Below are 53,634 nucleotides of genomic sequence, written 5' to 3' on the forward strand. Positions count from 1 at the left end.
GCCTTCATAGATGATGTACGACGTCACCCAGTAGTCGGTATTGGCGACGACGTCTATGAAGAGATGGTTATCGTCTTGCATGACGTTCGAGTTCGTCACGGACTCGTCGGCGGTCTTGCGAACGAAGATCTGTTGCATGAAGTAGCGATTGAAGTCCGCCGCTGTGGGCGATTCCATGAATTGAAAATCTTTAATAGGCATACCGAGAGAGTACGCCGGACCGATCAACGAATGCGCTCGCGAGCCTCATTCCGGCCGGTGCATTTCTTGACTGATTGGCACGCTGATACCGGCTCAACAGCGACAACCCCTTTGAGCTGGGAAAACTCCAACAGCGACATGCCGCGATCAGGGCTGATCCGGTGCCTGACCTGCGAGAACAGCTCACAGCGACACGTCGGCACAGCGACAGGCGAAAGCCCCCTGATCCGTACGCGTGCAGGCGCGTAGGACAGCGACAGAGGGACGTCAGCACGCGTCCGGTCCCGTCCCCATCAGCGCACGCCGTCGGCCGACACAGACCGGCTCAGTACCGACCGGCCGCCGTCCCGAGCCGGGGCATGACGAAGCCCCGTCCGCCGCTGTGGCGTACGGGGCTCGGTCTGGCCGTCCGGCCGTCGGCTATCCCTGCCGACGCTGAGCCAAGATCCGGTGCTGTGCCGACAGCGCCGACGCGAGCGAGACCGCGTCCGGCCGGAACATGCTCGGGATGATTCCGAGCGCTCTTTGTTCCGCCGTCGGCGTCGCGTACCGAGTCGCGAGCCAACCGGTAGACGTCCGGACGATCCGGTAACCGGGGTACGTCTGTTCGAGCACGGTAAGCACGCGGTCTTCCCGTGCGCTGAGTTCATGATTCATGGGAACCGCCACAGCGCGGACAAGGGAACGGGCAAGAGAACATCGCGCCGCACGACCCGCACACGTGGACCGTGATCGTGACGGGACTGTCGGGGATCACGGGATCACTCGCGCGATGTCGGCACCGATGCGGACGGCGCTCGCCAGTAGTTCAAGTTCGCGTGCTTGCCGGGCTTCGATCGTCCGGCCGCTGGGACGGTGCTTCCCCCGCAAGATCTCGCCGTCTCGCCACACGTCGAAGTCGGGGATCTCTGGGATCGCCGCTGTGGGGGTCTCTGCCGTGTCCATGAGCTTGACTTTACGGCACACGTACATGCCCGTACATGCCCGTTCATGAACGGAGACGGATGGAACGGCGCGAGCGTGCCTGCCTACGGTCGTGCTGTGACCGAGTTCCGTCCCGACCGTCCCGTGTGGGTTCAAGTCGCCGATGTCATGCGCAAGCGCATCGCGAGCCGCAAGCCCGGTGACCCGATCGACTCCGAACAGTCCATGATCCAAGAGTTCGGCATTGCACGTGGGACGGCACGGAAGGTGATCGCGAAGCTTCGCGAAGAAGGCATGATCTACACCGTGCCGGGACTCGGGAGCTTCGTCGGTCCCGAACCGGCCGACGATCCCTCAGCGGAGGGGTAGGCGACTTGTACTAGTGAGTGATCCTTGCGGCGCGTAGCGTCAGGGTTCCGTTCAAGCCTGTATGGCCGAGGAGGGGTCTGTATGGCTAGGAATCCCGGTTCGCCCGAACGGATCTTCAGTGAAGGTCTCGTTCTCCCCGACGGCCGGAAGGTGCGAGTCCTGGCATACGACGACGGAAGTGTTCGCTTCCGTCTCGACGGCGCTCCCTACGCGATCACCGAAGCGTTCATCCAGAAGGGTGCGCAAGGACGCGATCGTCAAGCTCGTTCCGCTTGGTCTGGTGAGTTCCGAAACCGGCGAATGACGAGCTAGAAGCATGATCCACAACGGCCATGGACGGCTATCCCGTCCATGGCCGTCCCTATCCGGCCTAGGACGGCTGCACGCGTCTGTGCGCCGTGCTGAGCGCATGTACCCCCGTCCCCGGTATTGCCTATCCGGACTAAAGATCAACGGCCGTCAGCGGGCATTCTGGCCGTCCCGTGTTCGTGCCGGGATCGTCACGGGTCCGTCGAGACTGTCCCCGGATCGTCAGGACCGTGATCAAGCTCAAAAGAACTGTCACAATCCGATACCGGGCTACCCGAACAGGGTGTCCTCGGCCTCGCGGTAGTGGGTGAACGCCCCGCCGATGTCGCCCCGTCGTACGGCCAGGAACGGCAGGTTTGCGGCGGCCAGCCGCGCGAGGTGGGACAGCCGGGCGTGCCCGGCGATCTGCAGGCAGGCGCTGATGTCGCGCATCGCCTGGTCCCAGTCGCCGCGGTAGGCGTGCACCAGCCCCCGGTTGAGCAGCCCGCCCGCCAGGAACCGGCGGTCGTCGATGGTGCCGGGAGCCGCCACGAGCGCCCGCAGCGCCCGGTCACAGGAGGCGACCGCCTCCTGGTAGCGCCCCAGGTGGGCGAGGGCCACGGCGCGCTGCGTGTCGAGCTTGGCCCGGTCGAGCGGCGACAGGTAGGCCCACGCCAGCGCGGCCAGCCTGAGAGCCTGCAGCGGGTGACCCCGCTCGGTCCGCACGGTGACGAGGGACAGCCTCGCCTGCGCCATCCGCTCGGCGGGCGCGCCCCGCGTCTGGACGGCCTGCCGCAGCCGCTGCTCGGCGGCCTGCAGATCGCCCAGCTCGCGCGAGGCCAGCGCCATCGCGCGCAGCGCCACGGACGCGGCCTCGCCGTCGCCGGCCTTCTCGGCCGCCTCCAGCACCTTGTGCCCCGCGCGCAGCGCCTGGCCCGGATCGATCACCGAGCGCAGCACGGCCATCTCGGCCGCGCGCACGAGCAGGCCGCCGCCGGAGGAACGATCGAGCGTACGGATGATCTCCGGTTTCGCCATGCGCCGCCTCGGGGGAGAAGCGGCCGGGACCGGGGGGATGCGGACCCCTCGGCCCCGGCCGAGGGGTCACGGTCGGACGCGTACCCACCTGGTCTGGACGGGTGCGTGGCCGGGCCGGTGGCAGACCACGCTGAGCCAGCCCGGAGGCAGGCCCGTGGCCGCGAACTGGCCCGTGGTGGCGACGGGCCTGGTCAGCGTCAGGTGGGGAGTGCGGACGTCGACGTGGCACCCCTCCCCGGGGGGTGGGGACACCTGGCCCGCCACGTCGATCAGACCGTCGCCGATGGTCACCTCCAGGTCGAAGGTGAGGCCCTCCGTGACGAACCGGACCAGCTGCGGGCCTTCGGCGCCCCGCACTCCCCGCGCGGCCGTGTAGCCGGTGGGAAGGGCGGTCACCGCGTGCGGGACCCGTAAGGCGAAGGCCTGCCGGGCCGCGGTGGACACGTACGCGGGAACCGGGTCGTGTCCGGAGGCCAGCCGGAGAGCCGCCAGGAAGTACTCGTCGTCGATCATTGCACCGTCTCCTGTAGTGAGATCAGGGTGCGCAGTTTCTCCAGGCAGCGGGCCCTGGTCGGGCCGACGCTGCCGATGGGCAGGCCCAGCCGCACGGCGACCTGCCGGCTCCCGAGATCGCTCGCGACGAGCGTGAGCAGGCTGCGGCATGGCTCTTTGAGGGTGGAGACCGTCTTCCAGAGCATGCGGTTGCCGTCGGCCTCCAGGACGGCTGACTCCGGGTCGGGGTCGTGCGTGACGTCGAACGGGGCGGGCCCCGGCTTCGCCTTCCGGATCAGCAGGAGCGCTTCGCGGCGGGTGGTCGTCGCCAGCCACGCGCCCACGCCTGCCGGGTTGCTGATGTCGTGCAGGTGTTCGAGCAGGCGCAGCCAGGCTCCCTGGACGGCGTCGGCGGCGTCGGGCTCGTTGAGCCCGCAGGCGCGTGCCACCGCCCACATGCGCGGGCCGAATCTGGCCTCCAGCTCGTTCCAGGCGCTCTGGTCGCCGGAGGCGGCCGCCGGGAGCAGCTCCGCGGGCTGGCGTGGATCGGGCATATGGCCTCCTTCCAGACCGGCGGAGGGGGCTGTTCTGCCTCCACGTGATCGCCTGTGGACTGAGCGTAAACTCTACAGACTCGACGGAACGAGAACTCCCAGATCGGGAATTTGCCGGGTCTCCCTGAGACTGAGGAGCTCGTCGGCCGCCTGCCTGGCCGGCCGGTCGTGGGCGGCCGCGGCGATCGTGCCCGCCACCACGGCGGTGGCGAAGGACGTGCCGCTCCAGGTCGCGTAACCGGCGAACTCGCCCTGCTCCAGGAAACTGCTGGTCACCCAGTCGCCGCGGGCGCACGCGTCGACCCAGCTCCCGTGGGCCGAGTAGGGAGCGCGCCGGCGCTCGCTGGAGTCGACGGCGCCGACGGCGATCACGCTGCCCAGCGCGGCGGGGTAGAACGGGCGGTCGGACGCGGTGTTGCCGGCGCACGCCACCACCACGGTGTCGGACAGCTCGGCCAGCGCGTCGGCCAGCAGGGGCGGCGGCCGGTCGTCGAAGGTGTGGCCGCCGAAGGAGAGGTTGAGCACCTGCGGCGGACGCCCGCGCATGCGGTGCAGCGCCCTGATCACGGCCGCCTCGTCGCCCACCCCCTCGCCGTCGAGCACCCGGGCCACCTGGAGCGACGCGCCGGGCGCCTGGCGGGCCAGCAGCCCGGCGATGAACGTGCCGTGACCCGCCTGGGCGCCCTCGACGGCGTCCGGCGCGTCCTCGGCTGCCTGCTCGTACCAGTTGGCGTCGGCCCACCAGCGGTGGCCGGCCACGCCGGTGTCGAGCAGGCCCACCGTCACCTCCGACCGGGACCGCCCCGGCCGGTAGTGGACCGGTTCGGCCGGGAACGGACGCGACGCGGGACCGCCGAAGAACAGCGGCTGCCCGGTGAGGACGTGATTGGGCGAGGCGCGGAACCCGTGCTCGCGCAGCTCGGCGGTCAGCTCGCACGGGTCGACGCCCTGGGAGAGATGCACCATGCAGACGCCGTCGCCCTCGGACACGGCCTGCGTCCAGCGCGCGGCCGTCGACAGCGCGCCGCGGTCGGTCAGCAGCTGACCCGGTCGGATGAGCGCGTGGCCTGCCGATTCGATGTCCATGAGCGGGTATCTATCCCCGATGGAGCGACTGTCACGTGCCACACGCGCACCAACTTGGTATGGCCCCCCTCTGGTGTCCGATTGCGACCGACGGTAGTCTCTCCCTAGTCACATGTGATCATCCCGTTGGACGAGGCCGTTGGGGAAGGCGCACCTCGTACCGAATCGGGAGGTCCGGTGTCTGCTCGTGGCGTGCTGTACGTCCACTCGGCTCAGCCCGCGCTGTGCCCGCATATCGAATGGGCAGTCGCGGGTGTCCTTGGCGTGCCCGTGGACTTGACGTGGACACCGCAACCTGCCGCGCCCAACGTCGTGCGGGCGCAGGCGGAATGGGAGGGCCGCTCCGGCATAGCGGCCGCCATCGCCTCCTCTCTCATGGGGTGGCAGCGCCTGCGGTTCGAGATCACCGAGGACGCCTCGCAGGGCGTCGACGGGACCCGTCACGCTTACACGCCGACGCTCGGCCCGTTCAGCGCGGTCATCGGCGCCTCCGGCGACATCATGATCCCCGAAGACCGGCTGCGCGCCGCCATGCTCATGGCCTCCCAGGGGCGGTGCGTGCTGGAGGAGGAGCTCGACAGGCTGCTCGGCAAGCCCTGGGACGAGGAGCTGGAGCCGTTCCGCTACGCCGGCGACGGCGCGCCCGTCCGCTGGCTGCACGCCGCCGTGTGACCCGTCCCCGCGCCTGCGACGCGAAGGGGCCCCGCACCGGTCACGGTGCGGGGCCCCTTTCGTGCTTGGACTACAGCGGGATGTTCCCGTGCGCGCCCCTGGCGGGAGTGGCCTGGGCGAGGACCTTGGCGATCGCGCCGCGGGTCTCCTCCGGCTTGATCACCTCGTCGATGACGCCCAGCTCCTGCGCGCGGGTGAGCCCGCCCGCGAGCTTCTCGTGCTCCGCGGCCAGCCGGTGCTCCAGGTCGGCCCGCTCCTCCTCCGGCGCCGCCGCCAGCTCGCGCCGCTTGAGGATCCGCACCGCCGCCACCGGGCCCATGACCGCGATCTCGGCCGTCGGCCAGGCGAACACCTTGGTGGCGCCCAGCGAGCGGGAGTTCATCGCGATGTACGCGCCGCCGTAGGCCTTGCGCGTGACCAGCGTGACCCGCGGCACCGACGCCTCGGCGAACGCGTGCAGCAGCTTGGCGCCGCGGCGCACCACGCCGTCATGCTCCTGGCCGACGCCGGGCAGGTAGCCGGGCACGTCCACGACCACGACCAGCGGCACCCCGAAGGCGTCGCACATGCGGACGAACCGCGCCGCCTTCTCGGCGGAGGTGGCGTCGAGGCAGCCGCCCAGCCGCATCGGGTTGTTGGCGATCACGCCGACGGTGCGGCCGCCGAGCCGGCCCAGCGACGTGACGACGTTGGGCGCCCACTTCGGGTGGAGCTCGACGCCCGGCTCGTCCAGCAGGCCGTTGACCAGCGGCTTGACGTCGTAGGCGCGGCGCGCCGACTCCGGCAGCAGGCTGGAGAAGTCGACCTCCTCGATGCCGGCGGGCCGGACCCGGCCCTGGTGGCCGAGGAGCATGGCCAGCTGGCGCGCCTTGAGCAGAGCCTCGGTCTCGGTCTTGGTGACGACGTGGACGACGCCGCTGCGCTTGCTGTGGGGCTCGACACCGCCCAGCGCGGCGCTGTCGACGTTCTCGCCGGTGACGCTGCGTACGACGTCGGGGCCGGTGACGAAGATGCGGCCCGAGTCGGCGAGGATCACCAGGTCGGTGAGTGCCGGCCCGTAGGCGGCGCCGCCGGCGGCCGCGCCGACCACGACCGAGATCTGCGGCACGATGCCGGACGCCTTCGTCATGGCCGCGAACACGCGGCCGACGGCGTGCAGCGACTCGGCGCCTTCGGCGAGTCGCGCACCGCCGGAATGCCAGATCCCGAGGATCGGCACCCGCTCACGGACGGCCACGTCGTAGGCGTGCACGATGTGCTCGCAGCCCTCGCTGCCCATCGCGCCGCCCTGGAAGCGGGCGTCACTGCAGAAGGCGACGACGGGAACACCCTCGACGCGGCCCATGGCGGCGAGCACGCCGCTCTTGTCCTGGGGAGTGATCAGCCGCAGCGAACCCTCGTCGAGGAGCGCGGCGAGTCGTACGACGGGGTCTCGGGGATCAGCAGGCTCCTGGTCGGCGCCTTCGGTGGGCACACGGTTGTCGAGCACGGTCATTTAAGCCCCCTTGAACACGACGGTCACGTTGTGGCCGCCGAAACCGAACGAGTTGTTGACCGCGGCGATGTCGCCTTCCGGCAGGGTGCGGTTCTCGCCGTGGACGAGATCCACCTCGATGCCGTCGTCGATGTCGTTGAGGTTGATGGTGGCGGGGACGATCCGCTCGTGGAGCGCCTTGACGGTGAAGACGGACTCGATGCCGCCCGCGCCGCCCAGGAGGTGACCCGTCATGGACTTGGTCGAGGTGACCAGCGGGTGGGTGCCGATGGCCTTGGCGACGGCCTGCACCTCGATGACGTCCCCGGCGGGGGTGGCGGTGGCGTGCGCGTTGACGTGCTTGACGTCCTGGCCCGTCAGGTCGCCGTCGGTGAGAGCCTGGGTCATCGCCATGATGATGCCGCGGCCCTCGGGCTCGGGCTGGGTGATGTGGTGGGAGTCGGCCGAGTAGCCGACACCGGCGGCGTAGGCGTAGATGCGCGCGCCCCGCGCCCTGGCGAACTCCTCGCTCTCCAGCACCAGGATGCCCGCGCCCTCGCCGAGCACGAACCCGTCGCGCTCGCGGTCCCACGGCCGCGACGCCCCCTGCGGGTCGTCGTTGCGCGTGGACATGGCCCTGGCGGCGGCGAACGCCGCGATGTTGAGGCCGTGGATGGCGGCTTCGGTGCCGCCGGCGATCACCACGTCGGCCCGGCCGGCCCTGATCATGTCCATCGCGTAGCCGATGGCCTCGGCGCCGGAGGCGCAGGCGGACACGGTGGCGTGCACCCCGGCCTGGGCGCCCCGGTCGAGGCCGATCCAGGCGGCCGGCCCGTTGGGCATGAGCATCGGCACCGTGAAGGGCGACAGCCGGTTCCAGCCGCGCTCCTTGTAGGTGTCGTAGGCGGACAGGGTGGTGTTGATGCCGCCGATGCCGCTGGACACGACCACGCCGAGCCGCTCCGGCGCCACCTCGGGGGCGCCGGCGTCCTGCCAGGCCTCGCGGGCGGCGACCATGGCGAACTGCTCGCTGCGGTCGAGCCTGCGGGCCTCGGGCCGGGGCAGGACCTCGGCCGGGTCGACGGCGGCCGTCCCCGCGAACGTCACGGGGACGGTGTCGACCCAGTCTTCGGTGAGCGTCGCGACGCCCGACTGACCGGCGAGGAGCGCCGACCAGGAGGAAGTGGCGTCTCCACCGACGGGCGTCGTCGCGCCGAGCCCGGTGACGACGACACGTACCCGGTTTGCACTCACGTTCCGCACTCCTTGTCGATCAGCTGGTGTTGCCGGACTTCAGTTCTGGATGAAGGTGAGGACGTCCTTGACCGTCTTCAGGTTCTTGAGCTGGTCGTCGGGAATCTCGACGCCGAACTCGTCCTGGGCGGCCACGGCGATCTCGACCATGGACAGGGAGTCGATGTCGAGGTCGTCCACGAAGCTCTTCTCGGGGGTCACCTCAGAGGCCGGGATCCCGGTGATCTCGTTGATGATCTTGCCGAGGCCCTCGAGGATCTCCTGCTCGGTGGCAGCCATGTCGTTGGTTCTCCTTTGGTTTCCTGGGTTCTGCACGGACTGGCCGTGCAAGCTCTGAGAGATCGTACGGGGGACTAGGGGATCTCGATGACCTGGCCCGCGTACGTGAGGCCGGCGCCGAAGCCGAGGACGAGCGCGAGCTCGCCCGAGCGGACCTCGCCGCGCTCCAGCATGCGCGAGAGCGCGAGCGGGATCGAGGCGGCCGAGGTGTTGCCGGCGTGCACGATGTCACGGGCGACGACGGCCTTGTCGGCGCCCAGCTTGCGGGCGATGGCCTCGATGATGCGCAGGTTGGCCTGATGGGGGATGAAGGCGGACAGCTCGGACGGGTCGACGCCCGCGCGCTCGCACGCCTGCTTGGCGACCGGGTGGAGGGCGGTGGTGGCCCACCGGAACACGGTCTGACCCTCCTGGCGGAGGGAGCCGTGGCGGTCGGGGATCATGATGGCGTCGGACCTGTCGCCCGAGCTGCCCCAGACCACCGGGCCGATGCCCGGGGCGTCGGACGGGCCGACCACGGCCGCGCCCGCCCCGTCGGCGAAGATCACCGCGGTGGACCGGTCGGTCCAGTCGATCCACTGCGACAGCTTCTCCGCGCCGATGACCAGCACGTGCCTGGCCGAGCCCGCGCGGATGGCGTTGTCGGCCGTGGCGAGGGCGTAGCAGAAGCCCGCGCACGCGGCGTTGACGTCGAACGCGCCGGGCGCGTCGATGCCCAGGCGGTGCGCCACCACGGCGGCGGCGTTGGGGATCTGGCTCTCCAGCGTGCAGGTGGCCACGATCACCAGGTCGACGTCGGAGGCGGCCAGGCCGCTCGCGGCCAGAGCCTTGCCGCCCGCCTGGGCGGCCATGTCTTCCAGGCTCTCCGCGTCGCCGGCGACCCGGCGCTCCTTGATGCCGACGCGGGACTGGATCCACTCGTCGCTGGTGTCCATGGTCTTGGCCAGCTGCTCGTTGGAGACGATGGTGGAAGGCTGATAGTGGCCGAGCGCCAGCAGCTTAGCCCCCGGCGCGGTTTCGAGGATCCTCACTTCATCAGCTCCCTGGCTGCGTCGAGGTCGTCGGGGGTCTTGAGCGCCACGGTCTCGACGCCGCGCAGCCCGCGCCTGGCCAGGCCGGTCAGCGTGCCGCCGGGCAGCAGCTCGATCATCCGGGTGACGCCCAGCTCGGCCATCGTGGCCATGCAGGCGTCCCAGCGCACGGGGTTGCTCACCTGGTCGACGAGGCGGCGCATGAGCTCGCCGCCGCTCGCGACGGCGGCGCCGTCGGCGTTGGACAGCAGCGTGACCTCGGGGTCGCCGGGCTCGATCTGGGCGGCGGCCTCGCGCAGCTGCTCGACGGCGGGGGCCATGTGGACGGTGTGGAAGGCGCCCGCGACCGACAGCGGGATCAGCCGGGCGCGCGCCGGAGGCTCGGCCTTCAGCGCGGCGAGCTGCTCGACGGTGCCGCCGGCGACGATCTGACCGGCGCCGTTGATGTTGGCGGGCGTCAGGCCGTGCTTGTCGAGCGCGGCCAGCACGTCGTCCTCGGCGCCGCCGAGCACCGCGGTCATGCCGGTCTCGGCGGTCGCCGCCGCCTTCGCCATGGCCTGCCCGCGCTCGCTGACCAGGGCGAGCGCCTGCTCCGGGGTCAGCACGCCGGCCAGCGCCGCGGTGGCGAACTCGCCGACGCTGTGGCCGGCCAGCACGTCGGGCGCCGCGCCGAGCACCTCGGCGGAGGCCAGGGCCGCCGCCACGAGCAGCGGCTGGGCGATGGCGGTGTCGCGGATCTCGTCGGCTCCCGCGACGGTGCCGCAGGCGATCAGGTCGATGCCGGCCACGTCGGACCAGGCGGCCAGCCGGTCCGCCACGCCGGGAAGCTCGAGCCACGGAGTGAGGAAACCTGGTGTTTGGGCGCCTTGGCCCGGCGCGACGAGTACAAGCACGAAGTCAACCATGCCCTGTAGAAGTCCGACACGCTGATGAAGATCTGCACACACTTTGTCCGGGGTGCTTTGTAGGAACCCCACAGTTCGGGTTTCGCTCCGGTTACGTTAAGGCCGCCAGGTTACGGCGCTTTCCGCGAGCCGGCCGAGGATGAGCCCGACCTGCAGCGTGAAGGCCGAACGGCCCTCGGTCGGCTGGTATCCGGTCAGTTCGGTGATCTTCTTGAGCCGGTAGCGCACTGTGTTCGGGTGGACGAACAGCAGCCGCGCGGTCGCCTCCAGCGAGGTGCCCTGCTCCAGGTACGTCGCGAGCGTGTCGAGCAGCGGGGTGCCGGCCAGCGGCAGGTAGACGTTCTCCACGAGCTGCTCCCTGGCGGCCTCGTCGCCGTCGAGCGCCCGCTCGGCGAGCAGGTCCTCGGCGTGCACCGGGCGGGGCGCGTCGGGCCAGCCGGAGCTCGCCTTCAGCCCGGCCAGCGCGGCCCTGGCCGAGTTGGCGGCGGCGTGCAGGTCGGTCACCTCGGGCCCGATGACGATCGGGCCCTGGCCGAAGCGGGCCACGACCTGGCGGGCCGCGTCGTTGACGCTGCCCGCGCCGCCCACGATCACGATCAGCCGGTCGGCCTGAACCCCGGCGAGCAGCTCCATGCCGATGCGGCGGCCCCGCTCGCGCAGTCCGTCGATCACCTCGCGCGGGTCGCCGTCGGGCGCGTGACCGGCGATCACGACCACGGGGGAGGACGTCCAGCCGAGCGCGGCGGCCCACGAGTGGAGTCCGTCGTCGACCTCGCCGCGCACCAGGGCGTCCACGATCAGCGCTTCCAGCCGGGCGTCCCACGCCCCCCTGGCCTCGGCCTCGCGGGCGTAGACGTGCGCCGCCGCGAACGCCACGTCGCGGGTGTAGCGGAGCATGGCCTGCTCCAGCTGCTCCTCGCCGCCGGGCGCGGCCAGCTGGTCGACCTGTGCCTCCACCACCTCCACCACGACCCGGACGATGTCGACGGTCTGCTGCAGCGAGATCGAGCGCTTCAGCTCGCGCGGAGCGGTGCCGAAGAACTCGATGCTGGGTGTCGGGCGGTCCTCGCCGGCGTACTGGAACCACTCCACGAACGCGGCGATGCCCGCCTGGGCCACCAGCCCCACCCACGAGCGGTCCTCGGCGCTGAGCGCGCGGAACCAGGGCAGCTGCTCGTCCATGCGGGCCATGGCGGCCGTGCCGAGCGCGCCCATGGCCCGCTCAAGCCTGCGAGTGGTGTCCTCCCGGGTCCGGTCTGTCACGCTCCTAGAGTGCCAGGTCCCGTCAGATGACCGCGACGGCGGTGATCAGGCCGATCGCGACGTGCGTGACCGCCAGCAGCCTGGCGCCCGGCTGCAGCTCCGGCTCCTTGACCAGATCGCGCACCGAGATGCCCGCCACCCGGTCGAACAGCAGCATCGCCAGCGTCTGCACCACGATGCCGACCAGGCCGAACACGGCGGTGCCCGCCAGCCCCTCGGCCAGCCGCCCGCCGGACGACCAGATCGAGGCCGCGACGATGAGCCCCACGGCGGCCATCGCCGAGGAGGCCAGCAGCGTGGCGTTCGGGTTGCGCTGGCTGCGGATGACCTCGCTCAGCCGGCCCGGGGTCGCCAGGTCGATCACGTAGAAGCCGACGATCATCAGGATGACGCCGACGGCAGCGTAGGAGGCGATGGCGCCCGCGCCACGCAGAAGGGTCTCCAGCAGAGTCATGTGAGCTCGATTCGGTGAGGTACGAAGGACGAGGTGTCGTCGGTGATCAGGCCGGTGGTCTCCCGGATGCCCAGCCCGGCCGCCTCGTCGCCGATCACCCAGGCGCCGAGCACCGGACGCTGGCCGCCGAAGTCGGGCAGGGCCTCGAAGCCCTGGAAGACGTATCCCTCCCGGCCGTAGGAGCCCGCTGTCTCCTGGGTGTGGGCCGGGGTGACTATCCGCATCGATGCGCCCTCACGGCCGAGCAGCGGCTTGGCGATGTAGGACTCCAGCTCGCGCGGGCCGTCGAGGTAGGCGGGCAGCAGGCTGGGGTGACCGGGGTACAGCTCCCACAGCACGGCCAGCAGCGCCTTGTTGGACAGCAGCGCCTTCCACAGCGGCTCGATCCAGGTCGAGTGGCGCACCGCGTGGCGGCCGAACGGCTCCGACAGCATCCACTCCCACGGGTAGAGCTTGAAGACGGAGCGGATCATCTCCTCGTCCATGTCGACGAAGCGCCGGTTGAGCGCGTCCCAGCCGATGTCCTCCATGGCGACGGCGACCGTGCGCAGGCCCGCCTGTTCGGCGGTCTCCTGGAGGTAGGCCAGGGTCATGGCCTCCTCGCCCGTCTCGTCCATGTTGGTCCAGGCGAAGTGGGTGGCGCCGGCCGGCAGCGGCATCTCGCGCCACCGGTCGATGAGCCGCTCGTGGATGGAGTTCCACTGGTCGTCGCCGGGGTGGGCGTCCTTCAGCCAGAACCACTGGATCACCGACGACTCCAGCAGCGAGGTCGGCGTGTCGGCGTTGTACTCCAGCAGCTTGGCCGGGCCGGCGCCGTCGTAGCGCAGGTCGAACCGGGCGTACAGGTGGGCGTCGCGCCGCTCCCACGACCGGGCCACGTCGTCGGCGGCCCACTCGGGGATGGCGAAGTCGGCGAAGCGCCCGGTCTCGACCACGTGCCCGGCGGCACGCAGGCACATCTCGTGCAGCTCCTCGACCTGCTCCTCCAGCGACTCCACCTCCGCCATGGAGAAGACGTAGTGGACCGACTCGTCCCAGTAGGGCCTGCTGAGGCCCTCGGGGTGGGCCGCCCGGTGGTAGGCCAGGCCCTGGCCCTCGATGGTCTTCTCCCAGCCCTCGCGGGGGGCGCCGTGCTCGCGCCGCACCACTCAGCCCCCGCCGGTGCGGGAGCTGCCGAAGCCGCCCCGCTGGATCGAGCGCCCGTCGCGGCTGGTGATGGTGGCGTCGGCGGGGCGGAGCGTCGTGCCGCTGCGCACTCGCTGCCCCACCCTGGTGCCGCCGTAGTACCAGTGATAGGCCGCGCGGGAGCCGCCGTAGTAGTGGGTGCCGCCGTTGTCGTCGTCGTCGCAGTAGTAGTCCTCGACCACCATGTAGGAGCCGTCGTCGGCCCGCTGGCTGGTGTCGACGCAGTCGGCGGTGACGTCCTCGGCGTTGGAGGTGGCCGCGCAGTAGCCGACCACCATCACCGACACGACCCCGATGACGGTGAGTGTCACGACGTTGGACGACTTCTTCTTGGGGGGCGGCTTGCCGGGGGTGGCGGCGTGGTGCGGCGTCTGGGCCATCTAGCTCCTGCTCTCTTGCGGTCGGAAAGCCTAGCGGGGCCGCGCCCGGCCGTACAATTCCCCGTCGGGCCGCTTCTGGTAGGGATGAACGTATGGAACCGGTCGAGGCGTTCCGGGAGATCGCCTTTCTCCTGGAACGCGCTGGTGAGCCCGCCTACCGGGTGCGCGCCTTCCGCCGCGCCGCCTCCGTCGTCACGGAGCTGCCGCGCGAGGAGCTGGTACGGCGCGCGCGGTCCGGCGGCCTGGCCGAGCTGCCCGGCATCGGCAAGGTGACCGCCCTGGTCATCAGTGAGGCGCTCGACGGGCAGGTCCCGACCTACCTGCGCAGGCTGCGCGCGACGGAGGGCGCCGACCTGGGGGAGGAGGCCGCCGGGCTGCGCGCCGCGCTCAAGGGCGACCTGCACAGCCATTCCGACTGGTCCGACGGCGGCTCGCCCATCGAGGAGATGGCCGAGGCGGCCCGCGCGCTCGGCCACGACTATCTGGCGCTGACCGACCACTCGCCGCGCCTGACCATCGCCCGCGGCCTGCCGCCGGCCCGGCTGCGCGAGCAGCTCGACGTGGTCGCCGAGCTCAACCGCCGGCTCTCCCCGTTCAGGATCCTCACCGGCATCGAGGTCGACATCAACCTCGACGGCGGCCTCGACCAGGAGCCCGAGCTGCTCGGCCGGCTCGACGTGGTGGTCGCGAGCGTCCACTCCAAGCTCCGCATGGATCGTGAGGAGATGACCCGCAGGATGGTCACCGCGATCGCGAACCCGCACGTCGACGTGCTCGGCCACTGCACCGGCCGGGTCGTGCGCGCGGGCGGGGAGCGCGGCGCGCGCAGGCCCGAGTCGGAGTTCGACGCCGAGCTGGTCTTCGAGGCGTGCCGCCGGTTCGGCGTGGCCGTCGAGATCAACTCCAGGCCCGACCGGCTCGACCCGCCCAAGCGGCTGCTGCGCCAGGCGTACGAGCAGGGCTGCGTGTTCGCGATCGACTCCGACGCGCACGCGCCCGGCCAGCTCGACTGGCAGCGGTTCGGCTGCGAGCGGGCCGCGCAGTGCGGTGTCGGGCCGGACCGGATCGTCAACACCTGGCCCGCCGACGAGCTCCTGGAGTGGGCCCGCTGACGCGGAAACCCCGGCGGGCAAGGGATTGTCGGTGCCGGAGCGTACCGTCACAAGGGTGAACCGCACCGACCGGCTCTACGCGCTCGTCGAGGACCTGCGCGCCATCTCGCCGCGCTCGCGTTCGGCCCGCGAGCTCGCCGCGCGGTTCGAGGTGAGCGTGCGCACCATCGAGCGCGACATCACCGCGCTGCAGCAGTCCGGGGTGCCCATCTACGCCGAGGCGGGCCGCAGGGGCGGCTACGCGATCGACAAGAAGATGTCCCTGCCCCCGCTCAACTTCACCCCCGCAGAGGCGGTGGCCATCGCGGTGGCCCTCAGCCGGGCCGGTGACCAGCCGTTCGGCCGCCAGGCCCGCAGCGCGTTACGCAAGGTCGTGGCCGCCATGCCGGGCCGCGAGGGCGAGCTGGCCCGGGAGCTGGCCCGCCGCGTCATGCACGTCGCCGAGCCGCCGGAGCCCGGCGGCCCGGCCCGCCCGCTCGGCGCCGAGGGCGTCTCCCGCGCCATCGAGGAGGCCCTGCTGCGCCGCAGGGTGCTGCGCCTCGACTACGCCGACGCCAAGGGCGCGCTGACCTCCCGCGACGTGGAGCCGGGCGTCTTCCTCGGCGGTCGCGGCGGGTTCTGGTATCTCGTGGCGTGGTGCCGGCTCCGCGACGACGTGCGCGTCTTCCGCCTCGACCGCATCGTCGGCGCCGCCGTCTCGGCCGAGCGCTGCCCCGACCGGCCGCTGGAGGGCTTCGCCGCCGACGTGCCGGAGATGATCGTCCACGGCACTCTTCTCGATTAGGAGTTCGAAAACACCGACATAGGGTTGTCGCCCGAGCGCCACATTCTTGTTCTCGTCCGGAAAGTGACATGAGGAGATGGGATGAGCGACAACACCTCGGGCAACCTGTTCGGCGTCTTCCACCGGCGAAACTGATCGTCGTGGGCCCGGCGTACGCCTTCCCCGCGAAGCCCGGGCCCGCGTCCGGCCGCCCTCAGTGGCGGCGCCCCCGCCCCGGACACGCCGCCGACCGCCGAGTGGCGGCGCGTCCGGGGCTCACAGCCCGCCGGCCGAGAGCCATCTCTCCAGCAGCGCCCGGTCGCCGAACACCTCCAGCCCGTCGCACGAGCGCCTGCCGTACATCAGCAGCAGCAGGTCGCGGGCCGGCGCCCGCACCGCGGCGTCGCCCTTGGCGTGCCCGCGCTCCCACGTCACCGCGCCTTCGGGCCCCTGCGTGAACGTCCACTCGCCGGGCAGGTCGGTCGCGTGCAGGTGGATCGTCGCGCCCTCCAGGCCCAGCTCCGCCAGCCGCCTGCTCACCCACCGGGCGCCAGGCAGGTTGCCGAGCAGTTCCTCGACGCCGTCGGCCGCCACCTCTGCGGCCACCTCGGGCTCCACGCCGAGCGCCTGCTCGGCGTCCACCCGGTGCACGACCAGCTCGAACGCCATCCGCCTGGCCCACCAGCCCGCGGTGCCGCCGGGCCCCCACGTCCACAGCGGCGTCGCCGGGTCGGTGGCGCGCAGCGTCCGCACCATCTCGGCGGACCCCTCCGCCAGCCACGCGGCGTCGCCGTGCGCGCCCTCGTCCAGGCCGTTGGGCACCTCGCGGGACCAGAGCCGGTCCTGGTTGCGGGTCGACACCATGTGGGTGACCCACCGGTGCATGGTGCCCAGATGCGTGATGAGGTCGCCGAGAGCCCAGCCCGGGCACGCGGGCACCGGCGTGTCAGCCGGCGCGGAGGCCAGCCGGGCCACCCGCGCCGTCTCGTCCTCCACCAGGGAGCAGTAGTCCGTCACATGTCAGAGCCTAGGCCGCCGGGCAGGTCGCGCCGCGCCGGGGCAGCTTGCCGTCGAGCAGATAGGAGTCGACCAGCTTGGCGACGCACTGGCTGCCCGACAGGTAGGCGCCGTGCCCCTCGCCCTCGTACGTGACCAGCGTGGCGGTCTTGAGCTGGGCGGTCAGCTTGGGCGCCCACTCGTACGGGGTCGCCGGGTCGTTCTTGCCCCCGATCACCATGATGGGGGCCGAGCCGGTGGCGTCCACCCGCTTGGCCTCGTCGCCGCCCGCGGCCGGCCAGACGCTGCAGATCCCGCCCGAGCCCTCGCTGCCGAACAGCGGCGAAATCTTCAGCGCGGCCTCTTCCGTGCGGCGCAGCGTCCGCGCGTCGGGCCGCTCGGCCGTGTCGACGCAGGTGATGGCCGGGAAGCTGGTCATCTGGGTGGAGTAGGTGCCGTCCTCGTTGCGGCCGGTGTAGGTGTCGGCCAGATACAGCAGCGCGCCGCCCTGGCCCTTGAGCGCCTGCCCGAGCGCGGTCTCCAGGAACGGCCAGCTCAGCTCCGAGTAGAGCGCCGACGCCACCCCGGTGGCCGCCAGCCCCTGGGTCAGCTCGCGGGTGCCGACCTTGAGCGGCCGCGCCGCCAGGTCGTTGAGCAGCTTCTCCACGTTCGCGTTGGCGGCCTCCACGCTCGCGCCGACCTCGCACCGCTCCTTGACGCACGCCTTCAGGAAGTTCCGGTAGACGTGCTGGAAGCCGCGGGTCTGGGCCAGCGTGCGCTCCTCGAAGCTGACCGTCGGGTCCAGCGGCGCGTCCAGCACCATGCGGCCGACGTTGCCGGGGAACAGGGTCGCGTAGACGGCGCCGAGCTGGGTGCCGTACGACATGCCGACGTAGTGGAGCTTCTCGTCGCCCAGCGCGGTCCGCATCCGGTCCATGTCGCGGGCGGCGTTGACCGTGCCGACGTACGGCAGGATCTTGCCCGAGTCCTGGCCGCACAAGTCGGCGAACTTCCGGTTGGCCTCGTTGATCCTGCGGCGGGTCTCCTCGCCGGGCGGCAGGGTGTTCAACGCGGTGAACTCGTCCAGGTCGGCCCCCGTGCCGCAGCGCACCCCCGAGCTGCGCTCGACGCCCCGCGGGTCGAAGCTGATCAGGTCGTAGCGGGCGCGCAGCGACGACAGGGCCTTGGCCGCCTGGTCGAGCGTGTCGACGCCGGACGCGCCGGGACCGCCGAAGTTGAACAGCAACGAGCCGATCCGGTTGCCCTGGTCGACCGCCGGGATCTTGATCATGGCCAGCTCGATCTTCTCGCCCTCAGGGTCGGAGTAGTCGAGCGGCACCGCCAGCTTCCCGCAGCGTACGTTCTTGTCCTGGCGGGCGGGTGGCTCCCCGTCGGCACGCTTGATGTCGGTGCACGGGCCCCACGCGATCTGCCCCCCGGTCGGCTCCACGGGCGATCCGTCGCTGGCGGGCTCGGCGGTGTCGACACAGCCGGCCGTCATGGCGGCTGTGGCGGCCACGAGTGCGGCGGCAAGGACGCGGCGCATCACGAACAGTCTCCCCCTTGTCGACTCCGGGGGAAGCCCTGCCCACAATACGGGACCGCGCGCGGGATCGGGCGGCGCGCCACCCCTCCGCACGCGCGCCGCCTTCCCGGGACGGGCGCCCCCGGAACGGAAGGCGCCCCCGCGCATGTTCTTCGCGGGGGCGCGCCTCACGGATGTGTCAGACGCCCATCGACTGGGTGTCGTTGGTCTCCGGGCCGCCGGCCTCGGTGACGCCGTTCTTCAGGTGGTAGCGGGCGATCGCCTCGCGCAGCACCTCGCCGTCGAGCTCGCCCCTGCGTACGAGGGACGTGAGCACCGCCAGCGTGATGGAGGCGGCGTCGACGTGGAAGTGGCGGCGCAGCGCCGAGCGGGTGTCGGACAGGCCGAACCCGTCGGTGCCCAGCGAGGACCAGTCGCCCGGGACCCACTGCGCGATCTGGTCCTGCACGGCCTTCATGTAGTCGCTGACGCCCACGAACGGGCCCTCCGCCTGCGACAGCGCGCGGGTCACGTACGGCACGCGCTGCTCGGCGTCGGGGTTGAGCAGGTTGTGCTCGTCGCAGGTCAGCGCCTCGCGGCGGAGCTCGGTCCAGGAGGTGGCCGACCAGACGGAGGCCGACACGCCCCAGTCGTCGGCCAGCATCCGCTGGGCCTCCATCGCCCACGGCCCGGCCACGCCGGAGGACAGGATGTTGGCCTTCGGCCCCTGCGTCTCCGGCCCGTCGGCGTACTTGTAGAGGCCCTTCAGCAGGCCGTCGACGTCGACGCCGTCGGGCTGGGCCGGCTGCAGGTAGGGCTCGTTGTAGACGGTCAGGTAGTAGAACACGTCCTCGGGCTTGTCGCCGTACATGCGGCGCAGGCCGTCCTTGACGATGTGGGCCACCTCGAACGCCCACGACGGGTCGTAGACGATCGCCGCCGGGTTGGTGGAGGCGATGAGCGGCGAGTGCCCGTCTTCGTGCTGCAGGCCCTCGCCGTTGAGCGTGGTGCGGCCGGCCGTGGCGCCGAGCAGGAAGCCCCGGCCCATCTGGTCGCCCATGGCCCACATCTGGTCGCCGGTGCGCTGGAACCCGAACATCGAGTAGAAGATGTAGATCGGGATCATGGGCTCGCCGTGCGTGGAGTAGGACGTGCCGGCCGCGATCGCCGACGCCATCGACCCCGACTCGCTGATGCCCTCGTGCAGGATCTGCCCCTGCACGGCCTCCTTGTACGACAGCAGCAGCTCGCGGTCGACGGCCTCGTACATCTGGCCGTGCGGCGAGTAGATCTTCGCCGTCGGGAACATCGCGTCCAGGCCGAACGTGCGCGCCTCGTCGGGGATGACCGGCACGAACCGGTGGCCGATCTCCTTGTCGCGCATGAGGTCCTTGAGCAGCCGCACGAACGCCATCGTGGTGGCGACCTGCTGCTTGCCCGAGCCCTTGGTGAAGCCCTTGTAGACCTCGTCGCCGGGCAGCTTGACCGGCTTGGCGCGGTTGACCCGCTTGGGCAGCACGCCGCCGAGCGCCGCGCGGCGCTCCTTCATGTACTCGATCTCCGGGTCGTTCTCGCCCGGGTGGAAGTACGGCGGGAGCTCACCCTCCAGGGCGGAGTCCGGTATCGGCAGGTAGAGCCGGTCGCGGAACTCCTTCAGCTCGGCCTTGGTGAGCTTCTTCATCTGGTGGGTGGCGTTGCGCGCCTCGAAGTCCTTGCCGAGCGTCCAGCCCTTGATGGTCTGGGCCAGGATGACCGTCGGCTGGCCGACGTGCTCGCGGGCCGCCTTGAAGGCCGCGTAGACCTTGCGGTAGTCGTGGCCGCCGCGCGACAGCTTGCGGATGTCGTCGTCGCTGAGGTGCTCGGCCATCTTGCGCAGCCGGGGGTCGGTGCCGAAGAAGTGGTCGCGGATGTAGGCGCCCGACTCGACCGAGTAGGTCTGGAACTGGCCGTCGGGAGTCGTGTTCATCTGGTTGACGAGCACGCCGTCGACGTCGGCTGCCAGCAGCGGGTCCCAGTCGCGGCCCCAGACGACCTTGATGACGTTCCAGCCGGCGCCGCGGAAGTAGGCCTCCAGCTCCTGGATGATCTTGCCGTTGCCGCGTACCGGACCGTCGAGCCGCTGCAGGTTGCAGTTGATCACGAACGTGAGGTTGTCGAGCTCCTCGCGGGCGGCGACGCCGATCGCGCCCAGCGACTCGGGCTCGTCCATCTCGCCGTCGCCCAGGAACGCCCACACGTGGCTGCGGCTGGTGTCCTTGATCTCGCGGTTGAGCAGGTAGCGGTTGAACCGCGCCTGGTAGATCGCGTTGATCGGGCCCAGACCCATGGAGACGGTCGGGAACTCCCAGAAGTCGGGCATGAGCCGCGGGTGCGGGTAGGAGGGCAGGCCGTGGAAGCCGTGCGACAGCTCCTGACGGAACGCGTCGAGCTGGCTCTCGTTGAGCCGCCCCTCCAGGAAGGCGCGGGCGTAGATGCCGGGCGCCGCGTGGCCCTGGAAGAACACCTGGTCGCCCGACTCGCCGTGGTCCTTGCCGCGGAAGAAGTGGTTGAAGCCCACCTCGTAGAGCGACGCGGCGGAGGCGTAGGTGGCGATGTGGCCGCCCACGTTGGTGCGGGCGTTGGCCCGCGACACCATGACCGCGGCGTTCCAGCGGATGTAGGCGCGGATCCGCCGCTCGACGTGCTCGTCGCCGGGGAACCAGGGCTCGCGCTCCGGCGGGATGGTGTTGATGTAGTCGGTGCTGCGCAGGCCCGGCACGCCGACCTGGTGCTCGCGCGCCCGCTCCAGAATGCGGAGCATCAGATAGCGGGCTCTCGTGCGGCCCTCCGTCTTGACGACGTTGTCGAGGGACTCGAGCCACTCGTTGGTCTCACTGGGATCGACATCAGGCAACTGGCTGGGTAGGCCGTCGCTGATGATCGAGAAACGCTGGCGTCCGGAAGCCACTGGGTCTCGCCTTCCGAGGTTGACTGATGTCTGGTCTGGGGTCGCTTTCCATCCTGGTCGCTCACGGTCGAAAGTGCATCTCTACCGATGAGTAACCAGGACATCCCTGCTGGCAGGGCCGCCATCGGTGGCCTAGACCACCGATGGTAGGACGAATTACCGGCCAAGGTTACAACGGCAGTTCAATTTAACAAGACCGGAAAACCTACGAAATTTTGCCTCACATGGTCGAGTATCCCCCCGCCGGGGGGTGGCGTCACCTCCCGGGTCGCCCCAACGCCCCCTACCCGTCCGGCGGTCCGCCCGAACTGGCTCGCCTCCGCGCGGTCCCCGGGAAGATTGCCAGGAAAGTCTCAGCTTCGCGTCGATCATGCCCCCTGCGGGCCTCCGTTGCGCCCGCCCGCGGGAGGGTGTTTCGGGCCTCTCTTACCCACACTTGGGGAAGCGTGGACGATTCCCCTCTTTTCGCCAGGCCTTCCCCGTACGAATCTGGACCTATGAATGCGACGGCAGGCGACCGGCTTCTCGTGCACGGCAGCACGGTCGGCGAAAGGGACCGAACCGGCGTCATCATCGAGGTCCGGGGGCCCAACGGGGGGCCTCCGTACATCGTGCGGTTCGATGACGGCCACACGGCGCTGGTGTTTCCAGGCCCCGATTCCGTCATCGTGCCTCAGTAGGATTCACGGGTGAGATCCGAACTCATCTCCGTGGCCACGGGATCACGAGAGACGGTGCACGACATCACCGCCGAATGCGCCGTTTTCGTCCGCGAGCAGGGTGAAGACGGGCTGCTGCACGTCTTCGTCCCGCACGCGACGGCGGGCGTCGCCCTGCTGGAGCTGGGCTCGGGCAGCGACGACGACCTGCTGGCGGCGCTGGGAGATCTGCTGCCGGCCGACGACCGCTGGCGCCATCGGCACGGTTCGCCGGGTCACGGCAGGTCACATGTCATGCCGGCGATCGTGCCGCCGTACGCCACGATCCCCGTGCTGGGCGGCAGGATGGCGCTCGGCACCTGGCAGTCCGTCGCCCTGGTCGACCTGAATGTCGACAATACGCAACGTCAGGTTCGGCTGTCGTTTCTGCCCGGTTGAACCTGGCCGAGTACGGCCGTACCCGTGGCGACCGTTGACGACTGAGGGTCACAGCGTGTGGACTGTCCCGAAGCGATAAACCGCATATGCGGGGCCACTCAAGCAGGAGGGATAAACGTGAGCGCGACCGCGGGTCAGGCGCAGGGCGAGCGCGGCCTGGCCGAACGACTCGGCCTCAAGCCGGGTCAGGTGGTGCAGGAGATCGGCTGGGACGAGGACGTCGACGAGAAGCTTCGCGAGTCCATCGAGGACCTGACCGGCAACGAACTGCTCGACGAGGACACCGACGACGTCGTCGACGTGGCGCTGCTGTGGTGGCGCGACGGTGACGGGGATCTGTTCGATGCCCTGACCAACGCCATGCGATCTCTCGCCGAAGGCGGTCAGATCTGGCTTCTCACGCCCAAGGCCGGGCGCGACGGCCACGTGGAGCCGAGCGACATAGGTGAGGACGCCGTTACCGCGGGTCTCTCGCAGACCAGCAGCATCTCCGCCGCACCCGACTGGTCGGGGACCCGGCTCGTCACGCCCAAAGGCAGGCGGTAGGAGAGCGAGAGCGCCAGCCCGTACGGCAGGATGAGGCGTGTGAACGGACATCCTGTCGAGGTCGGCGCCACCGCTCCGGATTTCGAGCTCCAGGACCAGCACGGCAGCCCGGTGCGGCTGTCCCAGTTCAGGGGCACGCGTGTCGTGCTGGTCTTCTACCCCCTGGCCTTCAGCGGGGTGTGTCACGGTGAGCTCTCGGCGCTGCGCGCTTTCCCGGCTGACGCGCACCTGCTCACCGTCTCCGTCGACTCCGTCTTCGCCCACCGCGCCTGGGCGGACCAGGAGGGTTACGCTTTCCCGCTTCTCTCCGATTTCTGGCCACATGGACAGGTCGCGCGGGCGTACGGTGTGTTCGATGAGGGGAAGGGCTTCGCGCGCCGGGGGACCTTCATCATCGACGGCGAGGGCGTGATCCGCTGGTCGGTGGTCAAGCCGATCGGTGAGGCGCGTGACGTCGCCGACTACCTCAAGGCACTCGCCGACATCGCCTAAACGGAGGAAACCATGCCCTGCTACCGCTGCGGGGCCCGGCAGACCGACCCGGTCCGGGGTGTCAGCCCGTGGAGACGCGGGGTCCACCGCGAAACCCAGGTGCTGGTCTGCCCGGACTGTCAACGGTCGCACGACCTCGACCTCGACACGTGTGCGGGATGCGGGTCGGCGGCGCTGATCTGCCGGCTCGGAGAGGTGGAATGCCGCTCCTGCGGCGCCGTGCGGGTCGCCAGGACCACCACGCCGGTCGACTCGGGCGCGCTGCTCGCCTCGGGCTCGCCGCCGGGCCTCTCGGCCGAGGTCGAGGCCGCGCTCGACCGCGTGCTCGGCCGTACCTGAAACGCAGGGGACTTTTCCAGACAAACGCTGAGCTGCGCTATCGTCTCCTTCCGTGTCCCACACCCCTGCGTACGTCGTCGCGCTCGACGTCGGCGGCACGTCCATGAAGGGCGGCCTGGTCAGCGAGAACGGCGTCGTCCTGCTCTCCGAGCGGCGCCCCACCCCACGCGCCGACGGCCCGGAGGCGGTCGTGACCGCGATCCGCGACTTCATCGGCCACCTGGCCGAGACCGGCGACGGCAGCCCGGCAGGGGTCGGCCTGGCCGTTCCCGGGCTGGTGTCGGAGGACACCGCCCTCTACGCCGCCAACCTCGGCTGGCGCGACATCCCCGCCCAGGACTTCACCGACCTCGGCGTGCCCGTCGTCCTCGGCCACGACGTCCGCACCGGGGGCCTCGCCGAGAGCGTGCTCGGCGCCGGGCGCGGCGCCGCCGACTTCCTGTTCCTGCCCATCGGCACCGGCATCGCCGGCGCCATGATCGTCGACGGCGCCCCGTACGGGGGAGCGGCGGGCTGGAGCGGCGAGATCGGGCACATCCCCGTCTTCCCCGACGGCGAGCAGTGCGCCTGCGGCCAGTACGGCTGCCTGGAGACGTACGCCTCCGCCGCCTCCGTCGGCAGGCGCTACGCCCAGCGGGCCGGCCTGGAGAGCGCCAAGGCCGAGCAGGTCGTCGTCTCCGACGACCCGATCGCCATCGAGGTGTGGGACGAGGCCGTGGAGGCGCTGTCGCTGGCGCTGGCCACCTACACGCTGCTGCTGGACCCGGCCATGATCGTGCTGGGCGGCGGTCTCTCCCAGGCCGGCCCCGCGCTCTTCGACCCCGTACGGACCCGCCTCGTCAAGCGGCTGTCGTTCAGGGAGGCCCCGCCGCTGCTGCCGGCCGCCCTGGGGGTGGACGCGGGCATGCTGGGCGCGGCCCTCCTGGGCTGGCGCGCGGCCGGTCGGCCCGACCTGGGTGCGAGCTGGGACGTGGATGTGCGAGCGGCGCCGTTGGTGTCGTAAGGTGTAGTGCCGATCAGGGGCGGTTAGCTCAGCGGTAGAGCACTCGCCTTACAAGCGAGGGGTCACTGGTTCGAACCCAGTACCGCCCACCTGTGACAATAGCCCCGTCTCCGATCATGGAAACGGGGCTTCGTGCCATTAGCGTGCCATTAGGTGCTGGCGCCTTTGGTGATCTTGGCGTTCATCGCGTCGGCGATCTTGCGGTCGGCTTCCGCTGTGCTGTGCTGGTAGATCAGGGCTGCTCGGACGGAGTCGTGTCCCATGCGCTGCATGAGATCTTTGAGGCTCGCGCCGGAACTGGCGGCGATCGTGTTTCCGGTGTGTCGCAGGTCGTGGAAGTGCAGGCCCGGAACGCCGATCTTCTTGGTGCTCTTGTCCCACTTGGCCGCGCGACGGAAGTTGCTCCGGCGGAGGATGCTGCCGCGTTGGCCCGTGAATATCAGGGTGTCGGCCTCGGGCTCGGCGAACTGGTCGAGGTGGTTGCGGAGGGCCGGGATGATCGCTTCCGGGACGGCGACCGTACGGACTCCCGCGCGGGACTTGGGCGGGCCGACAAGGAGTTCGCCCGTGTCGAGTTCCACATGCTGTTGCCGAACGCTGACCGTCTGGGCCGTGAGGTCCAGGTCCATCCGACGCAGGGCGGCTACTTCGCCCCACCGCAGGCTGGCGAAGGTCGCGAGGAGGACCAGGGCGCGGAGGCGTTCCGGCATCAGGTCGGCCAGCTCGAATACCTTCGCCACGGTGAGGACCGGCCGCTCCTCCGGCTTCTCCTCGCCGGCGCCCCTGATGCGGCACGGGTTGCGCGGGATGATTTGGTCGTCCGCCGCTGTCATGAGCACGGCCCGCAGAAGCCGATAGGCCTTGGCCACTTCGGACTGGCCGACGCCGTTGCCGAGAAGCAGGACGCGCCACTCGCGGATCGCAGCCGTGTCCAGCTTGCCGATCGGCACGCCGCCCAGGTGAGGGCCGATGTAGCGCTTGAGCAGTCCCCTGTAGATCTCGACGGTACGGGGTCGGAGGTTCGTCCGTTCGGTAATCCACTTGTCCGCGTAGTCGCCGAGCTTGACCCTGGCACGCTGGGGATCGGTCCAATCGCCTGTGATCAGCTTGGCCTCGATCAGTGAGAGCGCCTTCTCGGCGTCACGCTCGCGGGCGTAGGTGGTCTCACCCATGCGGATCTTGCCATCAGGGCCGGGGTAGCGGATCTGGAACCGGCCGGAGGGGAGTTGCCGGATGCTGCCGAAGCGCCGCTTGCCTGGCTTGTTCGCCATCAGGCCGCCCTCCCTTCCATTGCCGAAAGATCTTGTCCCGTTGCTCTGGCCTCCAGCTCTCTAAGGTGGGCTCGCCAGCGCTGGCGTTCGTGCACGGAGCGGAGGAGCCGGACGGCGAGCGGCGGCACGTTGGCGTCTCCGGCCGGGACGGGACGCCAGACGTAGCGGTGCGGGTCGGTGGGCTCGTTGGCCTGGCCGAGGGCTTCCAGGACCCAGGTGCGGCGGTCTTGCTTGTGTTCGGCGAGGGTCTTGTTGGACCACTTACGGGAGACCAGGACGCGGCGGCCCGCGTAGCCGAGGTGTTCGGGCTTGTGGGCCTTGGAGCGGCAGCGGCCGGGGAGCATGCCGGGCCTGGCGCCCTTGGGCTGGATGCCGTAGCGCAGCCAGTTCGGGCAGGTGGGCGAGCAGGGCTCGTAGCGGAGGGCATCCAGCATGCGGGCGGCGTGCTCCTGCTGGGCCTGGCCGCCGTCGAGGGCGTCGCCGATGGACTTGGTGAGGTACTTGGACAGGTAGCGGATGCACTGGTCGGCGTCCGGGGTGCCCGCGAGCACGCCTTGGACATCGACCTGTTCGCCGAACCGAATGACGTGGAGTGGTTCGGCGTCCTCGTCCAGCGCGTCGAGGGCTTCGTCCCAGGTGGGAAGTTTTTCGCCGGTTGCCGGGTCGAGGTAGCCGACTCCGTCCTGCCAGACGGGCAGGTGTTCGCCGTCGAAGACGACTTCGTCGGCCTGGGGCCACCACACCTGGTGATACGTGGCGGCGGCGATCTGCTTGATCTCCGCGCGCGGAAGGGTGCCGCGGATGGCCATGTGCAGGTGCGGGGCGAGCCGCTTCTGAGGCTCGACGGCGGCGAAGTACTGCACGTCATAGCCCGCGACCCGGCGAAGGTTCTGCACGAACCGGTCCACCAGCTTGGAGAAATGCAGCGCGTCCCGAGCAGCGCGCCCGTAGTCGTACGTTTCGGGATCGACCGGCACCCCGTCACGGACTTTGCCGTACGAGGGCAGGGTGAGCGTGACGAACAGCGACGGCCGATAGGTCTTGCCGTCAGGTGCCTGGAAGGTCCGGCCGAGGGTGGTGTTGGACATCTTCCGCTTGGGCAGGTCGGGTGCGTCCTGTCGCCGTCTGGTCGAACGAGTCCGCTTGGTGGTCGTACGGCCGAGGACGTTGCCCCGCATTCCGGCGGCGTTGATCTCCTCGTCCAGGCCGACGATGAGCGCGTCCAGGTCGGTGGTGTCGAGGCCGGCCTTCTCGGCATCGTCGCGCTGGGCCTGGATGTCGGCGCGGAACTCGACCAGCCAGCGCTGTTCCTCGTTCGGCTCGTCGGGTGTGATGGCGGGTTCTTCGTCGAGGTGCCAGCCCTCACGGCATTGGGCCATGCGGAGCTGCCGGTTGCGCTTGGCACACGGCGGGCACTTGCTGTCGAGGGTGGCCCCGCACGGAACGTCGATGATCTCGATCTTGCCGGTGTGCGTGTCGAGGCGCTTGAGCGGGATGGGCCGGATGCAGACGCCGTGCTGCTTGGCGACCTCTTCCAGGACTTCGCGGGCCATCGGCATGGCCTGGCGGATGGCTCGGGGGAGTGCGCGGTCGTGCGCATGGGTCATGTGGTCCTCCCTTCGTCGAGGTCGCAGGTGATGAGGGCGGTCTGGCCGCACTCGCGGCACTCGACCAGGGCGCGGACTGGGTCGAGCCAGAGAACGTTGAGGGTGTGGCAGGCAGCGCAGCGAAGGCCGTCGAGGACGTGAGCCAGCGTCATGCGGCCTCACCCCGCTCGGTGAACAGGCTGACCATCTGCCGGATGTCGTGATCGGAGACGTAGGCGGCACGGACCCGGATCGGGTCGGGGCTCGTCTCCAGGCGCATGTACGCCACCCCCGCGCCCAGCTCCGGGACGGGGGAGATGTGATCGGCCAGAGCGCCACGATCGCGGGCGCCGTCGCCGAGGACCATGTCCACCTGCTCGGATTCGTCGAGCCGCAGGGCGATCTTGTCGGGGAACAGGTTGCGAATGTTCATGACCTCCTTGCGTGGGTCCTGGAGCGCGGCCATGACGCCGACGCCGACCGAGCGGCCTTGCGTGGCGAGGGTGGCCAGGGCGGCGGAGATGCGGTGACGGAGTTGCTTGTCGGGTTGGTAGGCGGTCAGGAAGGCCACTTCGTCGACGAGGACCAAGACGAACGGGTCCTCGACGGTCGGGGAGTGGGAGCGCTGGAGTCCGGCGAAGCGGGCGGCGCGCTTGTGCATGACGGTGACGGCCTCGTCCAGCAGGTCGGCGCAGTCGGCCGGGTCGGCGGCGTAGCGTCCTTGGAAGAGTTCGCGGCCGTAGGACAGCTCCATCAGCTTCGGGTCGAGCGCCCACACCTCGGCCAGGCCCGCGCGCATGGCGGGGAGCAGGCCGCGGATGGTGTCCCACAGGAACGAGCCTTTGCCGGCCCCGGTCGCACCCGCGATCAGCACGTGAGTGCCGTGCACCTTGAGCCGCAGCGGTTGCCCGTCCTCTTGCTTGCCGATCTCGACCGGTCCCACGGTCGGCTCATCCGGGATGGGAAGGGCTGGGATCGGGGCGGCGAGGGGGTCGCTGCGCGGGAAGGTGAGCAGCAACCGGCCGCCCTGGATAAGTGTGACGCGGCATGAGGTGGTGCCGAAGCCGTGGGCGAGGTTGTCGGTGCGGTCGGCCCAGTCCTTGACTGCTTGGCCTTTGAGCATGCGGACGGTGATCCGGTCGGCCCAGCCGTCGCATTGGACGCGGACGAGCCGGGGCAGGTAGTCGCGGCCGTGGACTCGCCGGGCCAGGCCGGAGACGTCCATCACGGGCTGCCAGTGGCGGCGGTAGATGGAGACGAGCCGCCACCAGGCCAGCAGCCGCCAGCCCACCAGGCGGGCGAAGGAGGCCCGGTCAGTGAACGCCCAGCCGAGGAGCGCCAGGACGACGAAGCCGAGCACGGACAGGGCCAGGGGCCAGCCGTGCCAGGCCCACAGGGCGGCGAGAGCGGCCGGGACGGCGACGGCGATCGGGTGCCGCCAGATCGTACGGATCAGCGCGGCCAGGAAGCGCCAGCCGTAGACGAGGAGAGTGACGAGGGCGGGAGTCTTGAGCACGGCCGGTCGGAAGACGACGGCCGTGTCGGGCGTGGTGGAGACGAGGTTACGCGCCTCGTCGCCAGGCAGCCGCCTGAACATAAGCTGGGAACCTCTCGTGATTGAGCAAGTCGTGGGAGAACCGAGGGGCCGCCGGAAGTTGCCGCTTCCAGCGGCCCCGCCTCATGTGTCAGGCCGCCGTGTCGGTGGCGTCCTTGTCGGCCTGTTCGGCGTGCAGGCACTCGCAGTCGGCCAGGTAGCGAGCGGCGGCGTTAAAGATGTCCCGGGCCAGGGTCAGGTCAGCGTCGCTGATCGGTCCGGCCCCGGTGGTGGAGATGTGGACGTGCGCCTCGTGGGAGCTGACCTCCAGGTACGGGCGCGGGTTGCTGAGCAGGATTCCGGCGCGGACCCGCAGGTCCGGCGTGTGGAAGGAGACGCCAACGTGCGGCGTGGACTCCGGTCGCATGGACAAGGTGACGTAGGTGTAGGGCCGGTTCTTGTTCATGCCGCGACCCCCTTGCCGTCGGGCAGGCCGTAGAAGCTGCGTTCCACCGAGCGGGCAAAGCGGTGCGCCTCGCGGGCGAGCTGGCGCGCGAACTCCAAGTCGTCCTTCGTCACGGGTCCGCTGGTGGTGACCAGGACGGAGGTCGCTCCGAAGTCGAGCGCCAGGACGGGCTCACGGCGGGTGAACGGGTGGTTGAGCGTGCGGGCGGCGTGTCCGGTGGTCAGCCGGATCACGCTGTTGCGCGGAGTACGGCGACGGGTCATTTAGGCGGCGTCCTTTCCGGCCTTGGCCTGGGCGGGCTGGGTCTGGTGGGGAGCCCGCATCTCGCGAACTTTGATCGAGTAGGCGAGCCAGCCGTTGCCGTTGACGTACGGCGTGACCGTGATGCCGTCGAACTCGACGGGCGTGAACGGAAGCCCCTGGATCGGGGCGGGCGGCACCGGCTGAACCGGGGCCAGGATCTTGACCGCCACCGTCTTCTGTGCGGGCTTGAGGGTCGGATCACCGTCCATGACCGCGACCTGCCAGACCAGCTCACCGGTCTGCTTGTCGCGGGCCTGCACGAACCGGCCGTTCGTCGAGGCGTCGAAGTCCTTGACGGGCTCGACCTCGCCGACGACGTAGCAGCCGTGCGGGAAGACCATGGCGTAGGTGACGGGGATGGGGCCTTGCAGAGCCATAACTACTCCTTGTGTTGACTGACAGGCACTCGACCTATCAAGTAGCTAGACCGTAACTCTGCGTAGCTTGCTACGTCAAGTGACTAAGGCAAGGTGACGGCCGTGTCACCGATCCGATAGACAGTCCTCCACGCCAACGGCGCGACATCGTGGGAGGCTCTGGTGCGAATCTTGTGGGGGTGTGTGGCCGCAGCCGTGATTGCCGCGCTCGCTGGCCTGGTTTACTTGATCATGAGCCCACAGTGGCGCGACAACGCCCGGCTTGACGCCTTCTACGAGCGCGTACTCGACTACCCGCTCCCACCGAACACCCGAAACCTCTTCCCGATGGACGGGGATGCGATCTTCGACAAGAACCTGTCCATGGGGAGCGGACGCTACTGCGATTACCGGGTTCGGATCACGCTGCAGACAGCGCTTAAGCCGCAGGAGATCCGCCGTCACTACGACAACGCGTCGATCCCCGGCGCCGAAGGAAAAGCGATGATCACTCTGTACTTCTCAGACGAGGACTCCGCCGGCGGTCGCCGCGTCATCGTCGAGGCGTACGACTCCCATGACTGGGACGGGGATTGGCGCTGCTTCTAACGTGCAGTGCCTCGCAGATCTTGCCCAAGCTCAGATGGGCCCTACGCGATCGGATAGGCGTCTTCCAACTCGTGCCGGTCGGCCGGGAGGAGTACCTCCACCACAGTCAGGGGACGTCCTGACGCCTCACGCACCGCGCCGAACACTGCCAGAAGCGGAGTGTCCTTGGGCATGCTGAGCTGTCCGGACTCTGTGGCCGTGGGCATGCGTGCGGTGATCTGCTCCACGATGTGATCGAACCGCACGCTCTTTCGCGCCTGGAGATGTTCGCGCAGGCCCTGCCGCAACGGCTCGCCGCTGGTCAGATCCGTCCCCTCGGACAGCTCCAACGGCAGCCAGAGTGACACCAGTTCAGTCGGCTCGCCTTCGCGCACGATCAGCCGCCGACGTACGAACACCTTGCTCTTGGGCTGCACATCGAGCAGCACGGCAACCCGGTTCGATGCGGCCACCGCGCCCACTTCGACGATCTCACCCGTGGAGTCGATCTCCGGCCGGGTGAGGTACGCCTGTCCGGGGCGCTTCTGCTCGATCGAGGCCATCGCCGGGCGGCCCCGCACGAAGCGGCCCTTGCCCTGCTGGGACTCGATCCAGCCCTGTTCACGCAGCACGCGCAGAGCGGCGACGACGGTGGGACGGGAGACGCCGAACTCCTGGATGAGCTGGTTCTCGCTGGGCAGGAGCGCACCGGGCGGGTAGTCCCCGGACTCGATGCGCCTCTGGAGAGTCTGCACAAGCTGCGCATACTTCGGGGGTACGGACTCAAGCGACATCATGACCGTCCAACAGCCGACAAGTTGTTTTACCAAGTTTGAGCGTAACCGGCTCGTCGCTGCCTGTCCACGCCGTTGCCGGAAGCCAAGCCGTACACGAGAAAGCCCGGCAGGCGGCGCAGCGGCCGGCCTGGGAAGGTAGCCGCGGGGGCGCCACTGAGACCACCTGCCGGAACAGGGGACGCGACGAGGCACCAGTGACGGCCCGTCCCCTCCCGGCGGGACTCCATCACCAGCCTCGTCGCGTCCGTCTTCACCTGGCGACGTGCTCCGCCAGGACGTTCGCCGCGCCCTCGACATCGTTGGTCGGGTGCCGCTTCTCCGCGTTCTGCCAGGAGTAGTAGGCCCCGCCGTACCCGACGAACACCCACACCGGCAGCCCCGGATCGGGCCGATGCACCATCAGGGCGGTGTTGTTGTCGCGCAGCTCGGCGTTGACACCCAGGCCCACGAGCCGATCCCGCAACCGGATCAGCGCGTCGGCCTCCTCCCTGTCGGTCGGGAAACCGGCTACCGCAGCCATGATCGAATTCATTTCGCGCTCCCTTCGGCCCGGCCGCTTCCGAGGCAGTCGAGACACGTCCGCTCCCTGCTTGAGAACTCATCTCCGTCGCCGTCACTGACGAGAAGCACACGACGCGAAACACGCAGCTTGATCCCGCGTCCCCGGCAAGCCGGGCAGGGCAAGGTCTCACTCTTCTCATCAGGCCGGATCACCGTCGCCATCTCCTCGTTCATCCGGCGTTCCCTGTGTCCGGGAGGCCGCGTGACGTACCGTGGTTGATTGATGACAAGTCCACCGGCAACCGCGTCTGAACAGGACCCCTGATCGGCCCCCTTGTTTCCCCTCTTCGAGCCCCCAGCCGGGAGGAAGGCCCGCAGATGCCCGACTACATCCCGAACGTGCGGCTACGTGCCTGGAGAAACGAGAACAGGCTCTCCCGCTGGGAGATGGCCGAAAAGATCAACGCCACCCCGACCGGCGTCGCCGAGCGACTGGCGTGCGACGAGGAGCGAATCCGACGCTGGGAAGCAGGGGAAGTCCGATGGCCCCGCACCCCCTATCGGCTGGCACTCACCCAACTGACCGGCCTGGAACCAGAAGCACTCGGATTCACCCAGAACAGGCAGACAGGCAGCCGCCTCGTCGAGGCTCAGGCGATGCCGGTGGATGCTCTGCGGGCCGAGGCCGAACTGTACGGGACCATGGAACTCGCCCAGCAACTCCAGGCATCCGACGTCGGGACCGGAACCTTGGAAGCCCTCGCCGAAGCCGTCGATCTCCTATGCCGCGCCTATCCGGTCGTGCCCGCAAGCACGCTACGAGACCGTACACAGAAGCGCCTGGCGCAGATCAACCACCTGCTCGCCGGCCGCCTCACCTTGGACCAGCACCGTGAACTGCTCGTAATCACCGGTTGGCTAACCGCCCTGCTGGGCTGCGTCCACTACGACCTGGGGGAGAGGGAAGAGGCCGAAACGGCCCGACGTGCCGCCTTCGAAATGGGCCGCCAGGTCGGACACGGCGAACTCATGGGCTGGGCACACGAAATGTCAGCGTGGTTCGCCCTCGTCGAAGGCCGCTATGAAGACGTTGTCACCGCCGCCCGCATGGGACAGGCCGTGGCTGGCACCAGCAGCGCCATGGTCCAACTCACCCTCCAAGAAGCCCGCGGCCTGGCCCGCACTGGCGACCGTCGCGAAGCCGACCGTGCCCTCACTCGCGGAGCCGAAGTGCTCGGCAGACTACCCATGCCCGACCATCCGGACCACCACTTCGTCTTCGACCACGCCAAGTGGGTCTTCTACGCCGCCACCTGCTACACCTGGCTTGCCGACGACGATCGCGCCGAAGAACACGCCCGCGAGACCATCCAGATGCACACCCGCCCAGACGGCACCTCCAACGCTCCCATGCGAGTCGCCGATGCGCGCATAGACCTTGGCATTGTCCATGCCCGACGCGGTGATCTCGATGCGGCTGTTGATGAAGGTCTGGCTGCCTTCGACATCGATCGACGATCCCTCACTGACCTTGTGAACCGCGCCGGAGACCTCGACCGCGTTCTACGACAGCGCTACCGACGAGAAGCCCTCGCTGAGGAGTTTCACGAGAGGTTCGTGACTGCGCGACGAGCCCTCTCAACCCGTCGTCCAGACTTGATGGACTAGGTATGAGAGCTACAGTTTGAGTGTGTCGCTGAAGGGCGACGTTGCTAACCCGGCACCGCGTGCTACCTGCGCGATTGCGCAGGGCTGCCCTGACGAGCGGCATAACTGTCGTGATGCCACAGCGAGTGGCCAAGGCCGCAGGGGCCGAACAACTAGCGCTCGAATCTGGCACACGAGTACGGTGGCCCCAGGTCTGGCTAGGCGGGTTCACGGGTCCGACTGATGCCTCCGGGCTTCTTGGCGGTACAAGTTACTAGGGCTGAATTATCGCGATCAGCCTCCATTGGAGAAACTAATGGTGGAATCTGTAAATAACCTCAACGACTATCCCGATCCTGTACTTTTTAGCGGAGAGTACCTGGATTTCGAAGGCGTCGAAAGTGGCATAGTATCTCGCGTATCCGACGCAGAGCTAAATAATAAATATTCTGCCGGGGAAGTGCGGATCGTCACCGAGCAGGCTCGGTATCCCCTAAATACGATCGCAGGGATGGTGGAAAGTGACGACTATGAACTGAATCCCGAATTTCAACGCCGGCATCGATGGGATGCGGTCAAGCAGTCGCGCCTAATTGAATCATTTATCATGAACGTTCCAGTGCCGCCCGTCTTTCTATACGAAGATCAATTCTCTCACTATGAAGTTATGGATGGCCTGCAACGGCTGACGGCGATAGCATCTTTCTATCAGGGAAACCTCCGGCTAGACGGGTTGGTGGAGTGGCCGGAGCTTAATGGTCGCACGTATCAAGAACTTCCTGAGCAGATCCGCAGGGGAGTCGATAGAAGATATCTTTCTTCAATCATTTTGCTACGCGAAACCGCGAAAACGCCTGCCGAAGCTGAAAGACTCAAGCAGTTGGTATTCGAAAGAATCAACAGTGGTGGCGTCGCCCTGAAAGAGCAAGAGACGCGTAACGCGATCTATAATGGTCGCCTCAATAAGCTCTGTATTAAACTCTCAAGAAACCCCAATTTGTGTCGCATGTGGGATATCCCTCTCCCCACGGCCGAGGAAGAGCTCGGGCAAATTCCATACGAGCTAGAGCAGAATCAGCACTATCGGACTATGTTCGACGTAGAGTTGGTGCTCAGATTCTTCGCGCATCGACAGAGACGCCGCATCGGAACTGGCGCACTGCGCACATATCTCGACAGCTACCTAAAGGCAGGGAATCTGTTCCCGGACTCTACCTTGGCTGGCCTAGAGAACTTGTTCACCGAAACAGTCGCTCTGGTCTATGACGTGCTAGGAGAGAAGGCCTTCTGGTTGTGGAGGTATCGGCACGGGAACTGGGGCTGGCTTGAGCGTCCCACCACTACAGCCTACGACGCTATAATGTATGTCTTCAGCCAGCATCTCCATAGGTCAGCTGAACTCCGCGCTGCGGCAGAAGAGTTCCGGGCGGCAGTGCCTAAGTTTTATGAGGAAAATTTCGCATCATTTGATGCTCGCACTACCAATCTTCGGAACCTTCGAGAAAGAGATGTTCTTGTAACTCGCCTCGTGGACCGGATCCTAGGGTCCGCAGGCCGATGAAAGGCCACCTCACTGCTCTGTCGGCAGGGGTTCAAGACCTCCGGCTACAGCTGGATATTCTCAAGATTCTTCGAACGTTCTCTAGAGTGTCTGCCGAAGATGAGCTGCATGATCAATTTGAGGTAGAGATCAAAGAGCTGAGTCGCTTGGTGAGTTCTACTGCGAGCCTGCACAGTTTTTACTATAAAGCGGTTATAGTAGGATTGTATGGGTTGCTGGAAAATTTCGTTGAATCGATAATTTCCGATCTTGTGCGCAGACTGTCTGCCGTGGCTCCAACGTATAGCGACCTCCCCGAGACTCTCCAAAAGCATCATATGCCACTCACGCTAGAGGTCCTCGGAAAGTTAAACACTGGCAAGTATCAGGGTAGTGTCGAAGCGGCTAACTTAATTGCGGCGCTCCATAGCTGCAACATGAGTGGGGCTGAGTTCTTTCTCAACGACATTGTGTTTGCTCATCACACCGCCAATTTCCGGGCGGATGTTATTCGTCAAACTTTTGAGCGGATTGGCTTGCGACTGGATGGTCTGGGGCGAGCTCATGAACTTGTAGATACAATGCAAGAGCATTTTCCGGATGAAGGAAATCCGTTCTTTGTGATCGATGACTTGGCGGAACGTAGAAATGAAGTCGCGCACGGCACTGCCAGTCAACTGCTGTCCGCAGAGCTTCTCGGCGCATATCTAAACGTCGTGGAGGCTTATGCTAGAGCTCTAATCGCTGCAGCAACATCATGGCTGACGCATTTCATTATTGCTTGTGCTGGCCAAGAGCTTGGACGCCCCACAAAGGTGTTTCAGCACCGAATCGCTGGATACGAAGTGCTGCCGCTCCCGGTCAAATTGGGCGATGTTGTTGCAGTCATCGATGGACAAGGCGTGGCAGGTTGTAGAAAGATCGAGAGTATCGAGTCCTCTGGGGCGAAAGTCGCTGAGGCCAGCAAGGGAGCCTCGGTTGGTCTTAATATCGGGTCGCCGTTGAGTGATCGCAATAGAATCTATCTCTTGCCTGATGGATATTCCTATTTGGTGCTGGCCTGATTGTCTGGCCTTGATCACTTGCCGAATTGCTCTCATAGGAATCAAGCGGCGGCGCGGCGCGCCGCCGTACCCCCGGCCCTCCGCCCGCCCGCCGTCCGGGCGTGCGGCCTGGGGGCCGGTCCCGGACGGCGGCGGGACACCGGGCCGGGCACCGCACGCCGGCCCCGCCGTAGTTGCCGAACGCGCCGACCGGGGGTTGCCGCGCCGCCGCACAGATGCAGCCCTACGATCGCCACTGCCTGGCCGGCCGCCGTAGATTGCTGGGGGCGATCGACGATCCGTGCTTCGTTCCTCAGCACGGCTCACTGAGCAGGGTTGTTGCGGCCCAGCTCCATGCCGGGGGGCGCTCCAGCGTCTGGAAGCTGAACGGTGAGCCTGCGGTCAAGGCAGCCTCGGGGAGGCGGCGGTTCTGCGGAGAGCCGTCTCGTACTGCTGCCTGTCGAAGACGAAAGGACCCAGCGCGCTGAGATCCCAGTTGGGACGGTGGCCGTTACGGAACCCAGACCAAGTGACGGTCTGCTCGGTTACCTCGACCTGCGCGGTCAACGGCCAGCATCCCCACTCGCCGCATTCGCAGCCCAGCAGCACTGTCTCTCCTTCGGGAAACCACTGGAGACGGGGGGCTCCGAGGAAATGGGTGCTTGGCCAGCAGATCAAGTCCCGCTCCAGTAGTCCCGCATAGGAGCCCGCGATGCTTGGGCTGGATTCCAGTGAGGCCAGTGGTAGTTCGACGACGCGCGCGAGTTCGATGAGATTGATGTCGTCGATCAGGATGTCCATGTGCGGATAGACGATGGGGGCGACTGGCCCTTCAACGCGGAACTCGATCACATTCACGGAGACACCTTATGTCCTAAGTTTGGGATGCTTCGCCGCTTTCGGACCGTCACGAACGCCCCTGGGACACCAGGAGAGGGACGATACTCAAGATCCGGGATATGCGCGGGATGAACTGCGGACTGTCGGTTCTGCGGTCGATCAGAAGGGCAGGTCGTAGAGCACTCAGCGTCCGGACCGTCAGCCCGCTGTAAAACCGCCGGCAGTTCGACTCCATGCGGTGGATCGCCCGTAGGGGCGCCGGGTTCGCTTCCGTGCCATCTGCGTGCCTGAGCCTGTGCCACTACGTGCCCTCCAGCTTGATCGAATCGCAGGTGATCGGCATGATCACTGTGCCATTAGCGTGCCATTAGCCAGCCTCTGAAGCGGTTGGGGGTGGCCAGCGGTGTGAGGGTCGCCGCAGCTTGGGATCGGGGCTGAGGGGATCATGGCTCCTTACAAGCGAGGGGTCACTGGTTCGAACCCAGTACCGCCCACCTGCGTAAAATATTCGATCTTGATAACAGCGGCTGAGTGACTAACCCCCGAAGATCTTGTCCATAGCCGCAGCTCCTTGCATGATCACAGGTCGGACGGGCGCCGGTAGACGGTCTCGGTGACCACCGTGTTGGAGTGTCCGACCAGGCGTGAGATGCCCTCGATGGGGACGCGGCTCCTTCGTCCGCCCCATGCTCGAACGCCGCACTATCCTCATCACCGACCGCGACCGGCCCGACCTCGCCGCCCCCGGCGACCACCCGGATGTCCGAGCATTCGGCTGGGACCTCGCTCAACGCGACCGCGAGGGGTGCCGAGGCCATACCGCCGCCATCCACGGCGCTTCGGCCCGGCTGGAGATCAACTCTTACACCAACGCCGACCTGCTCCCCGACTGGGACGACTTCAAGCGCCGTGGTGGGCGACCTGTATCTGGTAGCTCCGGAGGCCAGGCTGGAGAAGATCAGGTCGGACGGGCTTCTCGGTGGCCGGCATTCGGCTCGTGGGCCGCGCGTGCGGTGTCGGCGTTCGGGACATCAGGCGGGGCGATGCGGGCGAGGTGATAGCGCAGGATGTCCAGGGCCTGCTCGGCGCTGCGCTGGCCGAGCAGGACGCTGGTGCCCAGACCGGCCGACATGGCGAGCAGCCCGGCCGCCTCGCTCTCCGGGTCGAGGTCGGCGGCGACCTCTGCCGCGTCCCGGGCCTCGCGCAGCCGGTCGGCGACGAAGGTCTGCATCTGGTCGGGGGCGTCCAGGAAGGGCTGGGCAGCCAGCGCCGGATCTGTCACCGACAGAACCGCGTACGCCGTGTACACGAGGTGGAAGATCCGGCTCTCTTCGTCCGCGGGAACCGCCTGAGCGAGAACGGCCTCGACGACGCGCAGGGGGCTCGCGTTCGAGCCGGCCTCGGCCACCCGCTCCCGGACCCGCTCGCCCACTCGCTGCGCCAGGTGCTGCAGCGCGAACAGCAGCAGCTTCTCCTTGGACTCGAAGTAGTACTGCACGACAGCCACCGCGAAGCCCGCCTCCGCCGCGACCGACCGCATGGTGACGGCATGCAGCCCCCTGCTCCCGGCGATGCGCAGGAGTGCCTCGGCGATCTGGGCGCGACGCTCGCCATGGTCAGCCAGCTTCGGCATGCGACTCACTCTCTTGTACGATTTTTGGTAGTACGATAGTACTACCAAAATTGAGGAGAGCTCGATGACCAGGACAGCCGTCGGCCGCTTCGTCAGCGACGAGGCGAGAGAGAGGTTCCTGAAGGCTTACGAGGAGGCCATGAGCCTGTGGCCCGAGCCCCGGGAGGAGTTCGACGTCGAAACCCGCTTCGGCGTCGTGCATGTGCATCGCGCCGGGGCCGGGCGGGGGGAGCCCATCGTGCTGCTGCACGGTCACGGCGCGAACTCCTCCAACTGGTATCCGCAGATCGAGGCGTTCGGCGAGCACCACCCCGTCTACGCCATCGACACCATCGACGACCCCGGTCGCAGCGTCCAGCACACCGTGGTCAAGGACTCCCGGGACAACGCCGCCTGGGTGAACGAGGTGCTTGAGAGGCTCGGTCTGGACCGGGTCCATCTGGTCGGCCTGTCCTACGGCGGCTGGCTGACGCTCAACCAGGCCGTTTACGGCGCCGAACGCCTGGCCTCCGTCACCCTGCTCGACCCCGGCGGTCTGCAGAAGGTCCCCCTCCGCTTCCTGGCCGGCACGATCGGCGGCCTGTTCGCGATGCTCCTTCCTCGCCGGTGCCGACCCTGGTTTGCGCGAGTGCTGGCCAACCACGCGCTGATCGCCCCGGCCCGGCTGATGGCGCCGATCGTGCTGAGCTCGCGTACGTACCGTCCCTCCTACCGTCCGGCGGCCAGGCCCTTCACCGACGAGGAGTTGAGCTCGATACGCGTCCCCGCGCTCGTCCTGCTCGCCGGGCGCAGCATGCTGCTCATCCCTAAGAAGGCGCTACGCCGCGCGAGCGCGCTCATCCCCGGCGTACGCGCCGAGATCGTGCAGGGCATCGGCCACGGGCTTCCACTGGAGGCGCCGGAACTGGTCAACACCCGCGTCGTGCGGTTCATCGACTCCGAAGCGCGTTCCCGTTTCACCGGGTAGCGACTAGACAGGGGTCCCGGGCTCAGGGCTGTGTGCGCTGGATGAGGAGCTTGTGTGACTCCTGCAGCCCCTGAGGGAGGTCGTGCGGCGAAAACCATGTCGCCTCCAGGATTTCCGCGGGATCGATCGCGAGTGTGCCGCCGATGAACGCGGCCTCGTAAGCCGCCTCCACCCGCAGCCGGTATCCGCTCTTGAGGTGGATGAGACTCCCCACCTTGACGTGCAGACCGGTCTCTTCCCGCACCTCGCGGATGACGGTGTCCTCGAACTTCTCGCCCCGGTTGGCGTACCCGGTGGGGCAGCCCCACTGCCGGTCGGGCGGCCACATGCGGTGCCGCAGGAGGAGCACGCGGCCCTCTTCGTCCCTGACGACGCCGGTGACGCCGATCATGAACTTGGCGTTCCACAACCACAGCAGACGCCATTGCAGCGGTCCGCGGATGAGCAGCCACAGGCGGGCGAGGAAGTTGTTCACGGTGCTCCCTTCGGAGTGTCATCCGCGTACGCCTGAGGGCCGGGCCGCGGTGCTGGCTTGGTGCACCCTGCCATGTCCGCAGCGGACAGGTGGGCCACTGGACGATGTGCAGGCGTTGAGGTTGCCACGGCTTCGGCCTGCATGGTCCTGCGAGCGTCCACGATGGCCGCCGTACGACCATGCCTCCACATTTACATACATGGTGTATGTATGTATCGTCCTTGAGGTCATCAACTTCAGGAGGGGCGGTCATGCGGGCGATGCGGCAGGCGGCGTGGGGAGAGGCCGAGGCCATGGCGTTGGTCGAGGTGGAGGAGCCTGTGCCGGTGTTCGGCGAGGTGCTGGTGAGGGTCATGGCGGCCGGGGTCAATCCGGTGGACGTCTTCACGCGCCGGGGGCAGGCGTACAACCGGGTGCTCGACCTGACCAGGCTGTCCGGGGTCGTCGACGCGATCGCGTGCCGGGCGGTGCTCTGCACGCCCGGCGGCCCCATGCCGTTCCCGCGGCTGGCCGGCGAGCACGGCTGGGCGGCCACCGTCCTGGACGCCGGCCACGACGCCATGGTCACCGCGCCGCGGGCACTGGCGGACATCCTTCAGGCGACCGCATGACGACGTGATGCCGCTGCACGGTCGGGGCGACACGTTCGCCGCGTATGTTCTTCTAACCTCGGGTTCGGAGCAGGAGGAGATGCGCGGGTGGCAGGGAACACGAGTGTGCGGCGGAGCCAGCACGAACGCACCAGGGCGACCACGGGCGCCTTGGTCGCGGCGGCGCGCGAGCTCTTCATCGGCGACGGCTTCTCCGCCACCGCGGTGGACGAGATCTGCGCCAGGGCCGGCGTGACCCGCGGCGCGTTCTACCATCACTTCAGCAACAAGGAACACATCTTCCGCGAGGTCTACGCCGCCGACCAGAAGGCGCTCGCGGCGATCGTCAGGCAGGCGTTCCAGGCCCAGCCGGATCCGTGGGACGGGGTGGCGGCGGGCTGCCGGCGGCTGCTGGAGGCGTCACTCGAACCCGCCGTGCGCAAGATCACCCTGGTCGAGGCGCCGGGCGCGCTCGGCTGGTCCGCGATGCGCGACATCCAGGCCGGGTGCAAGGAGCAGATGCGACGCGGGCTCGCCATCGCGATCGAGGCCGGGTGCATCCCGGACCGGCCGCTGGACCCCGCCACCTCGCTGCTGTACGGCGGGATCTGCGAGAGCGCCCTGGACATCGCACGCGCCCCGGACCAGCGTGCCGCGCTGGAGGAGTCGCTGGCCGAACTCGACCTGGTGCTCGCCGGCGTCGCCCGCCGTCCGGCTCCGGGCTGCGCGCACACGACTTAGGGGTCAGCGGCGGCCGAGGCCGAGCCGGCGGGCGACGCGCGCCATCAGCTGGGACATCTTGGACGGGAACGCGTCGGGCTCCGGGACGGTGACGGGGCGGACGCGGCCGTTGTGAATGGCGCTGATCTTCCAGCCGGCCGCCGTCCGCGCCAGGACGATGGTCTGCCGCGACAGCCGCCGCGCCGGAAGCGTGGCGCGCCACGGCATCAGGACGGAGGCGGTGCCGTGCGCGACCGCCACGTCCGGCGTGAGGTGGCGGACCGACTCCAGCTCGCCGACCAGCGCCGAGCCGGCCAGGACGCCGCGGAAGAGTTTGTCGTGGTTGCGCTCGTGCTCCAGGCGGCCGCGGGCGATGGTGCCGTCGTAGGAGACGTAGTCGGAGTCGTCGGTGAACAGCGCGCCGAACGCCTCGGCGTCACCCGCCGTCCAGGCCGCCAGGAAGTCGGCGAAGAGCCTTTCGATCTGGGCGGTGTCGGTGAGGGTGGTCGGGCGCATGGCGGTGCCTCCGCAGGATGATATCGTTGGTTCGATCAGCGAAATGTACGATATCAGAAAGTTTCGAATGTCGAAGAATAGCGTCATCGGAGAGATCGCCATGGAGCTCCGGCGGTTGCAGCGGAGCTTCGACGCCTTCGACGAGGCGGCCGCCGACCGGCTCGGGCTCAACCGCACCGACCTGCGCTGCCTCGACGTGGTGCTGGCCGGCGGCCCGCTGCCCGCGGGTCGGCTCAGCGTCGCGCTGAAGCTCAGCCCGGCCGCCACCACCACGGTCATCGATCGGCTGGAGCGGGCGGGCATGGTGTCGCGTGCGCCCGATCCGGGCAACCGCCGCCGCGTCCTGGTCGCCGCGACCGACGCCGCCCGCTCGGCCGAGGCGGAGATCTTCGTCCCGGTCGGCCGGGCGGGCGCCCAGGCGCTGCAGAAGTACGGGCCTGACGAGTTGGCCGTCATCCTCGATTTCCTGCGTACCGCCCGCGAGGTCCAGGAGGAGCAGGCCGCCCGGGTCAGAACCTCGTCCTGAGCCTCAGGCCCGGGGGATGTCCTTGCCCGTGGGCCGATACTCGCTCAGCAGGATCCGGCCGTCCAGGACGCGGTGACCGGTCAGTTCGAGGTCGGCGGACGTGATGCCGGCGAACGCCGGGTCGCGGCCCGCGTCGCCGGCGAACAGCGGGAAGGTCATCAACCGGAGCCGGTCGACCAGGCCCGCGCTGACGAGCTGACGGGCCAGGGACAGGCTCCCCATCGTGCGGAGCGGCACCGCGCTCCCGTCCTTCAGCCGCCGGATCTCATGCGCCAGGTCGCCGCGGAGGATCCTGGTGTTCGGCCAGGCGACCCGGGACAAGGTCGTGGAGAACACGACCTTGTCCAGCTCGACCAGCCGCTGCCACGACTCGTCCTTGGCCTCGTCGGGAAGTCCCGCCAGCGCCTCGTAGGTGCGGCGGCCCATCACGACCAGCTGTGGCGCGTCGCTCTCGGCGTTGATCCACTGCTCGAGCTCGGGCCCGAAGTAGCCGAAGTATCCGGGCAGCCCATCACTTCCCGCCCATCCGTCGACCGACAGGAAGATGTCGACGATCAGGTCACTGGTCATGGTCCGCTCCTCTGTCCGGGGTAGCTACTTGCAAAAGTGAAGCATGCTTGTAGAAGTGAAGTCAACGACCTAGGATGTGCTCGTGCGTACTCGCGAATACGGCCAGTACTGCGGCCTGGCCCGCGCCGCGGAAGTCCTCGGGCAGCGCTGGACGCTGCTGATCCTCCGGGACCTGCTGGTGGGGCCGCGCCGCTACTCCGACCTCGCGGCGGGCCTTCCCGGCATACCGACCAACATCCTGGCCACGCGCCTGAAGGAGCTCGAAGGCGACGGGCTGGTGACCAGGGAGCTGCAGGGCGGGCAGGGCCGATCGGTCGTCTACCGGGCGACTCCGCGGGCGGGGGAGCTCGCGCCGGCTCTGGACGCGCTCGGCCGCTGGGGCGCCGCCGCGATGCGCGATCCGCACGAGGGCGAGGTGGTCACCGAGGCCGCCCTGGTGGCCGGGCTCAGGGTCGCCGCGGGCGGGGGAGAGGCTCCGCCGGAGAGGCGGAGCCGGGTGTACGTCGTGAGGTCGGGCGAGGCGGTCGCGTGCGCGACGGTCCGCGACGGCACGGTCGCGGTCGAGGCCGGCGGGCATCCCGATCCCGACCTGGTCGTCGTCGCCGGGCCGGGCTTCCGCGACCTGCTCGCGGGCGTGCTCGACGCCGGCGCGGCCGTCGCGTCCGGGGCGGTGACGCTCAGCGGGGACGCCGCGCTGCTCGCCGAGTTCTCGGCGACGTTCCGCGTCCCCTACACCGACGCCGTCGCCACCTGACGCGGGGCCCGTCCGGCCCGGCGACATCGACCGGGCGCGACGGTAGATTGGCGCCAGGAGAACCGGTACGGAGGATCGATGTCGCAGGTCGAGGTCCGGTTGCTGCCCGCTGCCGCCGGTGGCGACGCGGCGCTCGTCGGTGAGCTGACCGAGCTGGTCAACCGCGTCTACACCGCTTCGGAAGAGGGATTGTGGGCCCGCGAGGTCTCCCGTACGAGCACGGAGGAGATGGCGGAGCTGATCCGCGCCGGGGAGATCGCGGTGGCCTGGCTGGACGGCCGGGTCGTGGGCGGCGTCCGGGTGCGGCGGCTGGAGGGCGGGGAGGCCGAGTTCGGGATGCTGGCCACCGATCCCGCTTACCGGGGCGCCGGCATCGGGTCGCGGCTGGTGGGGTTCGCCGAGCGGCTGGGCCGTGAGCGGGGCGCGGAGGTCATGCAGCTGGAGCTGCTGGCGCCACGGGAGTGGGCGCATCCCTTCAAGGAGTACCTGAACGAGTGGTACACCCGGATCGGCTACCGGGTCGTGCGCGTCGGCTCTCTGGAGGAGAGTCACCCCGACCTCGCGCCGCATCTGGCCGGTTCCTGTGACTTCCGCATCTACCACAAGGATCTCCGCCCGTCCTGACGGCGGTGGTCGCGCCGCGATGCCGGCCCTGATGGTGCCAGTCATTGCAGTCATTACTGCAATGACTGTACGGTGGAGGCATGGTTGGTGAGAGCGTCCACATCCCTCAGCCCGAAGGCAGCCTGCGCGTCATCGTGCGCGGCGACACCGGTCCTCCCGTGCTCCTGCTCAGCGGCGCCGGCAACGACAACGCGCTGCTGAGCTGGCGGCACGCGATCCTGGCTCTCGCCGCGGAGCACCGGGTCCTCGCCCTCGACTGGCCCAAGCAGGGCGAAAGCAAGCCGTGGCAGGGCTTCGCGGGCCACGACCGGATGATCGAGTGCGTCACCGCCGTGCTCGACCACTTCGGCCTGCGGCAGGCGGCGCTCGTCGGCCTGTCCCAGGGCGGCGCCATCGCGCTGGCGTACACGATCAGGCATCCGGAGCGGGTGTCGCGGCTCGTCGCGCTCGCGCCCGCGGGCGTGATCTCGTTCCCGCCCGTCGTCCACCAGATGCTCTGGCTCACCGCCAAGTCGCGCCTGCTCAACCGGACCATCCCGTCGCTCGTCTTCCGGAGCCGGGCCACCTGCGCGTGGTTCGCCAGGCGAGCCCTGTTCGCCGGGCCGGTCGCCGACTTCGAGGAGATCGTCGACGAGTACCACGCCGACGTCCTCGCCAACGGGGCCGGCTCCTCCGACTGGCAGAACGACTCGATCGGGTTCCGCCGGATGCGCGTCGACCTCCGGCCCGAGCTGCCCACGATCAGCTGCCCCACGCTGTTCATCCAGGGCAGCCACGACGCGGGCGTGCGGCCCCGGCACACCCGGGCCGCGGCCGGGCTCGTGCCCGGGGCGAGGTTCGAGCTCATCGAGGGCGCGGGCCACTGGTCCAACCGGCAGGAGCCCGAGCGGGTCAACGCCCTCATCACCGGCTTCCTGCGCGAATCACCGGCCGATGGGCGCGGGGACCCCGGCGAGAACACGACAATGAGATCATGACCGAGCCAACGGACGCCGAGCTCGACTTCGTCGACGACGTCGCGGCCTTCTTCGCCGCCGAGGGCCTGCCGCACATCGCCGGGCGGGTCATTGGGTGGCTGCTCATCTGCGACCCGCCGGAGCAGAGCGCCGCCCAGCTCGCGCAGGCGCTGCAGGTCAGCCGGAGCTCCATCAGCTCCACGACCCGCCTGCTCACGCCGAGCGGCCTGGTCGAGGGCGTGCGCAGGCGCGGCGACCGGCAGGAGTACTTCCGCATCGCCGCCGACGGCTGGAGCCGGATGCTCGCCAACCGCTACGCCAAGACCACGGCCTTCCGCCAGGTGACCGAGCGCGGCCTCACCGTCCTGTCCGGCGCCGCGCCCGGACGCCGCGAGCGGCTGGCGAACGTCGCCGAGCTGTACCGCTTCCTGGAGAGCGAGCTCCCCGCCCTCTGGGACCGCTGGGAGCGGCGCCGGTCCTGACGGTCAGGGCAGGACGCGGCCCACGTGGTAGCGGACGGCGGCCAGGGCCGCGTCCGGGTCCCGGAGGCCGAGCATGATCTCCGCCGTGAGGCCCTCGACCAGCGCCAGGAACACCACCGACTCGTGCCCGGGATCGAGGTCGCCCGCCGCCTGGCCGGTCCGCTGCGCCTCGCTGATCAGATCCGCCACCCGGTCGTGCAGCCAGGCCTGACCCTCCCGCAGCGCCTCGGCCAGCTCGGGCACGGCTCCGGCGCGGGCCCCGAACGCCTGCCCGGTCCGCCGCTCGGCCCTGCGGCGGTCGTCCAGCGGCAGCATCTCCGTCGCCATCGACACCAGGAAGCCCCGCACGTCCACGGACGCGAAGTCGACCCCGGCCGTGATCCGCGCCGTGACCTGCTCGCCCAGGTAGGCGACCACGTACCGGAGCATCTCGTCCTTGGTGCGCATGTAGTACTGCACCGCGCCGAGTGACATGCCCGCCTCCGCCGCCACGTCCCGCAGCGTGGCGGCGTCGAGACCGTCGCGGCCCGCGATGCGCAGCACGGCCTCGGCGATGTGCCGGCGGCGCTCGTCGTGGTCGACCTTCTTCGGCACGGGCCCTCCCTTATTTCATACCTGTGTATTAACATACAGCAGTATGGGAACGCTGGCATTCTTCGCCCCGGCCGCCGCCGGCCACGTCAACCCCACTCTCGGCCTGGCCGCCGAGCTGGTGCGGCGGGGCCACCGCGTCACGTACGCCACCACGGAGGAGTACGCGCCCCGGGTCGCCGAGACCGGCGCCGAGGTCGTCCCGTTCACCTCGTCCTGGGAAGCGCTCAAGGGCCGGCCGGCGCCGCAGATGCACGGCCGGGAGTTCATCCGCGCCACCCGCATGCTTCTCGGCGAGACCAAGGCCGTGCTCGCCCAGCTCGGCGACGGCGAGCGCCCCGACCTGGTCGTCCACGACGGCCCGATGGCCTGGTGGGGCCGCGTCCTGGCCCACCGGTGGGACGTCCCGTCCGTGGAGACCTGGCCGAACCTGGTCGGCAACGAGCACTGGTCCATGCACCTCAAGTACACGACCTTCAACCCGCTCAGCCCCGGCTTCCTGGTCCTGTTCGCGCGCCTGGCCGCCTTCCTGCGCAGGGAAGGGCTGGGCGCCGACGTCCAGGGATTCATGCAGGGCTCGCGGGCGGAGCTCCGGCTGGTCATGCTGCCGCGCGCCTTCCAGTACGCGGGCGAGACCTTCGGCCCCGGCTACCGCTTCGTCGGCCCCGCCCTGACCGGCCGCGCCTTCCAGGGTGACTGGCAGCCGCCGGACGACCTGCCCGTGGTCCTGGTCTCTCTCGGCACGGGGTACAACGACCGGCCCGATTTCTACCGTACGGTCCTGGAAGCGGCGGCCGGGCGCCCGTGGCGCGTCGTGCTCGCGACGGGCGCGGCGGACCCCGCCGGCCTGGGCCCGGTCCCGCCCAACGTCGAGGTGCACCGGCAGGTGGCGCAACTCGCGGTGCTGCGGCACGCCCGCGCCTTCGTCACCCACGCCGGGATGGGCGGCACCATGGAGGGCCTCCATCACGGCGTGCCCCTGGTGGCGGTGCCGCAGATGGCCGAGCAGCGTGCCAACGCCGACCGCATCGCCCAACTCGGCCTCGGCAAGACTCTCCCGCCCGGCCAGGTCACGGCCGGGACGCTGTGGCAGGCGGTCGAGGACGTTTCCTCGGACCCCCGCGTACGGGAGAGGCTCGACTGGATGCGCGGCGAGATCGAGGCGGCGGGCGGCGCCACCGCCGCCGCCGACGAGATCGAGAAGCTGATGCGCGCACCGGGAGACGGCGCTGGGTGAGGACGAGAGCCCGCCTCGTCCCGCACCCGCGGCTCGCGCTGGGCGTTCCTCCGGGCCGGTGGCCTGGGCAGGCTACCGGGCGCATCGGGGCGGCTAGCCGCGTGGCAGGGCGCGGAAGACCCGCTGCGCGTAGTAGGCGGAGCCGGCGAGCAGGAGCAGGCCGGAGAGGACCCCGCTGACGATCGGGACCCAGGCGACCGCCTCCGTCCACACCATGGCCAGGCCCGCGAGGCCGAGGACGGTGAGACCGGCGCCGGGGACGAGGATGCTGACCTCCCGCCACACCGGCCACAGGGCGACGAAGTGGATGCCGACCACGAGGGCGATCCAGGCCACGCCCGACTGCTCCGGCCAGCCGAGGGCGTCCAGCACGCGGAGGCCGCCGAACAGGGCCAGCGCTTCGAGTACGACGATCACCACGTACCTGCGGTTGAACATGCCGCCGGGCGCGCCGCCGGGTTCCGCGGCGCCGCCCCGGGTGCGGCGGCCGGCGAGGAACCACAGGACGACCACGCTCGCGAGCGCGAGCCCCGCGATGACGCGGAGCGCCGTACCGGCTGACGGGGGGAGGGGCGCGTTCGCGTTGATCGCCACGAAGACCATGCCGAACACGGCCCCGATCAACACTCCGCTCAGTCTCTGCACGGTCGTTGATCGTATCCAGATACATGCCCTCTTGAGACCATGCGACTGGATTGAGGAACGATGACCCGTTCTGTGCCCGTGGTGCCGCCCCCGGCGTCGCTCCTGGGAGGTCTGGCGGCGCCGGTCGGGAGATGGTTCGACTGCTCTCCAGAATCGGCGCAAATATGGACAAATGGGCGGTGTGGTAAATCGGTCTAAATGGGGATTTTTGTAGTTCGGCACGGGCTGGCCTGATTATCTTACATGGTAGTACTTTGCTGGTAGCTGGCAATATCGGCGGGTTCGGCCAGAGGGTCACGGGTATTTCCGTACAAGTCGTGCAGAGGCGAAGCGCCAAGAAAGTAATAGCAGAGCCCTAGACGTATACGGAAAGAAAAATGACCAGACCAAACACGCAAAAGACAAATCGCCGGAACGGCCTGCTGTGGGTAGCCGCGGCCACGGTCGCTCTCGCGGCTCCCCTGGCTTCGACGGGACCCGCGTACGCAGGCACGGCCGACTGGCCGGGCCCCAACAGCACCATGTCCGACCAGCGCAACGACCAGTGGCACGAGGACGACTCGGCCGAGGAGGCCTGGGAATCCCGCGACCACGAGGACGCCGGGCACCGCGAGGACTCCCCGAACTACGAGGACACCCGGCACCGCGAGGAAGCCCACGAGTCGGCGCACCACCCGCATTCCTGGAACCAAGAGGACGAGCCTGGCTACGAAGAGGCGGAATACCGCGAGGACGAGCCTGGCTACGAGGAAGCGGAATACCGCGAGGACGAGCCTGGCTACGAGGAAGCGGAATACCGCGAGGACGAGCCCGGCTACGAAGAGGCGGAATACCGCGAGGACGAGCCCGGCTACGAGGAAGCGGAATACCGCGAGGACGAGCCGGCCCACCACGAATCCTGGGGCCACGAGGACGCGCCGGAGTACGAGGACGCCTGGGGCCGTGAGGACGGGCCGGAGTACGAGGAAGCCTCGTATCGCGAGGACGGGCCGGCCGACCACGAGTCGCGGAACCGTGAGGACGGGCCGGAGTACAGGGACGCCTGGAGCCGTGAGGACGGGCCGGAGCGCGAGATCTCCTGGAACCGTGAGGACGGGCCGGAGTACAGGGACGCCTGGAGCCGCGAGGACGGGCCGGAGCGCGAGATCTCCTGGAACCGTGAGGACGGGCCGGAGTACAGGGACGCCTGGAGCCGCGAGGACGGGCCGGAGCGCGAGATCTCCTGGAACCGTGAGGACGAGCCCGAGTACGAGGACGCCTGGAGCCGCGACGACGAGCCGAACTACGAGGAAGCCGCGAACCGCGAGGACGAGCCCGAGTACGACGACTCGTGGGGCCGTGAGGACGAGCCGGAGTACGAGGACGCCTGGAGCCGCGAGGACGGGCCGGACCACGAGGACTCCTGGGACCGTCAGGGACCCGCGGACCGCGAGCCGATGATCGCCGAGGTCGCTGACCCGCAGGACCAGCCGGAGCCCAGCGACGCCGAGCCGGTGGGGACCCAGGCCGAGAACGAGGCCGAGAAGGCCGCCCGGCCCGAGGACCGGAGCGCCAACAACGCACAGGCCACCAACAACTACGTGTCGGTGATCCTCCCCAGCTACGGTGCGCTCTTCACCCCATGGCTGGCCACCGTGGACCAGTTGAACGCGGACAGACAGAACGCCTTCGGCCAGAACGCGTTCGGCCAGACCATGGAGGGCCTGTACGTCGAGGGCCAGGACGCTGAGGGCCAGGACGCTGAGGGCCAGGACGCTGAGGGCCAGGACGCTGAGGGCCAGGACGCTGAGGGCCAGGACGCTGAGGGCCAGGACGTCGAGGCTCAGGACGTGGAGGGTCCGGACGCTGAGGACCTGAACGTCGAGGGCCAGGACGCCGAGGGCCAGGACGCTGAGGGCCAGGACGTCGAGGGCCAGGACGCTGAGGCTCAGGACGTGGAGGGTCCGGACGCTGAGGACCTGAACGTCGAGGGTCCCGACGCTGAGGGCCAGGACGCTGAGGCTCAGGACGTGGAGGGTCCGGACGCCGAGGGCCAGGACGCTGAGGCTCAGGACGTGGAGGGTCCGGACGCCGAGGGCCAGGACGCTGAGGCTCAGGACGTCGAGGCTCAGGACGCCGAGGGCCAGGACGTCGAGGCTCAGGACGCCGAGGGCCAGGACGCTGAGGCTCAGGACGTGGAGGGTCCGGACGCTGAGGACCTGAACGTCGAGGGTCCCGACGCTGAGGGCCAGGACGCTGAGGGCCAGGACGCTGAGGCTCAGGACGCCGAGGGCCAGGACGCCGAGGCTCAGGACGTCGAAGGTCAGGACGTGGATGGCCAGAAGCTGGACGGCCGGAGTGCCCACCAGCTGACCGAGGACGGCCGGCTCTCGCTGGCGTCGCTCCTCGGTTTCTCGCCGGCCCAGCAGTTCTTCCTGCCGTACAGGAACATGCAGCAGACGGCGTGCGCGGTCGCGGGCGGCAACTCCCTGCCGGCCAGCTGCCCGTCCCTCGTCCACAGCGCGTAGCGGATCATCGCTGACGGAGCACCAACCCTCCAGCCCGGGCGGGCGCCGCGTTCAGCGCGGCGCCCGCCCGCAGGCGTTCCGGGCCGCGCCAGGACGAGGCAGGCGCCCGCGACGGCAGGTGTTCGGGTTGTCCCAGATACGGGGAACCGCACGGACCGGAAACCGGACGACCGTTGCCTACCCGGCACATGATCCGGTCCGGTCACAGGTCATACTTCCGGCATGGCGCCGCGTATCCCCTCCCCGGTCGACTGGCTCGTGGCGGGCGTCGTCGGGCTGTTCGCGGTGGCCGAAGAGATCGGCGAGCGCACCGCCGCCCCCGACCGGCAGGACGCGGCGTGGTGGATCGCCGCCGGGGTCGCCGCGGCGGTGCTCGTGCTGTTCCGCAGGCGGGCGCCGTTCGGGGTGCTGTCCGCGTACACGATCGCGAACGTCGCCGGGTTCCTGCTGGTCGCGGACGTGGCGGCGGCGTGGCAGTACTACACGCAGCTGCTCCTGCTGTTCACGCTGCTGAGCGAGGTGCGCCCGCGTGACCGGCGGGCGGTGACGGGGCTGGCGATGACCGGCGTCTTCGTGGCGGCGATGCTGGCCGCGTCCTCGAACGCGCCCGGGTGGGGCGACGTCGCGGTGGCCGTGGTCATGACCACCGTCGCGGCCGGCGCGGGCATCGCGGTGCGGCGCTACCGGGCGCTGGCCGTGCGGGCGGCGGAGCGCGGCGAGCTGCTCGCCCGCGAGGCCGTCTCCGCCGAGCGCGCCCGCATCGCCCGCGAGCTGCACGACATCGTGGTCCACAGCGTGAGCGTGATGACCATGCGCACCGGCGGGGTCCGGCTCATGCTGGGGCAGGAGCGGGCGCCCGAGCGGGAGATCCTGGCCACCGTCGAGGCGACCGGCCGGGAGGCGGTGGAGGAGCTGCGGCTCATGCTCAACCTGCTGCGCGGGCCCGAGAGCGACGGGACCGTGCCGATCGCGGGGCTCGACCGGCTGGACGAACTGGTGGACCAGGTACGCGCCGCCGGCCTGACGGTGAAGACGGAGATCCACGGCGAACCGGTGCCGCTGCCGCCCGCGCTGGACCTGTCGGCCTACCGGATCCTGCAGGAGGCGCTGACGAACACGCTCAAGCACGCCGGGCCGGCCGACGTGACGGTGACGGTCGGTTACCGGCCGCGCGAGCTCACGCTGGAGGTGGTGGACCGGGGGCCGTCCGGCCCGCCGCCCCGGCCGGGCGAGAGCGGCTACGGGCTGGTCGGGATGCGCGAGCGGGTGGCGATGTTCGGCGGGACGCTCGCCGCGGGGCCGGTCCCGGAGGGCGGGTTCCGGGTGCGGGCGGTGCTGCCGGTGTGAGCGTCCCGGGCCGGAAAAATCTCTGGCGGCCGTGTCGATCCGGCGCGGAGGCGTTCGACGCGTCGGTGAGACGACGAACGGCACCCTGAAAGGACGCTGTCATGCAGAAGATCACCACCTACCTCTGGTTCGACCACCAGGCCGAGGAGGCCGCCACCTTCTACACCTCGCTCTTCGCCGGCTCCCGGGTGGTGGGGGTCCAGCCGGGGCCGGACGGCAGGGCGATGATGGTCACGTTCGAGCTGGCGGGGCAGCGCTACCTGGCGCTCAACGGCGGCCCGGCCCACACCTTCAACGAGGCGATCTCGCTGCTCGTCGACTGCGAGTCGCAGGAGGAGGTCGACGAGCTGTGGGGCAGGCTCACCGAGGGCGGCGAGGAAGGTCGGTGCGGGTGGCTGAAGGACCGCTACGGCCTGTCCTGGCAGATCATCCCCAGGGAGCTGCCCGAGCTGCTGAGCCACCCCGACCCCGAGGTCGCGGGGAAGGTGGCGCAGGCGATGATGGGCATGAGCAAGATCGACGTGCGGGCGCTGCGCGACGCGGCCAAGTCCTGACCCTCGGGGGGCCGGCGGGCGAGCCGCCGGCCCCGCGCCGGGTCAGTCGACCGCCATCTCGCCCAGCAGCGACCAGTCGTCCTGCGGGATCGTGGTGTTGACGATCCGCGGCGTCTCGGCCAGGTGCGGCGGCAGGTCCTGCTGGGCCTTCCTGAAATGGTCCGACTGGACGTGCGCGGCGCCCGCGTCGGCGTCCTTGAACGCCTCCACCAGCACGTACTCGTTCGGGTCGTCCAGGCTGCGCGACCAGTCGAACCACAGGCAGCCGGGTTCGGCGCGGGTGGCCCGGGTGAACTCGGCGGTGACCTCGGCGAACCGGTCGGCGGACTCGGGCCGGACGCGGAACTTCGCGGTGATGAAGATCATTTGCTCTCTCTCGTTACGGTACGGGGTCCTCACCGATGGTAGGGCGGGCGAGCCTGATCAGCCCGGCTCGCGGGTGGCGTGCTCCGGCGGGACGGTCGGCTTCGGTGTCGGGCCGGACCGCTTGGGCGACGGGGTCGACGTGGGCGTCGGCGAGCCGACCGGCGACGACGGCAGGCCGGAGAACCTGCCCTGCCGCGCCATCACGGGCACCGCCATCCGCACCGCGCCCGCGTCGCGGAACGTGAACGTCATCGGCACGTAGTTGCCGAGGATGCCGCTGGCCATGCCGATGGGCTGGTCGGGCCGGGTGGCGGCCTCGAAGGGGCGCAGTTCGACCGGCCCCACCAGCCGGACGGTCCCGCCGCCCTCCACGGTGACCCGCTCCAGCAGGTCGGGCCGGTCGCGGTTGCTGATCAGCACCGCGTACAGGGCC

General features: G+C 69.3%; 62 protein-coding genes and 1 tRNA gene (2 of these 63 cut by a window edge). 27 read left to right on the plus strand and 36 right to left on the minus strand.

All coding sequences use genetic code 11. The annotated features are described in order from the left end of the window. Positions 1–177, minus strand: partial view of a hypothetical protein gene (locus tag ACZ6YG_RS01310; RefSeq protein ID WP_466016879.1) — the beginning only. 327 nt of this gene lie to the left of the window's left edge; the window shows 177 of its 504 coding nt (coding positions 1–177); it begins with the start codon at positions 175–177; the stop codon falls past the left edge of the window. Between the two features lie 777 nt (positions 178–954). Further along, positions 955–1,146: a hypothetical protein gene (locus tag ACZ6YG_RS01315; RefSeq protein ID WP_466016880.1), complete on the minus strand. Its 192-nt coding sequence runs from the start codon at positions 1,144–1,146 to the stop codon at positions 955–957. Between the two features lie 96 nt (positions 1,147–1,242). On the opposite strand from ACZ6YG_RS01315, the gene ACZ6YG_RS01320 reads away from it, so the two are divergent. After that, on the plus strand, positions 1,243–1,494 hold the full coding sequence (locus tag ACZ6YG_RS01320; RefSeq protein WP_466016881.1) for a GntR family transcriptional regulator: 252 nt from the start codon (positions 1,243–1,245) through the stop codon (positions 1,492–1,494). 579 nt (positions 1,495–2,073) lie between these two features. On the opposite strand, the gene ACZ6YG_RS01325 is transcribed toward ACZ6YG_RS01320, so the two are convergent. The 4 genes from ACZ6YG_RS01325 to ACZ6YG_RS01340 all read right to left on the minus strand — a co-directional run bounded on the left by ACZ6YG_RS01325 (position 2,074) and on the right by ACZ6YG_RS01340 (position 4,952). Then, on the minus strand, positions 2,074–2,820 hold the full coding sequence (locus ACZ6YG_RS01325) for a hypothetical protein (protein ID WP_466016882.1): 747 nt from the start codon (positions 2,818–2,820) through the stop codon (positions 2,074–2,076). Positions 2,821–2,886: 66 nt separating this feature from the next. Continuing rightward, positions 2,887–3,333, minus strand: coding sequence for a hypothetical protein (locus tag ACZ6YG_RS01330; RefSeq protein WP_219551817.1), 447 nt, complete (start codon positions 3,331–3,333; stop codon positions 2,887–2,889). After that, positions 3,330–3,866, minus strand: coding sequence for an RNA polymerase sigma factor (locus ACZ6YG_RS01335; RefSeq protein WP_148030182.1), 537 nt, complete (start codon positions 3,864–3,866; stop codon positions 3,330–3,332). Before ACZ6YG_RS01335 ends, ACZ6YG_RS01330 begins: the two co-directional genes overlap by 4 nt. Before the next feature lie 72 nt (positions 3,867–3,938). Further along, a complete protein-coding gene (locus ACZ6YG_RS01340) occupies positions 3,939–4,952 on the minus strand; it encodes a S8 family peptidase (protein WP_466016883.1) in 1,014 nt (337 codons plus the stop codon). Positions 4,953–5,129: 177 nt separating this feature from the next. Between ACZ6YG_RS01340 and ACZ6YG_RS01345 the strand changes: the two genes are divergently transcribed. Next, positions 5,130–5,624 (plus strand): DUF3145 domain-containing protein, encoded by a 495-nt coding sequence (locus ACZ6YG_RS01345; RefSeq protein ID WP_148030184.1) that lies wholly within the window; start codon positions 5,130–5,132, stop codon positions 5,622–5,624. A 70-nt stretch (positions 5,625–5,694) separates the two neighbouring features. Here ACZ6YG_RS01345 and ACZ6YG_RS01350 read toward each other — a convergent pair whose 3' ends face one another. The 9 genes from ACZ6YG_RS01350 to ACZ6YG_RS01390 form a co-directional block, all read right to left on the minus strand. Continuing rightward, complete coding sequence (locus ACZ6YG_RS01350; protein ID WP_466016884.1) at positions 5,695–7,119, minus strand: acyl-CoA carboxylase subunit beta; 1,425 nt, start codon at positions 7,117–7,119, stop codon at positions 5,695–5,697. Further along, a complete protein-coding gene (locus tag ACZ6YG_RS01355; RefSeq protein ID WP_148030186.1) occupies positions 7,120–8,352 on the minus strand; it encodes a beta-ketoacyl-[acyl-carrier-protein] synthase family protein in 1,233 nt (410 codons plus the stop codon). A 39-nt stretch (positions 8,353–8,391) separates the two neighbouring features. Next, positions 8,392–8,631, minus strand: a complete 240-nt coding sequence (locus ACZ6YG_RS01360; protein WP_148030187.1) for an acyl carrier protein — start codon at positions 8,629–8,631, stop codon at positions 8,392–8,394. A 74-nt stretch (positions 8,632–8,705) separates the two neighbouring features. After that, positions 8,706–9,662 (minus strand): beta-ketoacyl-ACP synthase III, encoded by a 957-nt coding sequence (locus ACZ6YG_RS01365; protein WP_148030188.1) that lies wholly within the window; start codon positions 9,660–9,662, stop codon positions 8,706–8,708. Next, positions 9,659–10,555 carry an ACP S-malonyltransferase gene (locus ACZ6YG_RS01370; protein WP_148034386.1) on the minus strand — a complete coding sequence of 299 codons (897 nt, stop codon included), beginning with the start codon at positions 10,553–10,555 and terminating at the stop codon, positions 9,659–9,661. Before ACZ6YG_RS01370 ends, ACZ6YG_RS01365 begins: the two co-directional genes overlap by 4 nt. Positions 10,556–10,663: 108 nt before the next feature. Next, complete coding sequence (locus ACZ6YG_RS01375; protein ID WP_148034387.1) at positions 10,664–11,782, minus strand: PucR family transcriptional regulator; 1,119 nt, start codon at positions 11,780–11,782, stop codon at positions 10,664–10,666. 70 nt (positions 11,783–11,852) lie between these two features. Continuing rightward, positions 11,853–12,284, minus strand: coding sequence for a DUF350 domain-containing protein (locus tag ACZ6YG_RS01380; protein ID WP_148030189.1), 432 nt, complete (start codon positions 12,282–12,284; stop codon positions 11,853–11,855). Then, positions 12,281–13,429, minus strand: a complete 1,149-nt coding sequence (locus ACZ6YG_RS01385; protein WP_148030190.1) for a glutathionylspermidine synthase family protein — start codon at positions 13,427–13,429, stop codon at positions 12,281–12,283. Before ACZ6YG_RS01385 ends, ACZ6YG_RS01380 begins: the two co-directional genes overlap by 4 nt. 3 nt (positions 13,430–13,432) lie before the next feature. After that, complete coding sequence (locus ACZ6YG_RS01390; RefSeq protein ID WP_148030191.1) at positions 13,433–13,849, minus strand: hypothetical protein; 417 nt, start codon at positions 13,847–13,849, stop codon at positions 13,433–13,435. A gap of 92 nt (positions 13,850–13,941) precedes the next feature. Here ACZ6YG_RS01390 and ACZ6YG_RS01395 point away from each other — a divergent pair, with 92 nt between their 5' ends. Both ACZ6YG_RS01395 and ACZ6YG_RS01400 read left to right on the plus strand, forming a co-directional pair. Next, positions 13,942–14,961: a PHP domain-containing protein gene (locus tag ACZ6YG_RS01395; protein WP_466016885.1), complete on the plus strand. Its 1,020-nt coding sequence runs from the start codon at positions 13,942–13,944 to the stop codon at positions 14,959–14,961. Between the two features lie 55 nt (positions 14,962–15,016). Continuing rightward, complete coding sequence (locus ACZ6YG_RS01400) at positions 15,017–15,745, plus strand: helix-turn-helix transcriptional regulator (RefSeq protein ID WP_148030193.1); 729 nt, start codon at positions 15,017–15,019, stop codon at positions 15,743–15,745. A 255-nt stretch (positions 15,746–16,000) separates the two neighbouring features. Here the strand turns inward: ACZ6YG_RS01400 and ACZ6YG_RS01405 are convergent, their stop codons facing one another. The 3 genes from ACZ6YG_RS01405 to aceE all read right to left on the minus strand — a co-directional run bounded on the left by ACZ6YG_RS01405 (position 16,001) and on the right by aceE (position 21,192). Then, positions 16,001–16,741 carry a maleylpyruvate isomerase family mycothiol-dependent enzyme gene (locus ACZ6YG_RS01405; protein WP_466016886.1) on the minus strand — a complete coding sequence of 247 codons (741 nt, stop codon included), beginning with the start codon at positions 16,739–16,741 and terminating at the stop codon, positions 16,001–16,003. Positions 16,742–16,751: 10 nt separating this feature from the next. After that, positions 16,752–18,266, minus strand: a complete 1,515-nt coding sequence (locus ACZ6YG_RS01410) for an alpha/beta hydrolase (RefSeq protein ID WP_148030195.1) — start codon at positions 18,264–18,266, stop codon at positions 16,752–16,754. Positions 18,267–18,444: 178 nt separating this feature from the next. Then, positions 18,445–21,192: a pyruvate dehydrogenase (acetyl-transferring), homodimeric type gene (aceE, locus tag ACZ6YG_RS01415; RefSeq protein WP_148030196.1), complete on the minus strand. Its 2,748-nt coding sequence runs from the start codon at positions 21,190–21,192 to the stop codon at positions 18,445–18,447. A 497-nt stretch (positions 21,193–21,689) separates the two neighbouring features. On the opposite strand from aceE, the gene ACZ6YG_RS01420 reads away from it, so the two are divergent. The 7 genes from ACZ6YG_RS01420 (at position 21,690) to ACZ6YG_RS01450 (ending at position 24,758) form a co-directional block, all read left to right on the plus strand. After that, a complete protein-coding gene (locus ACZ6YG_RS01420) occupies positions 21,690–21,872 on the plus strand; it encodes a DUF1918 domain-containing protein (protein WP_148030197.1) in 183 nt (60 codons plus the stop codon). Between the two features lie 9 nt (positions 21,873–21,881). Further along, entirely contained in the window at positions 21,882–22,289 is a 408-nt protein-coding gene (locus ACZ6YG_RS01425) for a secondary thiamine-phosphate synthase enzyme YjbQ (RefSeq protein WP_148030198.1), read from the plus strand. A 117-nt stretch (positions 22,290–22,406) separates the two neighbouring features. Beyond that, positions 22,407–22,835, plus strand: coding sequence for a DUF3052 domain-containing protein (locus ACZ6YG_RS01430; RefSeq protein ID WP_148030199.1), 429 nt, complete (start codon positions 22,407–22,409; stop codon positions 22,833–22,835). Between the two features lie 39 nt (positions 22,836–22,874). After that, positions 22,875–23,327, plus strand: coding sequence for a peroxiredoxin (locus ACZ6YG_RS01435; RefSeq protein WP_466016887.1), 453 nt, complete (start codon positions 22,875–22,877; stop codon positions 23,325–23,327). Positions 23,328–23,339: 12 nt separating this feature from the next. Continuing rightward, positions 23,340–23,666, plus strand: coding sequence for a hypothetical protein (locus tag ACZ6YG_RS01440; RefSeq protein WP_148030201.1), 327 nt, complete (start codon positions 23,340–23,342; stop codon positions 23,664–23,666). Between the two features lie 52 nt (positions 23,667–23,718). Beyond that, the gene (locus ACZ6YG_RS01445; protein ID WP_466016888.1) at positions 23,719–24,669 is read left to right on the plus strand and encodes an ROK family protein; all 951 of its coding nucleotides are present in this window, start codon (positions 23,719–23,721) and stop codon (positions 24,667–24,669) included. Between the two features lie 17 nt (positions 24,670–24,686). Beyond that, positions 24,687–24,758, plus strand: a tRNA-Val gene (locus tag ACZ6YG_RS01450). A gap of 60 nt (positions 24,759–24,818) precedes the next feature. Here ACZ6YG_RS01450 and ACZ6YG_RS01455 read toward each other — a convergent pair. The 7 genes from ACZ6YG_RS01455 to ACZ6YG_RS01485 form a co-directional block, all read right to left on the minus strand. Next, positions 24,819–25,940 (minus strand): tyrosine-type recombinase/integrase, encoded by a 1,122-nt coding sequence (locus ACZ6YG_RS01455; protein ID WP_466016889.1) that lies wholly within the window; start codon positions 25,938–25,940, stop codon positions 24,819–24,821. Next, positions 25,940–27,547 carry a replication initiator gene (locus ACZ6YG_RS01460; RefSeq protein WP_466016890.1) on the minus strand — a complete coding sequence of 536 codons (1,608 nt, stop codon included), beginning with the start codon at positions 27,545–27,547 and terminating at the stop codon, positions 25,940–25,942. The genes ACZ6YG_RS01455 and ACZ6YG_RS01460 overlap by 1 nt, the downstream gene beginning before the upstream one ends. After that, the gene (locus tag ACZ6YG_RS01465) at positions 27,544–27,699 is read right to left on the minus strand and encodes a hypothetical protein (protein ID WP_466016891.1); all 156 of its coding nucleotides are present in this window, start codon (positions 27,697–27,699) and stop codon (positions 27,544–27,546) included. Before ACZ6YG_RS01465 ends, ACZ6YG_RS01460 begins: the two co-directional genes overlap by 4 nt. Then, a complete protein-coding gene (locus ACZ6YG_RS01470; RefSeq protein WP_466016892.1) occupies positions 27,696–29,123 on the minus strand; it encodes an FtsK/SpoIIIE domain-containing protein in 1,428 nt (475 codons plus the stop codon). Before ACZ6YG_RS01470 ends, ACZ6YG_RS01465 begins: the two co-directional genes overlap by 4 nt. Positions 29,124–29,211: 88 nt before the next feature. Further along, positions 29,212–29,526 (minus strand): hypothetical protein, encoded by a 315-nt coding sequence (locus ACZ6YG_RS01475; RefSeq protein ID WP_466016893.1) that lies wholly within the window; start codon positions 29,524–29,526, stop codon positions 29,212–29,214. Beyond that, complete coding sequence (locus tag ACZ6YG_RS01480; protein ID WP_466016894.1) at positions 29,523–29,789, minus strand: hypothetical protein; 267 nt, start codon at positions 29,787–29,789, stop codon at positions 29,523–29,525. The genes ACZ6YG_RS01475 and ACZ6YG_RS01480 overlap by 4 nt, the downstream gene beginning before the upstream one ends. Next, on the minus strand, positions 29,790–30,206 hold the full coding sequence (locus ACZ6YG_RS01485) for a plasmid replication, integration and excision activator (RefSeq protein WP_466016895.1): 417 nt from the start codon (positions 30,204–30,206) through the stop codon (positions 29,790–29,792). A 183-nt stretch (positions 30,207–30,389) separates the two neighbouring features. Here ACZ6YG_RS01485 and ACZ6YG_RS01490 point away from each other — a divergent pair, with 183 nt between their 5' ends. Beyond that, positions 30,390–30,794, plus strand: coding sequence for a hypothetical protein (locus tag ACZ6YG_RS01490; protein ID WP_466016896.1), 405 nt, complete (start codon positions 30,390–30,392; stop codon positions 30,792–30,794). Positions 30,795–30,835: 41 nt separating this feature from the next. Here ACZ6YG_RS01490 and ACZ6YG_RS01495 read toward each other — a convergent pair whose 3' ends face one another. Next, complete coding sequence (locus ACZ6YG_RS01495; RefSeq protein WP_466016897.1) at positions 30,836–31,570, minus strand: GntR family transcriptional regulator; 735 nt, start codon at positions 31,568–31,570, stop codon at positions 30,836–30,838. Positions 31,571–31,820: 250 nt separating this feature from the next. After that, entirely contained in the window at positions 31,821–32,090 is a 270-nt protein-coding gene (locus ACZ6YG_RS01500) for a hypothetical protein (protein ID WP_466016898.1), read from the minus strand. A gap of 359 nt (positions 32,091–32,449) precedes the next feature. On the opposite strand from ACZ6YG_RS01500, the gene ACZ6YG_RS01505 reads away from it, so the two are divergent. The 3 genes from ACZ6YG_RS01505 to ACZ6YG_RS01515 all read left to right on the plus strand — a co-directional run bounded on the left by ACZ6YG_RS01505 (position 32,450) and on the right by ACZ6YG_RS01515 (position 36,322). Then, the gene (locus ACZ6YG_RS01505) at positions 32,450–33,739 is read left to right on the plus strand and encodes a hypothetical protein (RefSeq protein WP_466016899.1); all 1,290 of its coding nucleotides are present in this window, start codon (positions 32,450–32,452) and stop codon (positions 33,737–33,739) included. A gap of 295 nt (positions 33,740–34,034) precedes the next feature. Further along, the gene (locus tag ACZ6YG_RS01510; protein WP_466016900.1) at positions 34,035–35,279 is read left to right on the plus strand and encodes a GmrSD restriction endonuclease domain-containing protein; all 1,245 of its coding nucleotides are present in this window, start codon (positions 34,035–34,037) and stop codon (positions 35,277–35,279) included. After that, the gene (locus ACZ6YG_RS01515; RefSeq protein WP_466016901.1) at positions 35,276–36,322 is read left to right on the plus strand and encodes an MAE_28990/MAE_18760 family HEPN-like nuclease; all 1,047 of its coding nucleotides are present in this window, start codon (positions 35,276–35,278) and stop codon (positions 36,320–36,322) included. The genes ACZ6YG_RS01510 and ACZ6YG_RS01515 overlap by 4 nt, the downstream gene beginning before the upstream one ends. A 381-nt stretch (positions 36,323–36,703) precedes the next feature. Here ACZ6YG_RS01515 and ACZ6YG_RS01520 read toward each other — a convergent pair whose 3' ends face one another. Further along, on the minus strand, positions 36,704–37,159 hold the full coding sequence (locus ACZ6YG_RS01520) for a hypothetical protein (RefSeq protein WP_466016902.1): 456 nt from the start codon (positions 37,157–37,159) through the stop codon (positions 36,704–36,706). 940 nt (positions 37,160–38,099) lie between these two features. Continuing rightward, complete coding sequence (locus ACZ6YG_RS01525) at positions 38,100–38,774, minus strand: TetR/AcrR family transcriptional regulator (RefSeq protein ID WP_466016903.1); 675 nt, start codon at positions 38,772–38,774, stop codon at positions 38,100–38,102. A gap of 64 nt (positions 38,775–38,838) precedes the next feature. On the opposite strand from ACZ6YG_RS01525, the gene ACZ6YG_RS01530 reads away from it, so the two are divergent. Then, positions 38,839–39,741 carry an alpha/beta fold hydrolase gene (locus tag ACZ6YG_RS01530; protein WP_466016904.1) on the plus strand — a complete coding sequence of 301 codons (903 nt, stop codon included), beginning with the start codon at positions 38,839–38,841 and terminating at the stop codon, positions 39,739–39,741. A gap of 22 nt (positions 39,742–39,763) precedes the next feature. Here ACZ6YG_RS01530 and ACZ6YG_RS01535 read toward each other — a convergent pair whose 3' ends face one another. Beyond that, positions 39,764–40,216: an NUDIX domain-containing protein gene (locus ACZ6YG_RS01535; protein WP_397197680.1), complete on the minus strand. Its 453-nt coding sequence runs from the start codon at positions 40,214–40,216 to the stop codon at positions 39,764–39,766. Positions 40,217–40,467: 251 nt separating this feature from the next. On the opposite strand from ACZ6YG_RS01535, the gene ACZ6YG_RS01540 reads away from it, so the two are divergent. Further along, positions 40,468–40,827 (plus strand): hypothetical protein, encoded by a 360-nt coding sequence (locus tag ACZ6YG_RS01540; protein ID WP_466016905.1) that lies wholly within the window; start codon positions 40,468–40,470, stop codon positions 40,825–40,827. A gap of 87 nt (positions 40,828–40,914) precedes the next feature. Continuing rightward, on the plus strand, positions 40,915–41,547 hold the full coding sequence (locus ACZ6YG_RS01545; protein WP_397197676.1) for a TetR/AcrR family transcriptional regulator: 633 nt from the start codon (positions 40,915–40,917) through the stop codon (positions 41,545–41,547). Between the two features lie 3 nt (positions 41,548–41,550). Here ACZ6YG_RS01545 and ACZ6YG_RS01550 read toward each other — a convergent pair whose 3' ends face one another. Then, entirely contained in the window at positions 41,551–42,042 is a 492-nt protein-coding gene (locus ACZ6YG_RS01550; protein WP_466016906.1) for an SgcJ/EcaC family oxidoreductase, read from the minus strand. 67 nt (positions 42,043–42,109) lie between these two features. Between ACZ6YG_RS01550 and ACZ6YG_RS01555 the strand changes: the two genes are divergently transcribed. Further along, positions 42,110–42,568, plus strand: a complete 459-nt coding sequence (locus ACZ6YG_RS01555; protein WP_466016907.1) for a MarR family winged helix-turn-helix transcriptional regulator — start codon at positions 42,110–42,112, stop codon at positions 42,566–42,568. Between the two features lie 3 nt (positions 42,569–42,571). Here ACZ6YG_RS01555 and ACZ6YG_RS01560 read toward each other — a convergent pair whose 3' ends face one another. After that, positions 42,572–43,138, minus strand: a complete 567-nt coding sequence (locus tag ACZ6YG_RS01560; RefSeq protein ID WP_466016908.1) for a dihydrofolate reductase family protein — start codon at positions 43,136–43,138, stop codon at positions 42,572–42,574. Between the two features lie 82 nt (positions 43,139–43,220). On the opposite strand from ACZ6YG_RS01560, the gene ACZ6YG_RS01565 reads away from it, so the two are divergent. The 4 genes from ACZ6YG_RS01565 to ACZ6YG_RS01580 all read left to right on the plus strand — a co-directional run bounded on the left by ACZ6YG_RS01565 (position 43,221) and on the right by ACZ6YG_RS01580 (position 45,954). Next, complete coding sequence (locus tag ACZ6YG_RS01565) at positions 43,221–43,892, plus strand: winged helix-turn-helix transcriptional regulator (RefSeq protein WP_466016909.1); 672 nt, start codon at positions 43,221–43,223, stop codon at positions 43,890–43,892. A 78-nt stretch (positions 43,893–43,970) separates the two neighbouring features. After that, complete coding sequence (locus tag ACZ6YG_RS01570) at positions 43,971–44,516, plus strand: GNAT family N-acetyltransferase (RefSeq protein ID WP_466016910.1); 546 nt, start codon at positions 43,971–43,973, stop codon at positions 44,514–44,516. An 80-nt stretch (positions 44,517–44,596) separates the two neighbouring features. Then, positions 44,597–45,493: an alpha/beta fold hydrolase gene (locus ACZ6YG_RS01575; protein ID WP_466016911.1), complete on the plus strand. Its 897-nt coding sequence runs from the start codon at positions 44,597–44,599 to the stop codon at positions 45,491–45,493. Further along, positions 45,490–45,954, plus strand: coding sequence for a GbsR/MarR family transcriptional regulator (locus tag ACZ6YG_RS01580; RefSeq protein WP_148030219.1), 465 nt, complete (start codon positions 45,490–45,492; stop codon positions 45,952–45,954). The genes ACZ6YG_RS01575 and ACZ6YG_RS01580 overlap by 4 nt, the downstream gene beginning before the upstream one ends. Positions 45,955–45,957: 3 nt before the next feature. Here ACZ6YG_RS01580 and ACZ6YG_RS01585 read toward each other — a convergent pair whose 3' ends face one another. After that, complete coding sequence (locus ACZ6YG_RS01585; RefSeq protein ID WP_219550348.1) at positions 45,958–46,548, minus strand: TetR/AcrR family transcriptional regulator; 591 nt, start codon at positions 46,546–46,548, stop codon at positions 45,958–45,960. A 43-nt stretch (positions 46,549–46,591) separates the two neighbouring features. Between ACZ6YG_RS01585 and ACZ6YG_RS01590 the strand changes: the two genes are divergently transcribed. Further along, on the plus strand, positions 46,592–47,782 hold the full coding sequence (locus ACZ6YG_RS01590; protein WP_466016912.1) for a macrolide family glycosyltransferase: 1,191 nt from the start codon (positions 46,592–46,594) through the stop codon (positions 47,780–47,782). Between the two features lie 93 nt (positions 47,783–47,875). Here the strand turns inward: ACZ6YG_RS01590 and ACZ6YG_RS01595 are convergent, their stop codons facing one another. Next, positions 47,876–48,427: a hypothetical protein gene (locus ACZ6YG_RS01595; RefSeq protein ID WP_222708869.1), complete on the minus strand. Its 552-nt coding sequence runs from the start codon at positions 48,425–48,427 to the stop codon at positions 47,876–47,878. Positions 48,428–48,948: 521 nt separating this feature from the next. Here ACZ6YG_RS01595 and ACZ6YG_RS01600 point away from each other — a divergent pair. The 3 genes from ACZ6YG_RS01600 to ACZ6YG_RS01610 all read left to right on the plus strand — a co-directional run bounded on the left by ACZ6YG_RS01600 (position 48,949) and on the right by ACZ6YG_RS01610 (position 52,835). Next, positions 48,949–50,934 carry a hypothetical protein gene (locus ACZ6YG_RS01600; protein ID WP_466016913.1) on the plus strand — a complete coding sequence of 662 codons (1,986 nt, stop codon included), beginning with the start codon at positions 48,949–48,951 and terminating at the stop codon, positions 50,932–50,934. A 222-nt stretch (positions 50,935–51,156) separates the two neighbouring features. Continuing rightward, positions 51,157–52,281 carry a sensor histidine kinase gene (locus tag ACZ6YG_RS01605; protein ID WP_466016914.1) on the plus strand — a complete coding sequence of 375 codons (1,125 nt, stop codon included), beginning with the start codon at positions 51,157–51,159 and terminating at the stop codon, positions 52,279–52,281. Between the two features lie 101 nt (positions 52,282–52,382). Further along, positions 52,383–52,835: a VOC family protein gene (locus ACZ6YG_RS01610; RefSeq protein WP_466016915.1), complete on the plus strand. Its 453-nt coding sequence runs from the start codon at positions 52,383–52,385 to the stop codon at positions 52,833–52,835. Between the two features lie 42 nt (positions 52,836–52,877). On the opposite strand, the gene ACZ6YG_RS01615 is transcribed toward ACZ6YG_RS01610, so the two are convergent. Then, positions 52,878–53,201: a putative quinol monooxygenase gene (locus tag ACZ6YG_RS01615; protein WP_148030224.1), complete on the minus strand. Its 324-nt coding sequence runs from the start codon at positions 53,199–53,201 to the stop codon at positions 52,878–52,880. A 57-nt stretch (positions 53,202–53,258) separates the two neighbouring features. Beyond that, positions 53,259–53,634: the 3' portion of a hypothetical protein gene (locus tag ACZ6YG_RS01620; protein WP_271277865.1), read on the minus strand. Its footprint extends 209 nt past the window's final position; the window shows 376 of its 585 coding nt (coding positions 210–585); the start codon falls outside the window, past its right edge; the stop codon is at positions 53,259–53,261.

This window comes from Nonomuraea sp. NPDC054003 (genome assembly GCF_055585125.1).

Excerpts from the sequence above, each read along its gene's own strand:
- ACZ6YG_RS01315 (WP_466016880.1), bottom strand. The coding sequence starts at position 1,146 with ATGGACACGGCAGAGACCCCCACAGCGGCGATCCCAGAGATCCCCGAC.
- ACZ6YG_RS01325 (WP_466016882.1), bottom strand. The coding sequence starts at position 2,820 with ATGGCGAAACCGGAGATCATCCGTACGCTCGATCGTTCCTCCGGCGGC.
- ACZ6YG_RS01330 (WP_219551817.1), bottom strand. The coding sequence starts at position 3,333 with ATGATCGACGACGAGTACTTCCTGGCGGCTCTCCGGCTGGCCTCCGGA.
- ACZ6YG_RS01335 (WP_148030182.1), bottom strand. The coding sequence starts at position 3,866 with ATGCCCGATCCACGCCAGCCCGCGGAGCTGCTCCCGGCGGCCGCCTCC.
- ACZ6YG_RS01340 (WP_466016883.1), bottom strand. The coding sequence starts at position 4,952 with ATGGACATCGAATCGGCAGGCCACGCGCTCATCCGACCGGGTCAGCTG.
- ACZ6YG_RS01350 (WP_466016884.1), bottom strand. The coding sequence starts at position 7,119 with ATGACCGTGCTCGACAACCGTGTGCCCACCGAAGGCGCCGACCAGGAG.
- ACZ6YG_RS01360 (WP_148030187.1), bottom strand. The coding sequence starts at position 8,631 with ATGGCTGCCACCGAGCAGGAGATCCTCGAGGGCCTCGGCAAGATCATC.
- ACZ6YG_RS01375 (WP_148034387.1), bottom strand. The coding sequence starts at position 11,782 with ATGGGCGCGCTCGGCACGGCCGCCATGGCCCGCATGGACGAGCAGCTG.
- ACZ6YG_RS01380 (WP_148030189.1), bottom strand. The coding sequence starts at position 12,284 with ATGACTCTGCTGGAGACCCTTCTGCGTGGCGCGGGCGCCATCGCCTCC.
- ACZ6YG_RS01390 (WP_148030191.1), bottom strand. The coding sequence starts at position 13,849 with ATGGCCCAGACGCCGCACCACGCCGCCACCCCCGGCAAGCCGCCCCCC.
- ACZ6YG_RS01395 (WP_466016885.1), top strand. The coding sequence starts at position 13,942 with ATGGAACCGGTCGAGGCGTTCCGGGAGATCGCCTTTCTCCTGGAACGC.
- ACZ6YG_RS01410 (WP_148030195.1), bottom strand. The coding sequence starts at position 18,266 with ATGCGCCGCGTCCTTGCCGCCGCACTCGTGGCCGCCACAGCCGCCATG.
- ACZ6YG_RS01420 (WP_148030197.1), top strand. The coding sequence starts at position 21,690 with ATGAATGCGACGGCAGGCGACCGGCTTCTCGTGCACGGCAGCACGGTC.
- ACZ6YG_RS01440 (WP_148030201.1), top strand. The coding sequence starts at position 23,340 with ATGCCCTGCTACCGCTGCGGGGCCCGGCAGACCGACCCGGTCCGGGGT.
- ACZ6YG_RS01455 (WP_466016889.1), bottom strand. The coding sequence starts at position 25,940 with ATGGCGAACAAGCCAGGCAAGCGGCGCTTCGGCAGCATCCGGCAACTC.
- ACZ6YG_RS01460 (WP_466016890.1), bottom strand. The coding sequence starts at position 27,547 with ATGACCCATGCGCACGACCGCGCACTCCCCCGAGCCATCCGCCAGGCC.
- ACZ6YG_RS01465 (WP_466016891.1), bottom strand. The coding sequence starts at position 27,699 with ATGACGCTGGCTCACGTCCTCGACGGCCTTCGCTGCGCTGCCTGCCAC.
- ACZ6YG_RS01470 (WP_466016892.1), bottom strand. The coding sequence starts at position 29,123 with ATGTTCAGGCGGCTGCCTGGCGACGAGGCGCGTAACCTCGTCTCCACC.
- ACZ6YG_RS01475 (WP_466016893.1), bottom strand. The coding sequence starts at position 29,526 with ATGAACAAGAACCGGCCCTACACCTACGTCACCTTGTCCATGCGACCG.
- ACZ6YG_RS01480 (WP_466016894.1), bottom strand. The coding sequence starts at position 29,789 with ATGACCCGTCGCCGTACTCCGCGCAACAGCGTGATCCGGCTGACCACC.
- ACZ6YG_RS01485 (WP_466016895.1), bottom strand. The coding sequence starts at position 30,206 with ATGGCTCTGCAAGGCCCCATCCCCGTCACCTACGCCATGGTCTTCCCG.
- ACZ6YG_RS01495 (WP_466016897.1), bottom strand. The coding sequence starts at position 31,570 with ATGATGTCGCTTGAGTCCGTACCCCCGAAGTATGCGCAGCTTGTGCAG.
- ACZ6YG_RS01500 (WP_466016898.1), bottom strand. The coding sequence starts at position 32,090 with ATGGCTGCGGTAGCCGGTTTCCCGACCGACAGGGAGGAGGCCGACGCG.
- ACZ6YG_RS01505 (WP_466016899.1), top strand. The coding sequence starts at position 32,450 with ATGCCCGACTACATCCCGAACGTGCGGCTACGTGCCTGGAGAAACGAG.
- ACZ6YG_RS01510 (WP_466016900.1), top strand. The coding sequence starts at position 34,035 with ATGGTGGAATCTGTAAATAACCTCAACGACTATCCCGATCCTGTACTT.
- ACZ6YG_RS01515 (WP_466016901.1), top strand. The coding sequence starts at position 35,276 with ATGAAAGGCCACCTCACTGCTCTGTCGGCAGGGGTTCAAGACCTCCGG.
- ACZ6YG_RS01525 (WP_466016903.1), bottom strand. The coding sequence starts at position 38,774 with ATGCCGAAGCTGGCTGACCATGGCGAGCGTCGCGCCCAGATCGCCGAG.
- ACZ6YG_RS01530 (WP_466016904.1), top strand. The coding sequence starts at position 38,839 with ATGACCAGGACAGCCGTCGGCCGCTTCGTCAGCGACGAGGCGAGAGAG.
- ACZ6YG_RS01540 (WP_466016905.1), top strand. The coding sequence starts at position 40,468 with ATGCGGGCGATGCGGCAGGCGGCGTGGGGAGAGGCCGAGGCCATGGCG.
- ACZ6YG_RS01550 (WP_466016906.1), bottom strand. The coding sequence starts at position 42,042 with ATGCGCCCGACCACCCTCACCGACACCGCCCAGATCGAAAGGCTCTTC.
- ACZ6YG_RS01555 (WP_466016907.1), top strand. The coding sequence starts at position 42,110 with ATGTCGAAGAATAGCGTCATCGGAGAGATCGCCATGGAGCTCCGGCGG.
- ACZ6YG_RS01560 (WP_466016908.1), bottom strand. The coding sequence starts at position 43,138 with ATGACCAGTGACCTGATCGTCGACATCTTCCTGTCGGTCGACGGATGG.
- ACZ6YG_RS01570 (WP_466016910.1), top strand. The coding sequence starts at position 43,971 with ATGTCGCAGGTCGAGGTCCGGTTGCTGCCCGCTGCCGCCGGTGGCGAC.
- ACZ6YG_RS01575 (WP_466016911.1), top strand. The coding sequence starts at position 44,597 with ATGGTTGGTGAGAGCGTCCACATCCCTCAGCCCGAAGGCAGCCTGCGC.
- ACZ6YG_RS01580 (WP_148030219.1), top strand. The coding sequence starts at position 45,490 with ATGACCGAGCCAACGGACGCCGAGCTCGACTTCGTCGACGACGTCGCG.
- ACZ6YG_RS01590 (WP_466016912.1), top strand. The coding sequence starts at position 46,592 with ATGGGAACGCTGGCATTCTTCGCCCCGGCCGCCGCCGGCCACGTCAAC.
- ACZ6YG_RS01600 (WP_466016913.1), top strand. The coding sequence starts at position 48,949 with ATGTCCGACCAGCGCAACGACCAGTGGCACGAGGACGACTCGGCCGAG.
- ACZ6YG_RS01605 (WP_466016914.1), top strand. The coding sequence starts at position 51,157 with ATGGCGCCGCGTATCCCCTCCCCGGTCGACTGGCTCGTGGCGGGCGTC.
- ACZ6YG_RS01610 (WP_466016915.1), top strand. The coding sequence starts at position 52,383 with ATGCAGAAGATCACCACCTACCTCTGGTTCGACCACCAGGCCGAGGAG.
- ACZ6YG_RS01615 (WP_148030224.1), bottom strand. The coding sequence starts at position 53,201 with ATGATCTTCATCACCGCGAAGTTCCGCGTCCGGCCCGAGTCCGCCGAC.